Consider the following 49027-nt stretch of genomic DNA (forward strand, 5'->3'; position numbering starts at 1 on the left):
CCCCCCCTCCCGCCGGCGGTGCCCTCCCCCCCACGCCTCCCCCCCCCCCGCCCCCGGGTTCCCCCCCCTTTTTGGGGGGGGACACAGGGGGGCGGGGGGCAGCGGTTCCCTTATGCCCTAAGGTACCGTTTTGCCATTTCAACCCTAAGACGCTTAACTTAAAGATGCTGAGCCCCAAAAGGCTTAGCCCCTTCTTCAGGATATTCAGAGCTGCATTCTGATCCCTATCCAGCACAAGCAGACACTTGGGGCAAATATGAGTTCGCGTAGACAGAGTCTTAACCACTCTATGCCCACAACCACTACAATCCTGCGTGGTGTATTGAGGCGGCACTGCTACGATTGCCTTGCCCCACACCTTGCCGTAGTAGTCTAGCCAGTGAGTGAATAGCGACCAGCTAGCATCTTGGATCGATTTGGCAAGATGACGATTTTTGACCAAGTTCTTCACCGGCAAGTCCTCATACACCACGATGTCGTTAGACATCACTACGCACCGGGCTAGCTTAATCGCCCAGTCTCTACGCTGGCGCTGGACTTTGAGGTCAATCCTACCTACTCGGTTCTTCTGTTTGTGGTAGTTGTTTGATTGCGGTTTTCTCCCTTTTGCGAACATCCTGCTCAACTTGCGTTGATGCCTTTTTAGCCGCTTCTCGCTGCGGCGCAAAAACTTCGGGCAATTCACGGTATTGCCGTTCTGGTCGGTGTAGAAATGCTTGAGCCCAAGATCAATACCGATAACATTGCCTGTGTATTGTCCTTGCTCCTTGCGGTCTACATCCAGACAGAACTGGGCATAGTACCCATCTGCTCTTCGGATCACCCGCACACGGTTGATTTTGGAGCTCAGGATATCCTGTCTTGCTTCTCCATTGCAGTACAGCGCAAAGGTCCCTGCTCCAAACCCGTCCGTGAAGGTGATAGACAGGCCATCATCAGATAACTTCCAGCCCGATTGCTTGTATTCCACAGACCGGCAATGCTTCTTGAACTGGGGATAGCCTTTCTTCTTTTCGCCCTGCTTGCACCGTCTGTAGAAGTTGGAAATCGATAGCCATGCTCGCTCCGCACTCGCCTGCCGAGCAGCAGAGTTGAGCTTATTCGCAAATGGGAACTCCTTCGCCAAGTCTTTGCAGAAAGCATACAGATGCTTCTTCCCTACCCCCCGATTGTCCATCCAATGGCGCAGGCATTTGTTGCGCACAAACTGTGCGGTGCGGATGGCTTCGTCCAAAGCTTGATACTGCTTTGGCGTCCCGTTGAGGAGTTTGGCTTCCCTGACTAACATGAATCTATTTTATTCTGGGTCTTATCAGATAAAACAATCTGCGCCTTATATCCCTGACCTAAAGGGCGGGGCTTTATGGCGCCGCTTGGTAATCTCCTCTCTTCCGGAGGGAGAGGGGGGAAGATCTCAAATCAAATAGAATGGCCCAAGCCGGTTAGCTTGGGTTGGATGGACCCTGAATTTGGCCCCCTCTTGCAAGCATTGGTGCCATGGCTTCTTCTGCTGAGACCACTTGGGATGCCCTGCAGGTGGATCCCGCCCTGCTCACCCCCATGATGCAGCACTACGTGGAGCTGAAGCGGCAATACCCGCACGCCATTCTGCTCTACCGCCTGGGGGATTTCTACGAGATGTTTTTCCAGGACGCGCAACTGGTGTCGCGGGAGCTGGAGCTGGTGCTCACCGGGCGAGAGGCAGGGGCCATTGGCCGGGTGCCCATGTGCGGGATCCCTTACCACGCCTTCGACCGCTATGCCGCCCAGTTGGTGGCCAAAGGCTACGCCCTGGCCGTCTGCGACCAGATGGAGCCGGCGGATCAGGCCAAAGGCTTGGTGCGGCGGGAAGTGACGCGGGTCATCACCCCCGGCACGGTCATCGAAGAGGAGCTGCTGCAGGCACGGCAAAACAACTACTTGGCCGCCGTGGTCCGCCTGAGAGGCTCCAAGCAAACCCCCTGGGGCCTGGCTTACGCCGACATTTCTACCGGCGAGTTCTGGGTCTGCCAGAGCGAGGGGCAAGAGCAGCTAGAACAGGAGCTGGCCCGGCTGCAGCCGGCGGAGATCCTGCTGCCCACCGAGGAAGGGCTGGGCCTGGGCCTAATTCGGCCTGGGGATCCCCAAGCTCCCCTGGGCCTGCCCGGCCAGTACACCTATACCCTGCGCCCGGCGGAGCCCTTTGAGCTGGCGGTGGCTCGAGAAAACTTGCTACAGACCTATGGCCTGCGCTCTTTGGAGGGCTTGGGCTGCGAGGGGCTGCCCCTGGCAATTCGGGCGGCGGGAGGGCTCTTGCACTACCTGGAGGAGACGCAAAAGAACCTGGTGCAGCCTTCTCCCCAGGGGGGCCATCCCCTCCTACGTCCCCCTCGCACCTACCAGTTGACGGATTACCTCATCTTGGATCCCCAAACCCGCCGCAACTTGGAGCTCACCCAGACCATCCGCGAGGGGGCCTTTGTCGGATCCCTGCTCTGGGTGCTGGATCACAGCCGCACCGCCATGGGAGGACGCACCCTACGCCGCTGGCTGTTGCAGCCTTTGCGAGATCCAGAGCAAATCCGCCTCCGCCAAGACACCATCCAGGAGCTCTTGGAAAGCCCCTCCCTGCGCACCCGCCTGGGATCCCTGCTGGACTCTCTCTACGACCTGGAGCGGCTGGCCAACCGCGTCGCCTCCGGCACCGCCAACCCGCGCGAGCTGGTGGCCCTGGGATCCTCTTTGGGCAAACTGCCCCAGTTGGCCGAGCTGGTGGCCGAAGCCCAAACCCCCCTCCTGCAGAGCCTACAACAGGTGGATCCCGCCCTGGTTGACCTGGGCCGCCGCATCGAGCACACCCTCCTGCCCTCCCCTCCCCCTGTGCTCACCGAAGGGGGGTTGATCCGACCTGGGGTAGATGCCGAGCTGGACAGGCTGCGGCAGCAGGTGGAGCAAGACCGCCAGTGGATTGCCCAGTTGGAGAAAACCGAGCGCGAGCGCACTGGGATCCCCACCCTCAAAGTTGGCTTCAACAAGGCTTTCGGCTACTACATCAGCATCAGCCGCGCCAAGGCCCAGCAGGTGCCAAAAGACTACATCCGCAAGCAGACCCTGACCAACGAAGAGCGCTTCATCACCCCTGAGCTCAAAGAAAAAGAAGCCCGCGTCCTCACCGCTCAGACTGAGATCAACCAGCGGGAATACGAGCTGTTTGTGCACCTGCGCCAAGAGGCAGGATCCCAAGCTGCCGCCATCCGCCAGGTGGCCCAGACCCTGGCCGCCGTCGATGCCCTGTTTGGCTTGGCGGAAGTGGCTGTGCAGCAGGGCTACACCCGTCCCGTAATCACGACCGACCGCCGCCTAGTCATCGAGGAAGGGCGCCATCCGGTGGTGGAGAAGTCTTTGCCCCAGGGCCTATTTGTCCCCAACTCGGTGCGCCTGGGATCCCCCCACGGCCCGGATCTGATTGTCCTCACTGGCCCCAACATGTCGGGCAAATCCACCTATTTGCGGCAGATCGGGCTCATCCAGATCCTGGCCCAGATGGGCAGCTTTGTGCCGGCAAGGCGGGCGGAGCTGGGCTTGTGTGACCGCGTGTTTACCCGCATCGGCGCTGTCGATGACCTGGCCACGGGACAGTCCACCTTCATGGTGGAGATGAACGAGACGGCCAACATCCTCAACCACGCCGGCGAGTGCTCCCTGGTGCTTTTGGACGAGATTGGCCGCGGCACCGCCACCTTCGACGGCCTCTCCATTGCCTGGGCCGTAGCCGAGTACCTGGCCACCCAGGTGCGCGCCCGCACGATCTTTGCCACCCACTACCACGAGCTCAACCAACTGGAAACCCTGCTGCCCAACGTGGCCAACTTCCAGGTGGTGGTCAAAGAGCTCCGGGATCGCATCATCTTTTTGCACCAGGTGCAACCTGGCGGAGCCGACCGCTCCTACGGCATCGAGGTGGGGCGCATGGCCGGCCTGCCCCAGCCGGTGATCGAGCGGGCCAAACAGGTGCTGGCCCTGGTGGAACAACACAGCCGCATCGGCCTCGGCCTGCGCAGCCAGGGGAAAAGCCGCCCTTCTTCAAACAACCCCAAGAAACGGTTCAAGCAAGAATCCAATTCCCGCGGGATACCCGACTGCGATGCCAAGGCTGGGGATCAACTATCCCTGATCCCGACCTCCCTCTACCCCGAGGAGCTCTAGGTCTATCCTCGCTCCGGATCCCGTTCTTCCAGCCCCAAGGTGGCGGCCAGCACCTCCAGCTCCTCCCGCTGCCCCTCCACCCAGAGGTGGGATCCGGGGGGCGGAGCGGCCTCTTGCAGCTTCAGGCGGATCTGCTGCGGGCGGTGGCTGCGCCGCCAGTAGTACCAGCCCGCCCAAGGAGAGGCCAGCAGCAGCGTCCAAGGCCAGGCTCCCCAAGCCGGCTGCAGCATCTGCAGCACCAGGGCCAAACAGGCCAGCCCTGCCCCCGCCAGCCCCGTCAAAAAAACAGCCAACCCCACACTGGCCCGCGCCTGACCCACAAAGGTGGCGATCCCCTCCGGGTCAGCAGATTGCAAGCGATAGGCGCGCCCCTCCAGGTGCTTTCGGAGAAGGGATCCCATTTCTTCCAGGTTGCGACTGCTAAAATAGAGACGAGCTTCGACGCGGTCTTTGCCAGAGGCTCGCAGAAAAAAGAACAGGCCGATGGCCAGCAAGACCGTAAGCAGTAGCGTTGAAATTGTCTCCCCTTGCAAGGAAGAAGAGGCGGCTACTGCCGCACGTGCCTCGGATAGAGAGCCAAAGTTGATGGGCGGCGCAACTGCGATCGGGGCTTTCTCTCCTGACCAGAAAGAAGGAGACTTGGCAAGAAAGCAGTTCATGGAATGCTAGTTTACACGCCTGCTGACCAGTTTAGACTTCTCAGAGGAGCTGGCCGCCCCCTCCTCCAAAGAAAAACCGAGTTGCCACCTCTATCGCTTTGTAGCTCGCATGGGCAAAAAACCCCTTGGAGGGCAGTGCGCTTTTCAGCAACCTCAGTGGCAGTTCAAGAGGAGGGGAGGCTACGCCGGATCTCGTGCCTCTCGGCTGGGAAGTGCAACTATAATAAGTTATGATAAGAGGCTTCTGCTTTACTGACTCTTGTCTCTCTCCCTTTCCAGGGTAGCCTCCTTTAAGAGGGCAGAGCTCTGCAGCGAGGGTTGAGGAGGAGGGTGCCTGCCCCACTCGAGCGATGACGGCGCAAAGCAACCGCTCCAGGGAGACACCAGCCTTAGAGATTTCCTCCCAGTCCTGCCCTTTTGGTTTGCCTGCCTCTGTCGCTGTTTCAGCAATACCTTACATGTCTAACTACGAACCTGAGCTCAACGACATTTTGTTGGATGGCGATCTCCTCGATCCCGCTGAGGAAGCAGAGGTAGATCTGGCCGAGAGCGAGTTTGCAGAAGAGGAGCCAGCTCGCCGCTCCACCGATCTGGTGCGCCTTTATTTGCAGGAGATCGGTCGTGTTCCCCTCCTGGGTCGCGATGAGGAGGTGGCTCTGGCCCAAAGAGTCCAAGACTACATGAAGCTTTTGGATGTGCGCCTGCGCCTGCAGAAAGAGTTGGGACGGGAGCCAACTCTGGCCGAGTGGGCAGCTAGGGCCAACCAGTACCCCGAATGGGCCAACCTCACCCCCGAGAAGCTACAGCAGATCCAGCGAATTGGCAAGCGCGCCAAAGAGCACATGATCAAAGCTAACCTGCGCCTGGTGGTGTCGGTGGCGAAAAAATATCAAAATCGCGGCCTGGAGCTGCTGGACTTGATCCAAGAGGGCACGCTGGGCCTGGAGCGAGCGGTGGAGAAGTTCGATCCCAAGAAGGGCTATCGCTTCAGCACCTACGCCTACTGGTGGATCCGGCAGGGCATCACCCGCGCCATCGCCACCCAGAGCCGCACTATCCGCTTGCCCGTTCACATCACCGAGAAGCTGAACAAGATCAAAAAAGCCCAGCGCAAGCTTTCCCAGGAGAAAGGCCGTACCCCCACCATTGAGGATATTGCTTCCGAGCTGGAGATGACGGTGCCCCAGGTCAGGGAGCTGCTGGTGCGGGTGCCGCGCTCGGTTTCTCTGGAAACCAAGGTGGGCAAAGACAAGGACACTGAGCTGGGGGATCTGCTGGAAACCGACGACATCTCCCCCGAAGAGACGATGATGCGGGAGGCCCTGCATCGCGATCTACAGCAGTTGCTGGCAGATCTCACCAGCCGCGAGCGGGATGTGATCCGCATGCGCTTTGGGTTGGGGGATGGGCGCACCTACTCGCTGGCGGAAATTGGCCGCGCCTTGGATCTGTCGCGGGAGCGGGTACGGCAAATCGAGGCCAAAGCCCTGCAAAAGCTGCGGCAGCCGAAGCGGCGCAACCGAGTGCGAGACTACCTCGAAGCCATCAGCTAGTCGGGCCTGCCTAGGATCTGGATGGAGATCGCTGGCTGGCAATCTTGCTCAGGCGCGTCTGGATCTGGGCTGCCAGCCAGTTCACTTCCGGGATCCGCAGATACAGGGCCCCTGCCGCAAACAAGCTGAGACCGATGCCGGCGGCCAGACCGGCCCAGAGGGCGGCGGTGATTAGAGAAGAGCCGAGAATCTCGTGGGAGCGCAGTTGCGTCCACAGCCAATGGCTGAGGCCCCCGGCCAAGGCGGTGATCCCCAGCAACGGCAGCAGGGCCTGCCCCATCTCCTGCCAGGGGATCTCCGGCAAGCGCTGGTGGAGGCGGATCCCCAGCCCAATCAGAGCCATCAGGTTAACGCCTGCCGTGGCCAAGGCAATGCCCGGTGCTCCAAAGGTTGGCAAAAACAGGAAGTCCAGCAGGGCGTTGAGGCCGATGGCCAGGCCGCTGATGTGCAGGGGCGTAGCCCCATCCTCCAGGGCGTAGAAGATACGCACCAGCACATCCCGCAGCAGGTAACAGGTCATCCCCAGCCCATAAGCCATCAGCAGGGCCGCCACCTCCTGGGTCACCTCCGGCGTAAAGCGACCGCGCTGGTAGGCTACTTGAACGATAGGTTCGGCCAGGGCCACCAGCACCATCGCCAGGGGCAGGGTGAGGATGGCCGTCACCATCAGCCCTTGGCGGATACGCTGGCGCAGCTCCGGCCAGCGGGATCCATCCCCCGCCAGCTGGGCGTAGAGAGGCATCAGGGGCACCAGCACCATGTTGGAGAGGATCCCCAGGGGGGTTTGCACCAAAAGCTGGGCATAGCCCAAGTTGCCGATGGTGCGATCCCCGGGCACGAAGGAGGCAAAAAAGAGATCCACATAGACATTGATGTGGATCATGCCGGAGGAGATCACCGCCGGCAACAGCAGCAGGCCCACCGCCCGCACCGGCGGGGATCCCCACTCAAAGCGCAGCCGCAGCCGCCCCAGCCCCAGCCGCTGCTGCAGCGGCACCTGCGCCAACCACTGGGCGATGGCCCCGATGAGCACCCCCCAGGCCAGCAACGTCGGGATCCCCGTCCATCCCAACGCGAGCAGGATCCCAATGACTGACAAGCTGGAGATCAACGGGCTAAGGGCGGGCAAGAGGTAGTGCTCGGCCGCATTCAGCGCCCCAAAGCCAATGCCAATCCAGCCCGAGAGCAAGGCCAGCGGCGCCATGATCCGCAACTGCTCGGCGGCAAGAGCATGCACTTCGGGGCTGGCCCCTGGTGCGCTCAGGCGCACCACCCAGTCGGCTCCCCACCAGAGGCCCAACGTCACCGCTAAGAGCAGGCAGCCCACCAAGGTAGAAATGGACTCTAGCCAACGGGCCGGATCCTCTCTTCCCGGCTGCTGCTTTTTGAGCACGCTGACGATGGCGCTGTGAAAGGGGCCGTTGATCCCGCCCAGCAAGATCAACAAAAAGCCAGGCAGGACATAGGCTATGCTAAAGGCGCTGTACTCTGTCCCCGAGCCGTAGACTGCCGCGATTAGGGCCTGACGGATAAACCCCATGCCCTTGCTGAGCAGCGTGGCCCCTGCCACCAGCCCTGCTACCGAGAGCAAGGAACGGGGTGGAGAAGACGCGGCGGATGGGATTCGCGGGGCAGACTCTTTCATACCCCTAGCTCCCCACCGCCGCCTTGGCAATGGGCAACTGTCGGGATGCCCTAATCTTCCCAGGATTCACCCACAGGCTCACAGCCGCTACCCCCCTCGCTTCGGCATAGGGCAGCACCATTATCCCGGATTCTCCCGACCTCTGGAGGGAGGGCAAGGCAGAGCTCAGGCCAGCAGTTGTCGCTCCTGCTCCAGTTGCCGCAACAGATGCTCGTCGCCGCGGGCCTGGGCAGCGCGAATGCGCTCTTGTAGTCGCCGCAGCAGGTTTTGCCGATGGGTTTCTTCGACCAAGGTTATAAAGTCCTTGCGCGGGGAAATAGCCGCCGGCACCCTGCTCGCTGCCTTCGCCGCCGGATTGAGGACAAGGCCTCGATACCTCAAGGCAAAAAACTGTGGCAGCGACACAACCGCCGATTGGGCTGGCCAGCTCCACGCCAGGCCCCGGTAGCGCGTTGGCACCTCCTGCCGCTGGCAGGTTGCGGGGGCAGAAGGGACAAAGTCGTGGGCAATGCCCCGGTAGGTCAGTTGCATAGGAAGACTCCCCCAAATAGACTGCGGCGATCTTTAAAGAGCTGAGGAAGAAAGCGACGCCCCTGAGCCAGCTTGTTGAGAGCCGTTAGACAACAGCTTCGGCTTCCTCGGCGCAGCTCAGAGGGTAAGACCCAATTTTATTCTGTATCGGAATTAACAAAATAAGCAGTTGGGTGTCAACTTTGGGTCGAGGTCGTCTCCCTATCCAGAGAATTAGAGCAGCTCGTCGATTAGCCGTAGCACCTGGTGCAGGTCGGTGCCGGCCTCTTTTCCCCGTCTGAGGTTCAGCTCCACCAACTGCTTGAGGGCGAGCAGCTTGATATTGGCCTCCACCGCTGCCGCTGCCATGGCTTGGGCCGCCGGCAGATAGCCGCTGGCCCCCAGATCCAGCAGGGCAGCCCGCCGCAGATGGATGTTGGGGTGGCTCAACACCGACAGTAGCGGTTGGACAAAAGTGGGATCCCCTGTCAGCCGGTAACAGGCCCGCGCTGCCGCGCATTGGAGGCGAATTGAGGGGTGCTCTAGGTAAGGGCGGATCTGCCCCAGGGCGGCAGCCACCTGCAACTGTCCAAGCGCCTCGATCAAAGCCTCCAAGGCGGCAGGCGCTTCTGTCTGCAGACCCTGCTCCACCCAGCGCAGCCCTTCGAGCAACGCCACTCCCAGCTCTTCGGCTTGCCTGGGATCCCGATCCAGATTATTGGCTAGGGCGATCTCCACCAGCGCCTGAGCTGCTGCTGCCACCACTTGGCCATCGGAGCAGCGTAAAGCCTCTTTCAGAGCCGGGATCCCAGCAGGGGAGGCCACCTTGCCCAGGGCACGGGCGGCGTTGCGCCGCAGCGGATATCCCCCCTGCGTGGTGCGATCTGTCTCATCGGCCAAGGCTTCGATCAGGGCCGGGATCCCTTCGGGGATGCGCATGCGCCCCAGCCACCAAGCCGCGTAGTAACGTTCCCCCGGATCCCCATGGCGCAGCTTGGCGATCTGGCCAGCGGGGGTGAGGTCGGCGGCCGGAGGGAGATCTGAAGGAACAGCCGTGGTCATAGCATCAACAGGCCAGAGCGCCTGCAGAGGCCTCAAGCGCTGCGGACGCTGACGATCTTGGCGCCCGACTTGAGCAGCCGCTGCATCGTCGCCGAGAGCTGATCGGCAGAGACAAAGATCTGCTGGTTGGATTTGCGCACCCGGCTGGAGGTGGCCAGGGCCGAGGGCGGGTTAAGCAGCCGCGTCACCTCAATGCAGAACATGCGATCGGACTGGCCCGTTGGCGGCCCCAAGTGTTTGGTAATGGGGCTGGGGGGCAGCAGCCCCCGCACCCCGATGCGGCGGATGGCCGGGGTAAAGCCGGTGGCGAGGGGTACCATCAAGCGCGGCCTGCGCCCCTGGGAACGGTCGTTGTTGGCGTAGCCCCCGTAGAGGGCAAAAAGGTTGGTGAAGTCGCGGGTGGTATGGGCCTTGCGATATTCAAACCCGCGCGGATAGGGGACGATGTTGTCGCCAAAGGCTTCCAGGTATTCTGGGCTGTCGATGTAGGAATCGATCTCCGCGCTGTGGCCCCCAGCGTGGTAGATGTCCAGGTGTCGGGCAATATCCTTAGGGCTGGTGGGAGCTCGCCCCAGCAGGTGCTTGAAGTTGAGCTCGATGGCGCGGGTCTGGGAGTTAGGGTACAAAAACCGCCTCTTGTAGGCTTCGGACTTGGCGATTAAGCGCACAAACTCCCGCACCGTCAGGCTGCCCCGCCGTAGCAGCGATTCCGCACTGGCCAGCTCCTTCCTGTCTGCGCCAAACAGGTGATCGTTACCCAGCACCTGGCGATAGATGGCCCGCAGGATCGCATTGAGCTGATCCTGGCTGGCATTAGGGCGCAATTCTAAGGGAGTCGTCTCTGTAATGCCCCGGATCCCCATTCGGCTTGCCGCTGTGATTCCACTCATGTTAATTCCTCATGATGAAACTGGCTGGATTAACTTTGAAAAAAGCTTGAAAAGGCTGCTTGGGTTCACCTCTCAACTCAACAACCCTCAGCAGCACAAATATGGGGTTGAAGCGAGAGCAACAGCGGCGCTTTTCCCTCTGGGGGAGAGATCCTCAGACCCAACCGGCCAAAGGGATCCCTTTCTCGCCACCGTTGCCCTCGACAACCTTTCTTCGCTATCCCCCTCAAGCGCCGGGCTGGCCACCTTTTTGGGGGATCCCAAGCTGCAGAACCTAGCTGAGCGCGTTGATGGCGTAGTCGATGTAGGTGTTGGCTTCGGTGGCCGCTTGCCCCGTCAGGCCATGGTTGGCTTTGATGTAGCGTAGCGCTTCGATAAACCAACTGGGGGAGAGTTCAAAAGCGGCGTTGATCTCGCGGATCCCGGCCAACTGATACTCGTCCAACGGGCCGGTGCCACCGGCTACCAAGCAGTAGGTGATGTAGCGCAGGTAGTGGCGCACGTCGCGGGCGCACTTGTCTTTGCCCGCTTGGGTGTGGCATTGTCCCCCAGGCTGAGTGGTATAGGGGAACTTGGCATAGACGGCCTCGGTGGCGCCGCGCACCAGCTCTTCGGCACGGCTGCTCAGGACACGGGCAGCTTCCATGCTGGCGGCAGCCCGCTGAAAACGGCCGTTGATGGCCTGCAACTCGCTGTTGCTCAGATAGCGCCCCTGGCTATCCGCGGTAGCAATGGCATCGACAATAGGGGTTTGCATGATTCAAAACGCTCCTTTACTTAAGCTCAACGCAAAAATCCAACACTGCAAAAGCGGCTTAACTGCAAAATGACTGCAAAAAAGGTTGTCTTCTCAGGGATCCCAGGCCAACCCGAGTTGAACTCCACGGCGGCCTTCACCCTAGGATCCGACTGTTCCAGGCAAAGCGATGGAGATTCCGGCCCTATCAGACCACGGCAGCAGCGGCGCGATCGAAGTAGGACTCGATTTCGGCGATCAAAGCGCTGCAATCACCCCGGGTGATGCCGTTGGGATCGCTCACCACCGCCACCGCAGCTTTTTTCATTTTTTGAATGCCGTTGGCCACAGAGCTGCCAGGGGTGCCCAGCGCCTGATAGGTTTCCCGCAAGCCGTTCAAGCAGCGCTCGTCCAGCACGCTGGGGTCAGCGGCTGCCACTGCATAGGTGATGTAGCGGAGGATGATATCCATATCCCGCATACAGGCGGCCACGTTGCGGCTGGGATAAGCAGGGCCGCCGGGAGCGTTCAAATTGGGCTCCTCGGCAAACAACTGACGGATGGCATCGGTCACAATTTTAGAAGCGTTGCTGGTGAGGCGGTTCACGGCGTCCAAGCGCTTGTTCCCCTCGGCAATCACCTGCTGCAGAGCCGCAAACTCGTTTTCTCCCAAGAAAGCGCCTTTGGAATCAGCTTGCGCAACAACTTTGCCAAATACATCGTTCATGGCTTTAAATCTCCTAGCGAAAGCAAAAGAGGTTATGAATCGTCACTCCCTGCCGCGGAAGTGGAAGCTCCCGCCAGCCAGGAATGCAGCAATGCCCCGATCCCTGATGCCGACCGGCACCGTTGGCACAGCTCCTTGTCCCAACAGACCTGCCCACGGGATCAAAGCCCGTAGAAACAAGATGGGCAAGCTAATCCTCGACCCACCTCCAGTCAAACGGCCTCGCAGGCGAAGCCGCTTGCCGACACATGTCAACGGATCCCGCTTCTTAAAGATCCTCCACTGCCGACAACCTGAACTGGACAGATGAGGAAAATCTGGCTCGCCTTGTTTCCAGTCTTTTTCTATCGCGAGGACAGGGAGCGATTGAATCAAAAAATGTAAAGGGACTTTACTTGCCGCAAAAAGTCTTGGATCCTCATCCAGACGGGCAATCCCGCCCTCTTCTCTCCATCCTTCAGGGCCTTAGTTTTTACAGAAAAAAATGTTACTTTACACAGCTTTACGACATGAAGAAAAATATAAACCGTGATTGTGGCTTTCGGCCAAGAGGCAAGCCCGCTTCAGTATCCACGCAAACCTTCTCATAAAGGATACATAATTTAACATTTGTGGAACCTCCTCGGCAGAGCAGAGGTTAGGGGAAAATCTGAGCAGGTTTTCATCGACCGCCTGGGATTTTCGGTATAAGTCCCTACGGTATTTCTGGATGCGTGGTTATGTCGAACTGGTTGGAGTCCACCTCTTCCCCTGAGCTGTTGCAGATGGCACGTTGGCTGGCGGGAGACTTCAGCAACCAAGAGCAAGCCTGGGAGAACCCACCTTTTTTTGCCTCGATCCGGGTGGCCTATCGCCCCTTGCCAACTGCTGTGCTGGGGGGAATCGGCTTTTATGTGGAGCAGGCTTACAGCGGCCATTTGGAGGAGCCCTATCGTCAGGCAGTGGTGGAACTCACTCAAGTGGGGGACGGGATCGTGATCCGCAACTACCGTCCTCTGCAGCCGCAGCGGTGGCGGGGGTGTGCTCGGGGGAGGGCGGAGCAACTCAGCCAACTGAGCGCTGCCGATCTGGCCTACCTGCCGGGGTGTGATGTGCAGGTGAAGAGGCAGGGATCCCTTTTTGTCGGCGTGACGGAGCCGGGTTGCCGCTGTTGCGTGGTGCGCAACGGTCAAACCACCTATTTGCAGACCACCTTGCACCTGAGCGAGAACGAGTTTTGCAGCCACGATCGCGGCATGGATCCGGTTACCCACCGCCAGGTGTGGGGAGCTGTGGCCGGCCCTTTTCGCTTTCGCAAGGTTGTCGATTGGCAGGCGGAGCTGCTGCAGTAGGTGGGAAGAGAATCCCTTGCCAATCTCGGCGCCGTCGGTGAAAGATGATACTTTGGGAGAAAGCAACTGCGGCCCGCTACATGTCCAATAGGGATCCTTGTCTGCCGGCTGCTCGGCAACGCTGACGCGAATGTGCGAATGAACTTTCCCCATGCAAGACGAACGAGACACGCTTCGCCAACAGCTTCTCACCCTCCAAGGTGAGGCGCTTGCCCAGGTGGCGCAGGCCGCCGATCTGGACGCCTTGGAGCAGATCCGCATCGACTATCTGGGCAAGAAGGGGAAGCTCTCCAAGATCTTGGGGGGCATGGGGAAGCTGCCCCCGGAAGAACGGCCTGCCATTGGCGCTTTGGCCAACACCTTCAAAGAGGCCCTGCAATCTAGGCTGGATGAGCGCAAACGGGCCCTGGCCGAAGCTCAGCTCCAGGCTCGCCTGGAGGCGGAGCGGCTGGACGTCACTATGCCGGGGCCGCGCCGGCCTCTAGGGCGGATTCACCCTTTGCAGGCCACCATCGACCGCATGCTCGATATCTTTGTGGGGATGGGCTACACGGTGGTCCACGGCCCGGAGATCGAGACAGAGTACTACAACTTCGAGGCCCTCAACACCCCCGCCGACCACCCGGCGCGGGACATGCAGGATACCCTCTATTTGGAAAAGGGCTATCTGATGCGCACCCAAACCTCTTCGGTGCAGGTGCGTTATATGGAGCAACACCAGCCGCCCCTGCGCATTGTGCATGCCGGGCGAGTGATGCGCCGCGACAGTGTCGATGCCACCCACTCGGCTGTGTTTCACCAAATGGAAATCTTGGCGGTGGGCCAGAACCTCACCTTTTGCGACCTGAAGGGCACCCTCAAGGAGTTTGTCACTCGCCTGTTGGGTCAGCGAGAAACCCGCTTCCGGCCCAGCTATTTTCCGTTCACGGAGCCTTCTGCCGAGATGGATGTGCGTTTTGGCTCCAAGTGGCTGGAAATTTTTGGCTGCGGCATGGTGGATCCCAATGTATTTCAGGCGGTCGGCTATGACCCGGAGCGCTACACCGGCTTTGCGGCAGGGATCGGCGTTGAGCGGGTGGCCATGCTCTTACATGGCATTCAAGATATCCGCCTGTTCTACAGCAGCGACCTGCGCTTTTTGTCGCAATTTTAGGTCAAGAGAAGGTGCGTTTGTAAACCAACTGCAGGTGCTCCAGCTCGTCTTTGCGATTGGCGCGGCGCAACAGGCGCATTTGTTCTTCGATGACCTGGCGGGCTTCGTTGCGGCTAATCGGGTCAAAGACCAATTCTTCCAGAGCAGAGGGGTCGTCGTCAGCGGGGGGCTTGAAGTAGACCCGAAAAAACAGCCGTTGGGCATAAAGGGTGGTGAAGATGGCCTCACCTTCGTTAACCCGACACAGGCCGTAGAGCAAACCAAATGTAGGGTGATTTAGATAGAGCTCATTCATGCCCAATAGCGTACCACTCTTGGTGGAGAAGAGGGGCTTTCCTTCTCGTTCGGTGGCCGAGAAAGTTGCCGAAACGATTTCGCTCCGGCTCTTGAGACCGAGAGCGCAAATCGTAGGTTCCACCCAGCTTGATTTTGGTTCGGCTGTTGCAACTGGATTCGAGGTTAACAGAGTTTTTTTAGACACAGGCCAGGCTGCTACCGCCGCTGCTGTTCCCCCACCTTTTTCTTCATGTCATGCAATTCCTTCTCTACCTCTAGCCGCATCTCCAGCCGGCGAAATTCCTCCTCCAACTTATCTTCCTCAAACGGTTTTCCCCAGGGGCTGAAGCCCCAAGCCGGCTCGGCGGCAGTTTTGGCTTGGGCGGCCTTGACTTCTTGCAGCTTGGTTTTCACCTCTTGGCGGCGCCGGGCAATTTGCGGCAGCAGAGCTTCCAGTTGCTGGATTTTCTCCTCCAGAGCCTTCCCTTGGTTGAACAACCGGCTTCCTTTCTCCAAAAGCTCGGCTTCCCGTCGACGCGCCCCTTCGGCCAGGTCGGGGCGGTTGGCCCGCTCGGCTTTTTCGATGCGAAAGTGCCAGGTCTTGATCTCCTCGCCCAGCTTGGCGAGAGCTTCGCTCAGGGCTTGCTTCTGGGCCAAGCTTTCCTGCCGCAGCCGTCGAGTTTCTTCTTCCTGCTGGCGCAACTGCTCGTCGAGGGCTTGCAACTCGATCTCTGGGTGGGCTTTGAGGAATTCCTCTAGGCGGGTCTCCAAAAATCGGATGATATCTTCGATCAATTTCATGGGCCGATCCTCACTGGCCGAGCGCTCAGTTGCGTTTAGGCTAGCGCAAGCCGGCTCGTTCCCGATAGGCCCCCGTTGGATCGCAGCCTAGACCAGCAAATGCCCATCGGCAACGCGGATGATGCGCTGGGCGGCCTGGGCCACTTCCAGGTCATGGGTAACCACGACAAGGGTAATGCCCTGGCGGTGCAGCTCGGCAAAGAGGTTGAGCACTTCCTGGCCGGTGCGGCTGTCCAGGGCTCCTGTAGGCTCGTCAGCCAACAACAGTTGTGGCCGGTTGACGATGGCACGGGCGATGGCCACCCGCTGCTGCTGGCCGCCGGAGAGTTGAGCCGGGCGCTGGTGCAGCTTGCTCCCCAAGCCCACTTGTTCTAAAGCTTGCTTGGCCCGCCGGCGTTGCTCTGGCTCCGGGATCCCGGCGTAGGCCAGGGGCAGCATCACGTTCTCCAGAGCCGTCAAGAGGGGCAGGAGGTGAAACTGCTGGAAGACAAAGCCAATCTTTTGGTTGCGAATCCGGGCCAGCTCCCGATCCGTCAGAGTAGAGACTTCCACGCCGTCCAGCCAGTAGCGCCCTGAGCTGGGCCGATCCAGGCAGCCCATGAGGTTCATCAGGGTGGACTTGCCGGAGCCAGAGGGCCCCATGATGGCGCAATACTCCCCTGCCTCGATCGCCAAGTCGATATCGTAGAGGGCCTGAAAGCTGCCTTCCGGCAGTGGGTAGACTTTGTTCACCCCGACCATTTGCACCACGGGCAGGTGGGGTGTGGTAGGGCGCTCCAGGGATCCGACCAGCCCCTGGCGACGATCTGCCCAGGGTTGTTGCTCAAGCATGGTGGGTACCGCGACTGGCCCCATTCTAGCCTTTGGGCTGCTGGGGCTTCGGGGGCTGACTAACCGGAAGAGCGGATTTCCAGCGGCTGATGGTAGGGACAGCTTCCTTGCGGATCCACCCGGAGGCGGTAGAGGGGGGAGCGCTCTTGGTCGCAGCGAAAGGCTTGGGCTTGTGAGGTTAAGATCTGGCGGGCAAAGCGGCAGTTCTGGCACTTTCTGCCACCGTTATCGGTGGAGGCAGAAGGCTGTTTTGGACGCGGCACGATTCCTGCTGGTGCGGGGGCGGCCCCTGCCGGGCGGATCAGCTCCCGCGGCGAAAGGCCGCGCAACACCAGTTCGGATCCCTGCCAGCGGGCCTCCACCAAGCCAGTCTCAGCCCAGGCGGCCCAGCGGGGATCCTGGGCAATCTGAGGGGGCAGCCGTACCTGTACGCCGGCCAAGGCGCGGGGCGAGCCCTGTTCCTGCCAGATCTCTTCCACCTCCCCCTCGTAGCGCAAGGCGGGATCCCTGGGAAATTCTGACGGCTTGACTTGGGTTTGCAGGCGGCCGTCGGGCAGCTCCAACCAATGGCCGGGTTGGGGGCAGTGGACATGGTAACGGTTGCACAGCTCCGGCAGATCCGCCAGATCCTGCGCCTGCTGGGGGCTGGCGTGCACCAAGACCACATGTTGGGGGCGAAAGGTGTGGACGATCTGGGTCAGATGCCCAACGTCGTTGTGGCTGTGCCAAGCCAGCCACTCCACTCCGATGCGGGAGCGCAGCGGCGCTGGCCATTGGTCAAAGGGGGTGGCCAGCTCCACTTCCGGCAGCCGCACCAGCAGACAGGAGCGCTGCGGCTGGGCCAGCAAGCGCGACCAGATGGGATCCCAGGCTTCAGGCCCGGCATCGGCATCGCACAGCAACAGGCCCTGGGGCAGGGGATCCGCCTCCGTGAGGGGCTGCACCCGCGGCTGCAGGCGGTCTTCCCAGAACAAGGGCTGATAGGTGGCGAAATTGCGCACCGGCTCCGGCAGGTAGGGGAGCAAGCGTTCGTAGAGGTTGCAGCCTGCCGCCAGCCCCGGCGCCACCCACACGGTCAGCTCTTGGGAAGCCTGGGTAAAGCGGTGGTGGGCTTTGAGGAGGAAGAGCAGCTCCTGCCCCAGCCCCAACACCGGCAGCGGAAACAGCACCGTCTGCCCTGCTGCCAAGGCGCTGATCAGACGCTCCAGCAGGCGGTTTTCCAGATGGCGACGGGGCGGATGGCGAGTGGATCCCAGCGAGGCTTCGATGAGCAGCACGTCCGGCTGCCAATGGCGCAAAGCGGTGAGATCCAAGCCGGGGGCAAAGCGGGTTGAGGCCAGGGAACAGTCGCCGGTGTAGACGCAGGTTTGGGCCGGAGTGGTCTGGGTATTTTGCAGCAGGGTTGCCGCTGCTCCCGGCAGGTGCCCGGCTGTGAAAAAGGTGAGCATCAGATGGGGCAGGATCTCTCGTGCCTGGCCAAAGGGCAGTGCCCGAAAGGGAGGAAAGCGAATTTCCCGGTCGTAGCCCGGCCAAACGCCCCGCTCCCACAGGCCGCCCGCCAAGTGGGCGGTCAGGGGAGTGGCATAGATAGGCACCTGCGGGTAGCGACGATAAAAGGCGGGCAGCCCCTGCAGGTGGTCAAAGTGAGCATGGCTGCAGATCACCGCATCCGGGATCCCTGGCAGGGCCTTGAAGAGGGAGGAAGCAGGCAAACCGCAATCGAGGAGCAAGCGGTGGGATCCCATCTCCAGCCAGTAGGCACAGCCCTGCCGGCGGGGATCCGTGCCCAGGGGAAACAGTCGAAGGGGGGGTCTTTCTGACTCCACAGAGGTGTTGTTTTTAAGCTAGAAGACCACGCTCAATCCTGCAAACCACAAGGGCGGCTCGGCCAGGGATCGCCCCTCCCCCTCCGTACACCTCCCGGAAAGGCAGGGGCAACCTCTGCCGATCTAGCTATCCTATCCTTCTTCCAGCATAGCTGTTGACCACTTCCGCCGGGGCAGCCGGCCATTTTCTCTATGCTCTCCATGCAACAGCGGAATAATAGGGGGATTTGGCTTTGCCGTGTGCCTGGCTTGGCAGCCCTAGGAGTTGGAGAGCGCATCTGTTGTTTCTTCCGCTGCCGGGTTGTGGCTACGCAAGGCAAAGCCGGCAAAATCGTGATCGTCCGGGCGCACCGTTAGAACCATCAGGTTGTAGAAGGCCCAGACTAGGCCAAACAGCAGCTCTGGCCAGGTTGGATCCCAGTTGCCGGCAAAGCGCAGGGATCCCACCCCCATGGCCAACAACGTCAGCACAATAGCCAGCGCCTGCGGGCCGAGGGAAAGCTGGGACGGCTGTTCGGGGTAGGGGGGCACCCCCCGCACCGCCTGCACCAGCGCCTGGATGGACTGGAAAAACTGGCTGCCCGTCTGCCGCTCCGACTGCCACGCCGCTCCCCACAGCGACGGGGGAAAAGCCAACAGCCAGGTGAGGCGCCCCAGCAGGGCGTAGGGAAGAAACCAGGCAAAGAAGACTCTATCAAAGGCCGGCACCGGCATCCAGCCTGTGCAGAGAAAGAGGATGGGCACCGCCAAATAGGCCAGCTCCGCCACCCCGCCCGCAGCCCAGAGGGCCAGCCACAGGTACTGAAAGCGCTGCTGCTGCGTGGTGGGCTTGCTCCAGAAGGGGTTTTCCCGCAGGGCAGAAAACACCGCCAGCAGAGCGACGCGGCGGTTGCGCAACGGCAACAAAATGCCAGTGACCTGGGCTGGGCGCACTAGGTGGGACTGCCAGCCGCGGCAGTGCATCTGACACCCCAACTGCACAGGGCGGCGAATGTCGATTTGCGGGATCCCCTCCAAAGCTGCCCGCCGAATGAGACAGCCAGATCCCAGCAGCGGCGCCGCCTGGTAGCCCTGGGATCCCACCGCCAAAAGCTGCTGCAGCGGGTGAACCGCCCTGGGCTGGCCCAGGGTGCGCAGCGTTGCCTGCACAAAGCCGGTGGCATTGGCAATCGGGGCCCGCTCCGGAAAGTCGTAAAACAGGGGCAACGTCTGCCACAAAAAATCCGGCTCGACAAAATGGCCGGGATGCAGCAGGAGCAGATATTCTCCCTGGAGCTGGCCGGATCCCAGCATGTAGGCTAGGGGATCGGTCGTGGGGCTTGGGCAAGACCAGTACTCGCAGGGGATGGCCCGCGCCACTTTAGCCATCTCCGCATCTTCCACCCGATCCACAATATGGACAAACAGCCGCTCCCAGGGGTAATCCAGGCGCAGGGCCGAGAGCACCGTCTGCCGGGTCGCTTCCACGGAATCCCGCTGGCGCAGCACCAGCACGTCCACCCGCGGCAGTTGAAAAAACGCCCGCCGCAGCACCTCGGGCGCGGGCACCCCCTCCTGCGGCACCTGGGGATAGCGGCTGAGGATAAAGCCCACCGCCGCCAGCCAAACGTACAGCTCTGCCCCCCAAAACAGAAGGGATCCCAGACCGGTCAGCCCCTCGCTGATGCGCCAGTAGAGGTACGCCACCCCAGCGATAAGGTGGAGCAACCCCACTCCCCGAAACAAGTACACCCGCACAGCCCTGGATCTCACAGGCGCTCCACACAGGATTGGGATTGGGCCAAGCCAGGATCCCCCCTTTGCCCAGCTGCAGGCTGAGGAATGGAACCAGTTGAGCTGTCTTGCCCAGTTGCCCAGCCAGAACGGGAAGCTCACTGCCTATTGGGCAGCCGCCTCAACCGGGTAGACGCTCACCTTTTTCCGCCACTTGCCGTAGCGCTCAAAGGTAACAATGCCGGTGGCCACCGCAAACAAGGTGTCGTCGCCGCCGCGGCGCACGTTCACCCCTGGATGAAACTTGGTGCCCCGCTGTCTCACCAAAATGTAGCCAGGGTGCACCAGCTCGCCGCCAAAGCACTTCACCCCCAGCCGCTTGGCATTGGAGTCGCGACCGTTGCGGGTACTGCCGGTTCCTTTCTTGTGAGCCATAACGCCTCCTCTGCAACTGTGTCGTCGCCAAAGATAAGTTGGGATCCTGAGTTTAGGATCTATTCCTCCGCCGCTGGGATCCCTGTGGTGTCAGTGGTCGCCTCAGAAGTGGATGGCGGAGCAGACTGGGCCGTGGCCAGGGTTGTGCCGTTGAGTTCGATGGACTCGATCAGCACGCGGGTGAGCGGCTGCCGGTGTCCTCTCTTTTTGCGGGTTCCCTTCTTCGGCCTCATCTTGTAGACGATGATTTTGTTGCCGCGGCGGTGCTGCAAGACCCGTGCCCTGACCACTGCCTCGGGAACATACGGATGCCCTAGCGTCACCTGTCCCTCGTGGTTGATTAACAACACCTGGGACAGGGCCAAGGGGCTGTTTTCCTCTGTGCCGGGCAGGCGATCGACGTCGTAAAAGCGCCCTGGCTCTACCCAAAGCTGCTTGCCACTGGTTTCCACAATTGCGTAGGTCATGCCTTTTCCTTGCCGTACAGGTGCCCCTAGGGGTCTTGCAACCTGATCCGAGCATTGACAGCGATTTTTAATCCTAGCGGAAAAACCTGCCCTCTGTCAGCTAGGGCTATTCCCTCACCCCCATCCCCTCTCCCTTTGGGAGAGGGGAGTTGGAGCATCATTCGGTCAGCTTTTCCCAGGCGGCCTGGAGGGCAGCTTGCATGCGCTGGGCGGCGCGGCTAAGGCGCTGCTGCCAGGTTGTCCATTTTTGCTGCAAAAACTCTGCCGCCTCATCGAGCAGGGAGAGGTCGAACTTGCCCCCTTTGGCCAGCTCGTCCCGCACTTGCTTGACCTTGACGCGCACCACCTCCGGCGGATCCTGGGGGCCGACCAGGGATTTGAGGCGATCCCCCATGCGCTGGATGAGCTGCTTGACTTGGCGAGACTTTTCGCTCCAAAAGTTCTTTAGGCCCTCAGTTTCTGATTTGAGGCGCTGCGGCGCATCTTCCTTGACCACCACGGCATCTACGTCGATGGCCTCTACATCCTCCGGCAACAGGACGGCGCGCCCTCCCCAGGGCTCGGCGATGCTGCCCCCCAGGATGTAGGCGGCAATCGTTCCGGTTTCCCAATCGAAGAGAAAATCCTCGATCCAGCCCACCGGCTGATCCCCAATACGCACGGTTCGCCGGTAGAGGGAGCTAAGCGGCGTTGCCGGAGTGGCGAAGACGGTGGAGTAGGTCAGCAGCGCGTCCGGCCCGATGAGAGAGATTTGCTCCAGGGGGGTGTAGCCCTGCTGGCTGGTGAAGTAGCAGACCCGCCCTTGTCCATCGACCCAGATTTCTTCGACAGTGCCCAGGGCCGTGGCAGTGCTGCTATCCAGGGCCAGCAGGCCCACCACTTGGCTGCGTCGGACGACTTGTTCCATAGAGAAGTTCTCCTGACTTGCGGGATTTAAGGGAGATGGAGGCTTGGGCTGCTTAGCCTCCGCGGTAGTAGTGTAGCTGCGCCCTGAGGCGGGCAATTTCCTGGGCCATATCCAAAACCATGGCCGCCCCAACCCAGTTGAGGCCCAAGTCCCGATGCAGGCGGATCATCTGCAGCAGGCGCCGCAGTTGTTGGGGGGTGAGGTAGCTGCTTTGCGCTTCCACCAGCCCCTGCAACAGCAGCCACTCCAGCAGGTGGGTCGGGATCCCGGCTACTTCACTGGCCTGCTCAAAGGTGTAGAGCCGTTCTTCTACCCGCACAATGGCCAAGCTCATAGCCTCACCTCCTGCAAGTAGGCGCGGGGATCCCAGCTCCGATTTTGCCGCAGCTTCTCGTAGAGATCCCGCTCAGTGGGGGAGAGGGATTTGGGCGTGACAACCTTCAGCCGCACCAGCAGGTCGCCCCGCTGCCCTTGGGGATCCCGCCAGCCCTGGCCGCGCAGCCGCAGGGTCTGGCCGCTATCGACGCCGGCGGGGATCTTCAGTTGCACCCGACCGGTGGGGGTGGGGACTTCCGCTGTGCCGCCCAAAACCGCCTCGTCAGGGGTGATGGGCAGCTCGCAGAGCAGGTTGTCGCCGTCGAAGCGGAAGAAGGGGTGCGGGGGCAGCTCCAGGGTGAGGTAGAGATCCCCCCTCGGCCCGCCAAAGGGGCTATATTGGCCTTTACCCTTGACGCGGATGCGGCTGCCCGGTTTGGCGCCGGGAGGAATGCGGATGGTGAGGGTTTCGCCATCCACGCTCAGCCGCTTTTGGGTGCCGTGGAAGGCCTCTGCCCAGGTGAGGCCCAGCGTGGCTTCTACGTCTTGCCCTGGCAGATCCACCGAGACAAACGGCCCAAACCCCGTGGTGAAGCCCTGGAAGCCGCCGCGGCGGGATCCCATGCGGCCCAGCAGCTCGTTGATGAAGTCCTCGAAGCTGGCGTACTGGGCAAATCCCTCCATGCCCGGCCCCGCCGCCGCGCCGCTGCCCACCCGTTGCCAGTACTGGCCAAACTGGTCGTAGCGCCGCCGCTTGTCGGGATCCGAGAGCACCTCGTAGGCTTCGTTGATCTGCTTGAAGCGCTCCTCGGCCGCCTTGTTGCCGGGGTTGACGTCGGGGTGATACTGGCGAGCCAGCTTGCGATAGGCGCGCTTGATCTCCTCTAAAGAGGCATCTCGGCTGACGCCCAGGATCTGGTAGTAGTCCTTGAAATCGCTCGCAGCCATAAGCTCACCCCTACGAAATCAGGTTAAGGCTTTTAGGATACCTTCAGGCTAGAGGTGCAATCGGAAAACCCAGAGCGAGGGAGAAACACTTAGCTCTGTCCTTGCCCCTGAGAGCACTCCCCTAGGGTTTGCGCCTGGAGAAAATCCCCTTGTCGTCTCTTGTGAAAACTTGTTTGACCTTTTCCCAAGCCTTGAGCAGCGCCTGGGTGACCGGGCTGCCCTCTGCCTTGGCCTGGTTATAGGCTTCCACAAAGGTTTGCTGGGCTTCTTCTGAGAGATCGGCGCGGATCTCGGGGGAGATGGTTTCGGGAGTCAGGGATCCCTCTGGCTCGCTGGGCAAGTTCAAGTCGGCAGTGGCCACCTCTTCGCCGCCGGCACTTTGCAGCAGCAAGTAGATTTCGCCCGCTTTTTCCTCCGGCACCTGCACCACCAACAGGAATTCGCCCGCCTGCACCCGCGTCTGGTAGATGGCGGCCTTCTCCTGTGGCATGCCCAGGGCAATGAGGGCGGATCCCAGCCCCGCTCCCAGCGCCCCGTAGAGAGCGCCACCGGTTGCCCCCAGCAGCGCCGCTCCTAGTGGCCCGGCGGCCACCACCGCCCCCAAAAAGGGAATAAACAGCACCCCTACCCCCGTGAGGAGCCCCAGCAGCGATCCAAACAGGGATCCGTAGATGGCGCCGCTGGTCAAGCCATCGAGAACCACATCTTTGCGAGTGATAAAGCCACTAATTTTGGCTTCCGTTTGAAAGTTGCGGCCAATGATGGAGATGCGGTCGTTGGGGATACCGCGGTTGAGCAGGCGCTGGATGCACTCTTGGACTTTGGCTTCTTCTTTGAAAACGGCAGAGACGCACTTTTTGGGGGCTTGGGCGAAGGTATTCATGAAAAAGGCTCCTGTGAAAGTTTTGACCCAAAAGGCTAAGGGAGGTTTTTTGGCAAACTTTTCCCCTCTTTGCCTATGCCGCCTATTATCTCCCTCTGTCGCCCAAGCGGGAGTCGAGGGATCGCGAAACTCCTGGAGCGATCTCCGTACTGAGGAGGCCTGCCCAAGCGCCCCGCGCCGCTGGCCTTCACCCCCAGCCCCTCTCCCAGAGGGAGAGGGGAGTTGGGAATCGAGGGATCTCACGGCCTAGAGGGATCCAAGACCCTGCCTCAAGCCGCGGCAGACCCCACTCAAAAAGGCAAGATCTAGGGTCTCGAGGGTGTCGCTCAGCTTGTGGTAGTGGGGGTTGCGCAAAAAGGCGGTGTCGGTCACCATAGCCGCAGGGTAGCCCGCATCCCAAAAGGGGGAGTGGTCGCTGAGGCGGGTAACCGGCAGGAACAAACCCCGCTGGCCGGCTGGCAGCCAGCAACACGGGATCCCCACCTGCTGAAAACCGCGCTGCAGCCTAAGCAGATCCCCCAGGGCGGGCCAGTTGCCAATGAGACCGATGTAATCTCCCCGGTCGGGGTAGAGCCGCTCCAGGCCGGCGGGGTAGCGCTGGGATCCGGGCGTGGGATCCCGGTAGCCCAGCATCTCCAGAGAGAGCATCAGCCGCAGGGGTTGGCGCTGTTGTCTGAGAAAGCGGGCGTAGGCTTTGCTCCCTAGCAGGCCCCGCTCTTCTAGGTCGAAGGCCACTAGCCACAGGGGGGAAGGGGCGGGCTCGGCGGCAAAATGGCGGGCCAACTCCAGCAACACCGCCACGCCGCTGGCGTTGTCGTCGGCGCCGGGGGTAGCAGGCGCGGCGTCGAAGTGGGCCCCGATTAAAATGGGCCTGCGGCCAGGCTGGGATCCCGGCAATTTCAAGATCCAGTTGCGGTGCTGGCAGCCATTGGCCTCAAAGGGGAAGGGCTCCACCGGGCCGCACTCGGAAAGCTGTTTTTGGACATACTGCTCCACCTGCCGATGGCCCAAAGGCGACCAGTCGGGATCGCGGGGCTGAGCTACTTGCTGCAGGTGCTCCCGGAGGCGCTGTTGCAGATTGGGCTCTCGGGTCACTTTTCTTGTCCGGCGAGGGCTTGAGCGTGGACTTGGCGAGCCAGCTCCAGAGTAAAGTGGCTGTGGGATCCCGCCCTTCCCGCCAACACCTGAAACGGCAGCCCAGGCTCCCCTAGGTGATCCAACACCAAAGCCGCTCCCGAAAAGTCTTGCTCCCGCGTATAGTTGTTTACTGTCACCACGGCCGGGACGCCCGCCTGCTGGGCCGAGCGCAGCCCGTTCTCCGAGTCCTCAAAGGCCAGGCACTCCTGGGGGCGCAGCCCCATCTGTTCCAGCGTGTAGCAGTAGATGTCGGGGGCTGGCTTTTTGGCGGGGACAATATCGCCGGCAGCGATCACCTCAAACCAGCTCAGGCTTTCTGGCAGGGTGTGCTCCAGAAGGGCCGTCACGTTTTCGGGCGTGGTGGTGGTGGCGATGGCCAGGCGGATCCCGGCGGCTCTGGCTTCCTGTAAGAGGCGCTTGACGCCGGGGCGCAAAGGGATCCCTCCTTGGGCCAACAGAGCTGTGTAGTGGCGGGTCTTGGCCTGGTGCAGCCGGGCTATTAGACTGGTCAGGTCTTCGCCGGCAGGCAGGGGCGGCTGGCAGGTCTGGACGAAGTGGCGAATGCGCTCTTTGCCGCCGGTGATGGCCAGGAGCTGGCCGTAGAGCTCCACCGACCAGTGCCAGTCCAACCCTGCCTCGGCAAAGGCGGCGTTGAAAGCCACGCGGTGCCCATCCCGCTCCGTATCCGCCAGCGTGCCATCCACATCAAAAATGAACGCCTGCAGTTCCATGCGCATCCCCCGTTCCCACCCCGCCAGCCTTTTGTCAACTGGGCAAGCGACCCTATGCTACCTCATGGTTTGGATGCTCTCAGCCAGGTTCCTGGGAAGGCCAACAAGATGAGAAAATGAGGCACCGGTTATCCAAGTCTCGCCATGAGCTTTGATTTTGACTTGATCATCATCGGTGCTGGCGTCGGCGGCCATGGCGCGGCGTTGCATGCCGTCGAGTCCGGCCTCAAAACCGCCATCGTCGAGTGCGCCGAAATGGGCGGCACCTGCATCAACCGCGGCTGCATCCCCTCCAAGGCGCTGCTGGCCGCCTCCGGACGCCTGCGGGAACTGCAACACAGCTCCCAGCTAGGGCTGCAGGTGGGATCCGTCCAGGCTGACCGAGGAGCCATTGCTGCCCATGCTGCCCAGGTGGTGGAGAAGATCCGCACCGACATGACCCGCTCCCTAGAGAAGCTGGGGGTAACAATCCTGAGGGGGCGGGGCAGGCTGGCGGGGCCACAAACGGTCGAAGTCCAGGAAGAGAAGGGATCCCAGACCTACACGGCGCGGGATGTGATCCTGGCCACGGGTTCTCGACCCTTTGTGCCGCCGGGGATCCAGGTGGATGGCCGCACCGTGTTTACCAGCGACGAGGCGGTGCGGTTGGAGTGGATCCCGGAGCGGCTGGCCATCATCGGCAGCGGCTACATCGGCCAGGAATTTGCCGACGTCTACACGGCGCTGGGATCCCAAGTTATTCTCATCGAGGCGCTGGAGACCCTGATGCCGGCCTTTGACCCCGACATTGCCCGCCTGGCCCAGCGGGTGCTGATTAAACCCCGCCAGATCCAGACCTATGTGGGCGTGCTGGCCAAGCAGGTGATCCCCGGCCAGCCGGTGACGATCCACCTCTCCAACGGGGAGACGCTGCAGGTGGATGGCTGCCTGGTGGCCGCTGGGCGGATCCCGGTCTCAGAAGGGCTGGGCCTGGCGGAGCTGGGGGTTGTTACGGACAAGCGCGGCTTTGTGCCGGTGGATAGCCGCATGGCCACCGAATTGCCCCACCTGTGGGCCATTGGGGATGTGACGGGCAAGATGATGCTGGCCCACGCGGCGGCAGCGCAGGGGCGGGTGGCGGTGGAAAACATCTGTGGCCGCCCTGCCTACATGGATTACCTGAGCATCCCGGCGGCGGTGTTCACCCATCCGGAGATGGGCTTTGTGGGGCTAACCGAGCCGCAGGCCAAAGCCGAGGGCTATAGCGTAGGCACGGTGCGCACCTACTTTGGCGGCAACTCCAAGGCCATTGCTGCTGGCGAGACTGAGGGCATGGTGAAGCTGGTCTTTGATAAAGAGACGGGCCTCTTGCTGGGATCCCACATTTTTGGGCCGCATGCCGCCGATCTCATCCACGAGGCAGCCCAGGCCATCGCCCGCCGCGCCACGGTGCAAGAGCTGGCCCGCCTGGTGCATGTTCACCCCACCTTGGCAGAGACGCTGGAGGAGGCCTACCGGCGAGCTGCCCACAGTTTGGCAGTGGCCTAGCCAGCAGGTTTCCCCTCCAGCCCTTGAGAAAGCCATAGGATTGGGAGGGAAGTACGCAGGAGGAAGTCCTCTTGGTTACCGAAGCCGAGATTACACGGGCAGTGCAAGCCCAGTACGAAACCTTCCCCTATCCCCCTGTTCCCTACGACCAGCCCTTTGAGGGCTTTTCCAGCCTGGGCAGCTATACCTTGGCCCAATACGCCCGCACCCGCACCTTGCAAGAGCCCACTGGGGCCAGGTTTTTGGTGGCCGGCTGCGGCACTGGTTGGGAGATGCACGTCATCGCCGCCAGCAACCCCGGATATGGCGCCGTGGTAGGGATCGACCTCAGCCGCCCAGCTCTGGAGATTGCCCAGAAGCGGATCAAGTACCACGGCCTGCGCAACTGCTCGGTGCATTATGGGGATCTCATGGATCCCTCCACCTGGCCGGAGGGAAGCTTTGACATGATCAGCTCCTACGGGGTAATCCACCACACCGCCGATCCCGTCAAGGCTCTAAAGAACTTGGCCTCGCGCCTGGCTCCCGACGGGGTAATGGCCCTGATGCTCTACAACCGCTCAGGCCGTTGGCATGTCTACCGCATTCGCCGTGCTTTGGAGCTGCTGGGGATTACTCCACCGGCCACCCGGGAAAAGATCGAATTTGTGCGGCAACTGCTGAAGGCAGCTCATCCCAACTCCCTCTTGGCCAAGCACGCCAAGGCCCATGAGGAATACTACCTAGCAGACGAGAACATCGTCGACAACTTCTTCCACGCCAACGACATTCCTTTTGACATCGGCGAAATCCCCGACCTTCTGGCCCAGGCGGGCTTGGAGTTTATCGATGTAGCCCCCTACTTGGACTACTGGAACGCCAAGCCTTTAATTGCTGCTACTCACACCGAGTTCCATCGCCGCTACGAGGCCCTTTCTCGCCTCGACCAGCTACGAGTTATCGAGTATCTGGAGCCTCTTTACCACACGCAAAATCTCTTTTGGTGCTGCCATCAGGGCAAAAAGGTGGCCAGTTGGGATCCTTTTACCCCTGAGTTTTTCCAAAGCTCCCGTTGGCAGCTCAACCCCCTCTTTCTCCAGTACGGCAAGGTGCGCTACTGGGATCAAAAGATCCCCTTTTCGGATCTGCTGGGCAAAGTGGATCCGGCCCAGATCGTGACCCAAAAGATGGACATCTTCTGGCCCATCGCCCGCATCCCGGGCAAGATGATCGCTTCTAGCCGCTACCAGGTGGTGGAGCTGCTGCTGCCATTGGCCAAGCAAGCTCGTTCCGGCGCCGAGATCTTGGCCGACCATCGCGAGAGAGCCGGCCACGTCCTCCGCCTCTTCCAGCAGTGGGAAGCCGACCGGCTGGTTCTAAGAGTTGCTCCCTAACTCCCCTCTCCCTTTGGGAGAGGGGCTGGGGGTGAGGGCTAAGCAGGCTGTCGGCCCCCCACAATGGCACGGCAGCGAATGTAGGGCCCTCCGGCGTCTACCTTGGCCGGCTGACCCTTGCCGCAGTGGCCGGATCCCAAGTCCCACCGGAAATCCCGCGACACGGCATCCACCGACTGCAACACCTCAAAGGCATTGCCCGTGATGGTAACTCCCCTCAGCAGCTCCGCCAGCTTGCCGTTGCGAATGCGGTAGGCCCGCTCCACGCCAAACATGAACTCACCGGTGGAGTCGGCTTGCCCGTTTCTGGCCCCATCCAGGAAGTAGCCGTCGGGAGTGCTGGCGATGATCTCCTCCAATGTCTGGGATCCCGGCTCGAGATAGGTGTTGCGCATGCGGATGAGCGGCTCATCGGCGTACTCCCAGGCGCGGGCATTGCCGGTGGGCTCGACGCCGAAGTGGGCAGCCGTTTCGCGGTTGTGCAGGTAGCTCACCAGGATGCCGTTCTGGATGATGGTGGTGGTTTGGGTGGGGACGCCCTCATCGTCCACAGGCAGCGTTCCCCCTGCCCCCGGCATCAATTCAGAACGGCCAGAGTCCTTGAGAGTAACCAGCTCGCTGGCCACCCGCTGCCCCAGCTTGCCGGCTGCCACCGAGCCGGCCAAGACAAAATCCGCCTCGACCGTGTGGCCAATGGCCTCGTGCACCAGCAGCCCCACGATGGAAGGGGACAAGATGACCGTGGCCCATCCCCCCTCAGCATAGCCTGCAGAGAGGAGATCGACGGCTGTGGCAGCCGCCTTCTCCGCCATCTGCAAGGGATCCGCCCGAAAAAGGCAATCCCACCCCCCCGTCACGCCAATGGACTCAGTACCGCTGCTTAGTTGGCCATCCGCCTCGGCCACCGCCTGGATCCGCAGCTCAGGGCGCACCAGCCGGAAGGCCACATCCGCCCCATCCGTAGTAACAATGGCTTTTTCCTCGTAGATCTCGTTGTAAGTGCAACTGGCGGAGGTGATGCGGGCGGAAGACTTGCGCGCCTGGGCTTCTGTTTCCAGAGCCAACTGGATCTTGGCCTCCAGGGGTTTGTTGACCACCTCCTCCACGCCGGGCTCGCAGAACTCCCCCTGGGCTAGTTGGACGCGGGGCAAAGCCTTCAGCTTCTGCCTGCGGCAGTTGGCGCTGGCGCGGGCCGCTTGCTGGGCCTCGGCAATGGCCTTGCGAATGGCTGCGGGTGAGAGATCCCCGGTGGCGGCAAAGCCCCAGGTGCCGGCTTCTAGCACCCGCACCCCCACACCTGAGCGCCGCCGAACTGCCGTGCGCTCAATGCGGCCCTTTTCCGCCGTGACACTGCGAAAGACTTTGCTGTGGTAGCGCAGTTCCACAAAGCCAGAATAGTCTCGAAGGATGTCGCGCAGCAGATCTCGCATGGCAATGAGGCGGGAAGGCCGTACTCACTCCAGCATAGCTTTGTTTTCGCCTGAATCCTCCGGCTGCCACTTCAGCACCAAGGTTGAAAGAGGGGGCAGGCAGAGCTCAAGCGAGTAGGGCAGGTTGTGGTAGGGCCAGTCATCCGTCCACTTGCCCCCTAGGTTGCCAACCCCGCTGCCCCAGAACTCTACCGCGTCGCTGTTGAGCAGTTCCCGGTAAAACCCTCGCTGCGGCACGCCAATGCGGTAGTTTGGCCAGACCACGGGGGTGAAGTTGCAGACCACCACCAGCCACTCCTTGGGATCCTCCCCATAGCGGATGAAAGAGATAATGCCCCGATGGTCGCTGCAGTCGATCCAGCGGAAGCCTTCTGGCTTGGTGTCTTGGGTGTAGAGAGCTGGCTGCGAGCGCAATAGATGGTTGAGGGTGGCTACGTAGTGGCGCAGTTTAGCGTGGGGCTCATACTGCAGCAGCTCCCAGTCTAGATCTGCCCAAACATTCCACTCGTTCCACTGGCCAAACTCCATGCTCATGAACAGGGTTTTCTTGCCGGGGTGGGTGAACATGTAGCCGTAGAGGGCCCGCAAACTGGCAAACTTGTGCCACATATCCCCTGGCATTTTGCCCAACATGTGGCTTTTGCCGTGCACTACCTCATCGTGGGAAAAAGCCAGCATGTAATTTTCACTGAAGGCATACATGAGGCTGAAAGTCACTAGGTTGTGATGGAACTGGCGGAACCAGGGATCCATGCGGAAATAATCCAGCATGTCGTGCATCCAGCCCATGTTCCACTTCAGGTTAAAGCCCAGACCGCCCACGTGAGTTGGCCAGGTCACCATTGGCCAGGCAGTCGATTCCTCGGCAATGGAAAGAACGCCAGGGTAGTACTTGAAAATAAGGGTATTGAGCTGGCGAAAAAAGTCGATGGCCTCCAGGTGTTCTCGCCCGCCGTAGCAGTTGGGGATCCATTCTTTGCGGTCGTAGTCCAGATAGAGCATTGAGGCCACCGCATCCACCCGAAGGCCGTCGATGTGGTATTTGTCAAACCAAAAGAGGGCATTGGCTATTAGATAGTTGCGCACCTCGTTGCGGCCGTAGTTGAAAACCAAAGTGCCCCAGCCCTTGTGCTCGCCCTTGCGGGGGTCGGCATATTCGTAGAGGTGGGTACCGTCAAAAAAGGCCAGCCCATGCCCATCTTTGGGGAAATGCCCCGGCACCCAATCGACAATGACGCCGATCCCTTCCTGGTGGGCGCGATCGACAAAGTACATGAAGTCTTGGGGCGAGCCGTAGCGGGAGGTTACCGCGTAGTAGCCAATAACCTGGTAGCCCCAGGAGCCGTCGAAGGGGTGCTCGGCCACGGGTAAGAGCTCGATGTGGGTAAAGCCCAGCTCCTTGACATAGGGGATCAATTTGTCCGCCAGCTCCCGGTAGGTAAGAAAGCGGGTGTTGGGCTTTTGCTCCACCGGCACCAGGTGCCCATCAGCGGGGGGGTCTTCCGTGGAAGCGTGCATCCAGGATCCCAAATGCACCTCGTACACCGAGATGGGCGAGCGCAGGGGGTCGGTGGCAGCCCGCTTTTCCAGCCACTCCTGGTCGTGCCAGGTATAGGTGTGGAGGTCGGCTACAATTGAGCCGGTTTTGGGTCGCACCTCCTGCTGAAAGCCATAGGGATCTGACTTTTCGTAGATATCCCCCCAGGCAGTTTTCACCTCGTACTTGTAGACGGCTCCTGGCCCAACACCAGGGATGAACACCGCCCAGATGCCGCTTTCGCCCAGCCGCTTCATCTGGTGTTGGCGGCCATCCCAGTGGTTGAAGTCGCCAATGACACTGACATTGCGGGCGTTGGGAGCCCAGACGGCAAAGTGGACTCCCTGAACCCCATCTACGCTGATGGGATGAGCGCCCAACTTCTCGTAGATGCGGTGGTGGTTGCCCTCGTTGAAGAGGTAGCGATCCAGCTCACCGATGTGGTTGACCTTCTCCAGGGGAAAGCGATAGGGATCCTCCCACTCTTCCAAGTGCTGGCCCTCCGGATCCCAGACCCGCTGCGCCCGCAGAAAGTAGTCTGGAACCGGCGTGCCAGGCGCAAAGCACAGCTCAAACAACGTTTCTGGATGCAGCGGCTGCATGGGGTAGGCCTGCCCAGTGGCGCGTTCTACCAACCAAACCTGTTTGGCATTGGGCACCAGGGCCCGCACCAGCCAGAAGGACGTCTCCCCCTGCTCTATCTGCTGCGGCCCCAAAACAGCATAGGGATCCTGCCACTGGTTGGTGACGAACTGAAGCACTTGTTCGGCAGACAGGAGAAAGCCCATCGGCAAGCTTCAACAAAGCAACAATCTCAGTCTAGCGGTCGTCGGCTGCCGCTTTTGGCAGCTCATGGATTCCAGAGCCATGGCAGTAGCAGCCAAACCTTTCTGCCCCCGGGAAAACCTGCTAGAGTTGGGAGGGGATAATTCCCCTCCTTGCCAGCGAGGTTGGTTGGCTTGTTCTATTTTTGGGGTTTTGGGGACTTATGGCTATCCTGCTGTCGAGCGAACCTATCCTGGCCGTGAGCATCTTCGGCATGGGCCTGCCAGAGCTGGCCGTGATTGGGATAATTGCAGTGGTCGTGTTCGGCCCCAAGAAGCTGCCGGAGTTGGGCAGCGCCTTCGGCAAAGCGTTGCGCAGCTTCAAGCAAGAGATGAACAACCCCAGCAGCGATGACGAGCCCACCGCCGGTGCCGATCGCGTCAGCGGGACGGAGTCCCTGAAGGTAGAAGCGGAGAAGGTGGTCGAGAAAGATGCCGCCTGAGGGCATCTGCACTGAAAAAATGGTGTCTTGGGTCGGCTCCTCGTTTTGTAGGAGATAGGTGCGAGTAAAAGCGGATACCGCAAGTTGCACGGCCGGCATCTGCACCAGCCGCAACAAAATGAAGTCGGCTTGCCGGTGAGCTGGATCCAGGGCTGATGTATATTTTTGAAAAAGCTACCGGCCTGGCGCTACCGCTTGACCCAAAGCCGGGCTGGACAGGCGCAGCAGATGGGGGGCTATGGCGGAGCCGACCGATTTCGAGCTGATGCGCCAGATCCAACTGCGGGATCGCCGCAGCCACTTTTTACTTAAGGATCGCTACCAAAAGCGCCTGCTGGAGATCGCGCTGTCCACTCTCAAGCAGCCTCACCAGGCCGAAGAGGTGGTGCGCCAGGTGTTTGAGTTCTGCTGGAAACATGCGGAGGCCTTTGACCTGCAGCGGGATCGCTCGGTGGCCCTGTGGCTTTACGAGTTGACGGCCTTTCAAGCCCAAGAACGCTTGCGGCGCTGGAGCTGGTTGCCCGCCCCTGCCTCCATCCGGGTCGCACCTCCTTGGTGGCCGCGGCGTTTCCTCTGGGGCAGCTTAGTAGGGTTAGGGATCTACGCAGTGGCCATAACAGCGGCCTACTGGCGGCTGCGCTGGCAGGGGGAGTCGGTAGCCATTCAACGGCTCTATCAGGAGTGGCAACGACAACCGCAGGTACGGCGAACCCTTCTGCGCGACCCCAGCTTCCGCAACCCCCTGTTGGTACAAGCTCTCTGGTCGCCCCGCGCCAAGCAGGTGTTGCTCTTGGCTTCAGAAATGCCCCCTGCCCCCCCGGGAACCACCTACCAACTGTGGCTGGAGTCGGCTGGGCAGCGCCTGGAAAGCGCCGGCACCTTCACCGTCAACGCCGAGGGATCCCTGCAATGGCTCAGCCAGCCCACCCATTCACAGCAGCCGACCCGCCTTTGGATTACCCTCGAACCGGCAGGCGGGAGCGAATCCCCCACTGGCGCCCCTCTGCTGCAGAGCAACTTCTGGATCCCTGCCTCTCAACCTGAGGAGAGCAAAGAGAACCTCTTAAACTAGCTTGAAATGACTCCTGAGACCCTGGAAGTTGCCCCGTCAGGTCAAGGGATTCATCCCCCCGTATACGGCGGGGAAGAGGGGGGCCTGCGCCGCCAAGGTTTCGGTCAACAACCGTTGCCATGACGGTAGTAGGATCAGGGGGCAGGCTTGCCGACGCCACACCAGGATTCGCCAGTATCTATCGGGAAATGGGTTGCGTTGGTTTCGCTTGGCCCTGCAGTTGCACGGATCGGTTGTGCCGGCAGTGCTGCCTCGCACCCTCATCTGTGGTCTCCTGGGAGTGCTGGTTTCCGTTCTCTACAAGCTGGGGTTGCCCATAGCGCTGTCCTCGTTGGTGGCGTTCGTGCCCAACATCGTTTTTGGCTTGATGCTGGTGTTTCGGACAAACACTGCCTACGAGCGGTTTTGGGAGGGGCGAAAAGCTTGGGGATGCGTGGTGAGCAACGTGCGCAACTTAGCCCGCTTGATTTGGGTAGCCATTGAAGAGAAGCAGCCAGACGATCGGGAAGAAAAAATCAAAATCCTCTATCTCCTGCCTGCTTTTGCCATCGCCATGAAGCAACATCTGCGCCAAGAATTTTTGCCAGATGAGCTTCAGACCCTCCTCAGCCCAGAGCAGTTGCAACGTCTTAAAAACCTCAACCATCCCTCCTTGCAAATTGCCTTTTGGATTGGAGACTACCTACAGCGCCAATACCAAAAAGGCCGCGTTGAAGTCTATCAGCTAACGATCATGGTGGAGCGGCTCAATAACATGGTCGATGTCCTGGGCGCCTGCGAGCGCATTCTCATGACCCCAACGCCCATGGCCTACGCCTTACATTTGAAGCAGTTGTTGCTGCTGTATTGTTTGTCTTTGCCTTTTCAGATGGTGGAGGGATTGGGCTGGATGACCGGCCCCATTGTCGGGCTGCTGGCCTTTATGCTGTTTGGCGTCGAGGAGATCGGCATTGAAATTGAGAACCCCTTTGGACGGGATCCGAACGACCTGCCCCTTGATGTGATTTGCAGTAGGATGAAGCAGAATATCGCTGATTTGATCCAGTCTGCCTAGAACAACCATGGGTTATCTCATAAACAAGCTTAGGTTTCCCTGGGGAAGGTAGTCCGGCTTTTTAAATTTTTCCAGTAACACCGGCTACGCAGCCGACAGCCGTACTTTTAGGCTTCTTCTGTGCCAGAGGGATCCCGCTTCTCCCCAGAATTGTTGGGTGGGGAGATTGGCCTGGGCAACTTTCTGGGATCTGGACGACAAGGGATCCCACCTCGGCGCCAGGAATGATACCTTGAAGAAAGGCGTAGGATCTCGACCGGAGCGACAGCCATGCTGAAATGCACCACCCGCCACGTTCACATCTTTGCTGGCGAGGTGACCGCCGATAACCACTTTGTGCCTCGCGACGATCTGCTCACCCTCGATGTGGATCCCGACAACGAGCTGGTCTGGAACGATGCCGCCTTGCAGAAGGTCTATGCTCGTTTTGAGGAATTGGTAGAAGAGTACAGGGGCCGGGATCTGACTGAGTACAACCTGCGGCGCATCGGCTCTGACCTGGAACACTTCATTCGCTCTCTCCTCAAGCAAGGGGAAATTGCCTACAACCTGCAGGGGCGTACCCCCAACTACAGCATGGGCTTCCCCCAGATCCCTGCTGAAGAAATTGTCGGCCAGTACATCCCCAAAGGTTAGCCTCTCTTCCATCCCTGACTCTGGGCCTGCCAGCCCGCACGCCAATCGTTGACCTGTTATCGGAGTATCAGCCCATGTCTGGAGAACCTACCCCCGCCCAGGAAACCGCTGTCGAAAAGCCGGCCCGGGTTGAGGCCGCCAACCCTGCTCCCAAGGAGACTGACACTGCCCAAGCCTCGCCCAAAGCCGCAGCAAAAAAACCAGCCAAGGAAGAGAAGCCTTTCGAGCAACTCATTGCAGAAGATGTGATCCCGGCAACCATCGCCGCTTTTCAGAAACGCGGCGTCACCGATCTGCAACTGCGGCTGGAGGGCAAGACGCTGATTGGCTCGTTTGCCGGCGGCAAAAAGCAGTTTAGCGTCCTCTTTGCCGAGGGATCCCTCAATGGGCCCAAGTTCTTCCGCTGCGCTATTGAAGGATCCCCGGCCAGCACCATTGAGTCTTTTATGATCGACGAGCGTCGCGTCGATGTGCCCCTGTTCGTGTTCTATCTGGTGCAGCGCCTCTATGCCCAGCAGTGGTATTGAGCGATCCCAGGCAGATGCCTGAGCCGCCAGCCAAACCCGTAGGCAGCGCAGCCAGAGATTGAGCTAGCCACCTGTTAGGCAAGGAAGGGATCCCCGGACAGGGATCCCTTTTCGCTGAGGCGGGGGATGGGCTGTAGAAGCCAAAAGAGATTATCTTTTGTGAAGAAAAGTAAGGCGGTGCTACGGGAGAGCGCGAAATGTACATCGTGCAGATTGCGTCGGAATGTGCCCCGGTCATCAAGGCGGGGGGGCTGGGGGATGTGGTGTACGGCCTCAGCCGAGAGCTGGAAGTGCGGGGGCACTGTGTCGAGCTGGTTTTGCCCAAGTACGACACCATGCGCTACGACCAGATCTGGGGCTTGCACGATGCCTACCGCGACCTCTGGGTGCCCTGGTATGGGGGAGCTATTCACTGCTCGGTGTACTGCGGCTGGGTACATGGCCGCCTTTGCTTTTTTATTGAGCCCCACTCCGGCGACAACTTTTTTAATCGTGGCTGCTACTACGGCTGCCCGGACGACAACATGCGCTTTGCTTTTTTCAGCAAGGCGGCTCTGGAGTTTCTTCTCAAAAGCAATAAGCGCCCCGATATCATTCATTGTCACGATTGGCAGACAGGATTGGTGCCGGTGCTGCTCTTTGAGATTTACAAGTACCACGGCATGGAAAACCAGCGGGTATGCTACACCATCCACAACTTTAAACACCAAGGCTTTGGCGGCCCGGAAATCCTCTGGGCCACCGGCCTCAACCGGGAGCCCTATTACTTTCATTACGACCGCCTGCGAGATAACTTTAACCCCTTTGCCCTCAACTTTATGAAGGGCGGGATCGTCTTTTCCAACTTCGTGACCACCGTTTCCCCCACCCATGCCCTGGAAGCGCGATTTGGTAATTACAACTATGGACTGGGACACACTCTTTACTTGCACCAGCACAAGTTTCGCGGCGTCTTGAATGGCATCGACTACGATATTTGGAACCCTGAGATCGATCGCTTTATTCCTTTTCACTACACGGCGCAAACTTTGGAAAACAAGGCCAAAAACAAAAAAGCACTGCGGGATCAGCTATGGCTACAAGATGTTGATAAGCCCATTGTGGCCTATATTGGGCGGCTGGACGAGCAAAAAGGCGTGCATCTGGTGCATCATGCCATCTACCGCTCCCTGTTTAAAAATGCCCAATTCGTGCTGCTGGGATCCGCCACGGAGCCGGGGATCGGCGCTTGGTTTGCCCACGAGAAAAGCTACCTCAACAACAACCCCGATGTTCACATTGAGTTGGGCTTTAACGAAGAACTTTCCCACCTTATCTATGCGGGGGCAGACATCATCGTAGTGCCCAGCCACTACGAACCCTGTGGACTCACTCAGATGATTGGCTTGAAGTATGGCACGGTTCCGGTGGTGAGAGGAGTGGGTGGCCTGGTGGATACCGTCTTCGACCGCGACTACGATCCCCACAAATTGCCCGAGCAACGCAACGGCTACGTCTTTTATCACACAGATCCAGCTGCTTTGGAGTCGGCTCTGGATCGGGCCATCGACCTTTGGTACACCGCTCCTGACCAGTTCCGTCAACTGCAGATTCAAGGCATGAGCTACGACTACTCCTGGAACTATCCTGGCAAGGAGTATCTGGAGATCTACGACTTCATTCGTCACCGCTGAGCCCAACAGCGATCCCCAGCGATCCCAGCTCTTGACCCCAAGGACGAAATGCTGGACGATAGGTAGCAATCTTGGGCTTAACCTTCTCTACAGATTTGCTGCTGAGAAGGGCAAGTCTGCTCCGTTATCTTTCCCTGTCTGTAAGGATCGCCGGCTGCCATGGGTTATCTCGCCTTGGTACTCCACGCGCACCTGCCGTTTGTGCGCCACCCTGAGCAAGACTTTGTGCTGGAGGAAGAATGGCTCTACGAAGCCATCACGGAGACCTATGTGCCGCTGCTGCACATGTTCGAGGGGCTACGGCGAGATGGCATCGACTTTCGCTTCACCATGTCCCTGACGCCGCCCTTGGTGTCGATGCTGCGGGATCCCTTGCTGCAGGAGCGCTACGACCACTACCTAACCAAGTTGGAAGAGCTGGCCCAACTGGAATACGACAAGAACGCCACCAACGGCCACATTCGCTACCTGGCCGAGCACTACATCAAGCAATTTGCCATGGTGCGCGATCTCTGGGAGCGCTACGACCGGGATCTGGTGCGGGCCTTCAAACAGTTTCAAGACAGCGGCAACCTGGAGATCATTACCTGCGCGGCTACCCACGGCTACCTGCCCTTGATGCAGATGTACCCGCAGGCGGTTTGGGCCCAGCTTATCGTAGCCTGCGAGCACTACAACGAACACTTTGGCCAGTGGCCGCGGGGGATCTGGCTGCCGGAATGCGCCTATTACCAAGGGCTGGAGCGGATGATCGCCGATGCCGGCCTGCGCTACATGATCACCGACGCCCACGGTTTGCTCTATGCCAAGCCGCGGCCCCGCTACGGCATGTACGCCCCCATCTTCACCGAGACTGGCGTTGCCGTCTTCGGTCGGGATCACGAGTCTTCGCAGCAGGTGTGGTCAGCGGAGGTGGGCTACCCTGGGGATCCCGTCTATCGCGAGTTCTACAAAGACCTGGGGTACGAGGCCGACTACGAGTACATCAAGCCCTACATCATGCCCAACGGCCAGCGGAAAAACACCGGCATCAAGTACCACCGCATCACGGGGCGCAACCTCGATCTGGGACAGAAGCAACTTTACGATCCCTACTGGGCCAGGGAGAAGGCGGCAGAACATGCGGGCAACTTCATGTTCAACCGCCAGCGGCAGATCGAGTATTTGTACAGCGTCATGGGGCGTCCGCCGCTGGTGGTGGCCCCTTATGATGCCGAGCTGTTCGGCCATTGGTGGTATGAGGGCCCCTGGTTTTTGGATTTCCTCATTCGCAAGAGCTACTTCGACCAAAATACCTATCGCATGACTCACCTGGCGGAGTACTTGCGGGAGAACCCCACCCAGCAGGTGTGCAAACCTGCCCAGTCCAGTTGGGGGGCGCGCGGCTTCCACGAGTACTGGCTCAACCCCACCAACGCCTGGATCTACCCCCACCTGCACAAGGCTACCGAGCGGATGATCGAGCTGAGCCGCCGCGAGCCTGCCGATGACCTGGAGTGGCGGGCCCTGAACCAGGCGGCGCGGGAATTGCTCCTGGCCCAATCTTCCGACTGGGCCTTCATCATGCGCACGGGGACGATGGTTCCCTATGCGGTACGCCGCACCAAATCCCACCTGCTGCGCTTCAATCACCTCTACGAGAAGATCCAAGCCGGCCAGTTTCGGCGAGAAAAAGCCACCCCTGAAGACGAGCAGTGGCTGGCCAAGGTGGAATACATGGACAACATCTTCCCCAACCTCAACTACCGTGTCTACCGGCCCCTCTGACCATTGGGTAAGGCCGGAACCTTTTGGCAACTTCCACCCGCACCGCGTGGAAAAAAGAATTTCCGACTACTTGAGCCTCACTCCCCCCCTTCCTCTTGGACGATGGGCTGGGGTTGGTCGCAGCAGAGGCGCGCTCGGGAAGTGTTTTCTTCAATCGGGTTTGAAACGACTGCAGTTTGAAATAGCCATCATCGGCATCCCTGCGGACTTTCCGCTGCCGAGGGCGGGCCTTGTTGCGAAGGGATCCCAACTTCCCTGCCCTGATGGCCAGCCCTGCCGGTTCTAGAGCTTGGTGCCGCACTCGGCGCAGAACTTGTGCAGGCTGGGGTTTTTGGTGCCGCAATTGGGGCAGTAAATCAGCTCGGCGGCTTGCTCCAGTTGCCGCTTTTCCGGCAGGCCGATCATCTGGTAGTTGGCTTTGCCGGCGGGCACCATCGGGTAGCAGTTCTCGTCCCGCTTGACCACAAAATCGACCACCACCGGCCCCTCGTGGCGCAGCATCTCTTGGATGGCGTCGTCCACTTGATCGGGGTGATCGACGCGCATGCCCTTGACGCCAAAGGCTTCAGCCAGCTTGACGAAATCCGGCATGCCCGGAGTCATATCCGAGTGGGAGTAGCGCTCGCCGTGGAAGGCCTGCTGCCACTGCCGCACCATGCCCTGCCAGCCGTTGTTGATGATGGCCACCTTGGTGGCAATGCCGTACTGGGCCACCGTGCCCAGCTCCTGCATGTTCATCTGGAAGCTGGCGTCGCCGCTGATGCAGATCACCTCGGCGTGGGGCAGGGCCACTTTGACCCCCATGGCCGCCGGGAAACCGTAGCCCATGGTGCCCAGGCCAGAACTGGAGATCCACTGGCGCGGCCCGTTACGCAGAAACTGCGCCGCCCACATTTGGTGCTGACCGACATCGGTGGTGTAGTAGGCGTGGGGAGCATGGCGACGAAAGGCATCGATCACCTGCTGCGGGGCGATCACGCCCTCATAGCGGGGCACCTGCAGGGGGTAGTCCCGTTTCCAGCGCTCGATCCGCTCCAGCCAAGCCTGCGTCTGGCCAGGGGTGTGGGGCATTTTGCTCAGTTGCGCCAACAGCTCCACCAGGACGGTGCGCACATCTCCCACAATCGGCACGTCCGGAGTGCGGTTTTTGCCCACTTCTGCCGGGTCGATATCAATGTGGATAACCTTGGCGTGCTTGGCAAATTCGTCCAGCTTGCCGGTTACGCGGTCGTCAAAGCGGGCCCCCACGGCAATCAGCAGGTCGCACTCGGTAACGGCGAAGTTGGCGTAGGCGGTGCCGTGCATGCCCAGCATCCCCACCGAGAGGGGATCGTTCTCATCGAAGACCCCTTTGCCCATGAGGGTGGTGGTCACCGGGATCTGATAGGTGTGGGCCAGCTCGGCAATCTCGGCATGGGCACCCGAGATGATGGCCCCGCCCCCCACGTAGAGCAGGGGCCGCTTGGCCTGCAGGATCAGCTTGGCCGCCGCGTGGATCTGGCGCGGGTTCCCCCGCACCGTGGGCCGGTAGCCGGGGATGTTGACTTCGCTAACCGGCTGGTAGTCGAACTCTTCCAGCCCCACATCTTTGGGAATGTCGATCAGCACCGGCCCCGGTCGCCCGGTGCCAGCAATGTGAAAAGCCTCGGCCACGATCCGAGCCATTTGGCGCGGATCCCGCACCACGTAGGAGTGCTTGACGATGGGCAGGGTGATGCCAAAGATGTCGGTCTCCTGAAAGCCGTCGGTGCCGATCAAATGGCGGGGCACCTGGCCGGTGATCACCACCATGGGCACAGAGTCCATCATGGCATTGGCAATGCCCGTCACCAGGTTGGTTGCTCCTGGCCCCGAGGTGGCGAAGCACACCCCCACCTTGCCGGTGGCGCGGGCGTAGCCATCGGCAGCATGGGCGGCGGCCTGTTCGTGGCGGACTAGGAAATGTTTGAGTAGCCCTTGGGATTCGGCCTTGTACAGCTCGTCGTAGATGGGCAAGATCGCTCCTCCTGGATAGCCGAAAATGTGCTGCACCCCATGTCGATGCAGGCTATCCACCAGTGCATAGGCCCCTGTTGCCACGATATCTTCTCCCCACTGAAGACGACCGAGCGCTCAACCTGAAGGGTTTGAGCTAGAAGACCAGCCAGCTATTGGCCGGCTTTTTAGGTTGTGTATTTAATTCAACAGTCTAGCAGGGGTTTGCTCCGCAGGGTTGAGATTTGCCTGGGGGGTGGCAACCGGTTTTTTCCTTCACCCTGCTTTTGCCTTGGAGAGCCCTTTAAGGCTGAGCTGTCGCATCCCCAGCAGAGGTGGCTCTAGATGAGAAGGGATCCGCTGCCCTGGGGATCCTGCGCTGCAAAACCTGCCCAGGCCGACGTGAGACCATCCGGTTCTCAGAGGGTTGAACCTGAAATTGATGGCATCCTCCCCTCAATATTTATTGAGGGGATTATTGCCCCTCGAGCTCCCCTACTTCTCTAAAACCTGCTGTTATCTATCTAGGTTTGATGATTGCGATGCTGGTCGGCAACCCGCTGGCTGGCCTCAAGACCGGCCCAGAGCCGGTTTTTGCCCAGTCTTCTGTCTCAGCAATCGATGAAGAAACTATTGGATTGCTCGCTTAGTTGTTCCCGCTGCTTCCGTTGAAGAAGTCGAACTGGAGCGGGAGAATGGGCGCTGGGTTTGGAAGGTGGGGTTTGCCAACGACATTGAGGTCAAAATCGATGGCAGAGCCGGGAAAATTCTAGACATCGATGATGACTGGTAGTTGGGCTGCTGCAAGAGCCCAAGAGAGGGCTGACGAGTTCTATCGGATCCTCGAGCGGCTGCTGCGCAGGATGAGCCATGCCAATTCCAAGGCCGGCCCCAGCACTCGCCAGGCGCGAAAGCAAAGCAGCAGGGATCCCTGTCCGTGCCAGCCGGTGTGGGCGAAGGTCAAGCGCAGGTGGCAAGCCAGCGAGGGGGGGAGGGTTGCCAAAAGCCCTAGGCACTGCCCCGTCAAGGCCGGGTCGGCAAAGCCGATTTCCAGGCCGCCTCGCCAGGACTGGATCTGGATCCCCTCGGCCAACCGCCTCAGAAGGGGCCAGAAGCGAGGCCAGTCGGCAAAGGAGAGACGGCAGCCCACCCAGGCTGGCCAATGCCCGCGAACGTATAGGGACCCGCAGCGCCATTCCCAACCCCGACGGCTGCCCCGCAGAGCCAAGCCCCTCCACCCGCGCCATTCCCCAACCCAGGCGAGGGGGCCCTGCCAAGGCTTGCGGTAGCGCAGCAGGAGCTGTTGTGGCCAGAACAAAAACAGCCCCAACCCCGTGACCAGCAACAGCCCTGCCAGGCGCTGGACGACCTCAGGCCAGCCCATAGCGAGCCAGAAAACGGGGCAAATCGACCACCTGACAGGTATAGGATCCCTGCATGACCAAGCGCCCCTGCTGCGTGATCTTCACCTGAAATTCAATGCGCCTTCCCACCGCTTGCACAACCTCAACCTGAACGTGTAGAGGATCCCCGACCACGGCTGCCGAGCAGTGTTCCAGGGCAAAGCGGATCCCGACGACGGCTTCTTCCCCCTCGTAGAAGGGCTGCAAGGTGTTGTGGCCGCACCGCTCGATCAGCGCCAACAGCGCCGGGGATCCGATCACCCTCACGCCGGGGTTGCCCAGGGCCTCTGCCGTTTGCTCGGGGCCGGGGATCCCTTGCCAGGTGCCGCGGGTGCCGAGAGGAACAGGTTTCACGGTCTGGGAGCCCCAACAGGCGAGGGTGGGCATTTAGCGGGATGCAGTCCTGGACTGCCACAGGCGCCAGCCCTGCCCAAGCAAGAGGCAGAGAACCAGGATCCCGACGAGAACCACCAGCACCAGGGCCCGCTCCAGGCGGGTGGCATAGAACCCCGTCACCGTCCAGTTGCGGCTGAGGTTGGAGCCCAAAATGGCAAGCATAGCCAGGCCCAAAGCTTGGGTCCCTGTCCAAGGTGCCCTTCCCCTTTCTTGGTTTAGGGCTATGGGCTGCAGCGCTGCCAAGATCAAGGCGGTGATCAAGGCTGCCAGCAAGAAGGCCGCCTGCGGCTGGGCGTGGACGAAATAGCCCACCCCCAGCGGCAGGAGCAGGCTGGCCAGCGTCAGGCCGATCCCCGTCGGCAGCGGCCTGTCTTGCCCGTACACCCAGTGGACAAGCGCTGCCAGCCCCATGCTCGCCATGCCCAGGTACAGCGCCGCCGCCACATAGGGCTGGGTGAGGTCGATCCCGGCCACCTGCAGGTTGAACTGGTGCAGCAGGTTTTGCAGCAGGGGTTGGGCCGACAAAAACAGGGCGGCCATTGCCCCCCAGCGGCTGGGAAAAGCCAGACACCCCAGCCCCAGCAGCGCCGCCCCGTAGGATCCCCCCAGCCGCAGCGCCAGCAGCGCCCCACCGCCTACCAGCGTCAGGCTCACACAGGCCCGCCAGAGCAAGGCCTCTTTCCCCTCGGGTGCCGGGATCCCGCCCTCCAAAGCCAGCAGAGCCCACGAGAGCAGCACCCCCGCCCCGTACAGCAGCGCCCAAAAGGGATCCTGGTACAGCCCGTTGCGCACCAGGGCCAAAGCCAGCGCCGTCGCCACCAGCCATCCCACACCGTGCCCCAGGGCCGACAGCAGCCGGTTGGAGCCCACCTCGCTGTCGCGCGAGGACTCCGTCCCGCTGGCGGGAACGGGGAGGATCAGCAGGGGCAGCGTGCCCGCCACCAGGCTGAGGGCAGCCAGCCCCACCGGCAGCAGCACCGACCAAGGGAGATCTTGGGGGGAGCCCATCTCCAGCAGGCGGGATCCCCAGGTCAAGGCGGCGATGCCGCTCCAGCCCTGGCCCAGACCCATCAGCACAGACAGCATCTCCGCCTCGGCCAAGCAGCCCAGCAACGGGATCCCCACCAAGCCCATCCCCAGGCCGCAGCCCCACAGCAGCAGAGAAAAAGCAGCTCCCGCCTCAGATTCCTCGAAAGCACCGCGGGCTAGGCCCCACACGCTGGCCAAGCTGAGCAGCAGCACCGCCAGCCCCTGCCCGGCCCGCCCGCAGCCGCTCAAGCCCAGCAGACCCAACCCCACCAGTCCCCCCAGCAACACCGCTAGCGGGATCGGCTCCGACAACTGTCCCAGCCCTGCCCCCAGCGCCGCCAAGGCTGCCAAGCCCAGCCCCACTGCCGGCTGCCAACGGCGAAGGGATCCCCAGCGGCGATAGCGAATCGCTTCCAACAGCAAAACCACCAAGCCAATTGCAGCCCCAATCGCCAGCGCTCCGCTTACCATCTCCCCCTCCTGACCAACCCTTCCTCAACTATCGCCGATCTTGGTCTGGCCATCGAAGGACTCCGTCCCGCTGGCGCAAACGGCAAAAGGGTTGACAGAAACTTGGTGCCTTATCCCCCAGCCGGGGAAGGGCAATGCCCCAAGCCGCCGAGGCGGTGGCAAAGATAAGCTGGAAAAGAGCAGCGAGCGGGCGTTCATGTCTTCCGAGCATTACAAGTTCGACCTCTTCTTGCGTTACCACCGGGCCCAGGCCCGTTGGGCGCGGCAGTTGGCGGAGCGGCTGGATCGGGAGGGCTTCAAGGTCTGGTTTGACCGCTGGATGCTACAGCCAGGAGACGACCGCCGGCTGGAGCTGCAACTGGCCATCGAACAGTGCCGCTGGGTCGGGGTGGTGGCCTCGCCGGAGTTTGTCGCCAATCCCTGGCCCAGAGATGAGCTCTACAGCGGCTTCTCCCACGCCCCGCCCCGGCAGAACCAGCGCCTGCTGACGCTGCTGCACACGCCCGCCGAGCTGCCCCGCCCCCTGGCAGAAGCGCCGCTGCTGGACTTTAGCGGCTCCGATGAGGATCCGGTGCTGTTCGAGTACCGGGCCCGGGAGCTGATGCACTTTTTGGATCCCAGCTTTCCCGCCCCCGGGGATCTGCAGCGATTTCGGCTGCAATACCGTCGCCGCGAGGAACTCCCTGAAGATGAGGAGGTGCGGGGGTTCCAGGCCTTTTTGCGGGCCATTCAAATGGCCATCCTGCGCATTGCCACCGGCGAAATGCCCTCTGCCACGCCGGAGGAAGGAGCACGCAAGATTGCCATTTTGCAATTTATTCAGCGGCTGTTTCAGTGGAACAGCGCCGACATTCAATTTGAGCGGGCCGAGGAGTGGCGCAAGCGGGGCAACCTGAGCGAGGCGCTGGCCGCCTACGACCGTGCCTTGAACATGGATCCCAACTTTGCCCTGGCCTGGAGCCGGCGCGGCGATGTGCTGGTGCAGTTGGCCCGCTACCGCGAGGCGGTGGACAGCTACAACGGATCCCTGAGCATCAACCCCTACGACGAGGAGACGCGGCTGCGCCTGGCCCTGATTTTGGGGCGCCTGGGCCAGTACAAAGCGGCGGTGGTCAACTACGACAAGGTGCTGGAGAGCAACCCCGAAGATGCCTTGGCCTGGCACAATCGCGGCATTCGCCTCATGCAACTGAAGCGGCCCAAGCTGGCCCTCAACAGCCTGAACAAGGCGCTGCGCTACAACCCCCAACAGCCCCGCACCTGGCTGGCGCGTGGGATCGTGCTGCGGCGGCTGCGGCGGCCCAGCTCGGCGGCGGCCAGCTTTGCCCGCGTCCTGAAGCTCAACCCCAGAAGTGGCCGGGTCTGGCGCTACCAAGGCAATGCCCTGTTCCACTGCCAGCGGCTGCGCTCGGCCATCGAGTGTTACAAGCGCTCGCTGCGGCTGCGCCGCCGGGATCCCATTACGCTCCACAACCTAGGGGTGGCTCTGCTGCGCCTGGGGCAGTATCGGCTGGCCAGCAAGGCCCTGGAACGTGCTCTGCGCTACGACGCCGACAACCCCAAAAGCTGGTATGCCCGCGGCGTGGCCTTCCAGAAATTGGGCTACCTGAGGGAGGCTTGCATTCACTTCGAGGAAGCCCTGAAAATCCGGCCAGAGGACTTCCCGGCTCGCTACGCCCTGGCGGTGGCCCAGCAGGAGCTGGGGCAATACGAAGCCAGCCTGGAGCAGTTCCGGCGCCTGGTGCAACAGCGTCCCGGCAGCTTTGCCTGCTGGTTTGGCCAGATCACCAGCCTGCGGCGCTTGGGCCGGTTGGAAGAAGCCCTTGCTGCCGCCCAACAGATGACCCGCCTCAACGAACGGGATCCCTGGGGCTGGTTTGCCTTAGGGCTAGTGTATGGCGACCTGAAAGAGGCAGAAAAAGCGGTGGAGGCCTACTCGCGGGTTTTGCAGCTCACCCCAGAAGACGCGGTGGCCCTCAACAACCGCGCCTGGGAGGCCCTGAAGCTGGGGAAATTGGAGCTGGCTCTAGCCGACGCCCAACGGGCCACAGAACTGGAGCCGCAGCGGCCCGCCTTCTGGCATACCTTGGCGCTAATCCAACTACAGGCCGGCCAGCGGGAGGCGGCCCAGGCCAGTTTGCAGCGCTGCCTGGAACTGGATCCCCAGTTTCAGCCGGCCCAAGCTGCTCTGCAGGAGCTGAACCGCGCCGGCTCCAGCTCGCCGACACCGTTGCCGGGCAACTTTGCCGAGAGCCCTGCTGCTGACGCGCCGGCAGGAACGGCGCTGCCAGAACTGAAAACCCTCACCCCTCAAGAGGAGCCGCAACCGGTAGACCGTAGGCCCCTACCGGATCCCTCCGCTTAGCCCTTGTCTTGTGCCAATCCCCACAACGCCCTGACTGGATTTATGCCCAGGGACAGCTTGCCTCCCTGCCTGACAAAACTCCACCGGCTCAGGGCTATGTAGACCATCCGCGAACTGAAGCGCGGAAGCAGGCTACTGAGCAGGGGGAGAACCTCAGCCTTAGCAATATACAAACTGTGCTGTTCAGAGGGGCCGTCAGCTCTCCCCCGTTCACAGCAAGGGCAGGCCGCGCAGTCGTCGCAGTTGGTTGATATGGGCTGGGCAATCACACCCGAACAGGGCAATGGCGGCGTTGCTCTCTTCGAGGGTGAACTCCAAGAAAAGATGCTCCGCCGCCTCGACCTCAGCTTCAGATGGGTTGGGATCCCCTATCTCTGGCCAAGGGAGCGGGTGCCGCCACGGCAAAGAACGAGAGCGGACAACACTCAGATCAAATTGAGGCACCTCCAGAGCAGAAGCCCAAGCCATAGGAGCAGGCGACAGCAGCAACGCCCACAGAGCCGGTGTAGCCCACCTAGCCCAACACCAATAGAAATGAGGGATCCCTGCCATCAATCTGACCAACTCACCGTAGCGGTAGTGTACCACTGGTTTTGGCTTCTGTCAGGAAAGAGAAACTCCATCAGCCGAAATGACCGTAAAGTGGTTGAGCTTACAGCCTGTTAAGGACTCAAGGGGTACAATAGCAGCACTTAGCAAACCAACTTTGGAAGGAGGATGGATTGATCAGTAGTAAAGAAGTCTTCACTATCTGCTCCATGCTATATTTCCCAATTCTGCAAAGCTGCCGAATAAAATGCTTCAACACCGACCACATCATCTCAATGGGATTCAACTCCGGCGCATACACAGGCAGGTATAGGATTCGTGCTCCTGTCCCCCTAATCAATTCCTCAACTTCCCGACTCTTGTGGATATTTAAATTGTCCATAATCACAACCTTCCTCGCATCTAGCTTCGGACATAGCTCGCTTCTCAAAAACTCCAAAAAATCTCCTTTCTTCATCCCACCCTTGATGACACGACAGCCAACTACACCTCTCAAGGAAATAGCTCCAATAACCGTATACTTTTCACCCTTGTATCTCTGACGATAATGATAAGCCCTTTGACCACGTAAACTCCGAGATACTCTCCGCTCCATTCCCTCCCAGACTCCCGTCTGGTCGATGGCAATCAAATCCTCCGCTGGAATATTCCTGACTTCTTGACTATAAGCTAGTCGTTCCCTTTGCACCTCCTCTTCTTTGACTTTTGCACTGCGGTAGGTCTTTTTTTTAGAGTCATTCCTTGCTTTTTCAAGAAATTATGTATCGTGACGATGCTTACATTGATTCCTAAGCGCTCGCGCAACAGTTCTTGATACTGCCACAGGTAGAAGTCTGGGTGTTCTGTAATAATTGCCATCACTTCCTGCCGATGTTGTTCCAAAATGCCCACTCGCTTGGTGCCTGCTTTCTTAGGGGCTAAATCTTGAGTTTGTTGGTACTGACGCACCCAGCGGTGTACTGTTCTTTTGGTCACCATGAAGCGTTTAGCTACCTGGCGGATGGAGGTGTTACCTGCCTGATAGGCTGCTACAACTCTTTGCCGCAAATCCAAAGAATGAGTCGGCATTCCTTTCTCTCCTTCCTCTTGAATACCTGTACCCTATTTTAAATTAAAAGGCTGTAACCAAAACTTTGTTTTCATTCCAACAGGTCGGTTCAAGGAGCGTATTGCGCAATTATGTCGGCATTATGGCATGGAGTTTATTGAGGTAGAGGAGGCGTACAGCTCGCAGGCAAGCTTCCTAGATGGAGATG

At 60.6% G+C, this 49027-nt stretch carries 44 protein-coding genes; 15 read left to right on the forward strand and 29 right to left on the reverse strand.

Translation table 11 applies throughout. The annotated features are described in order from the left end of the window. On the reverse strand, positions 1-1288 hold a 1288-nt coding region (locus tag NW855_RS12725), incomplete at its 3' end, for an RNA-guided endonuclease InsQ/TnpB family protein (RefSeq protein ID WP_414508847.1). A 209-nt stretch (positions 1289-1497) separates the two neighbouring features. On the opposite strand from NW855_RS12725, the gene mutS reads away from it, so the two are divergent. Further along, positions 1498-4185, forward strand: a complete 2688-nt coding sequence (gene mutS, locus NW855_RS12730) for a DNA mismatch repair protein MutS (RefSeq protein WP_414508848.1) — start codon at positions 1498-1500, stop codon at positions 4183-4185. Positions 4186-4187: 2 nt separating this feature from the next. On the opposite strand, the gene NW855_RS12735 is transcribed toward mutS, so the two are convergent. After that, positions 4188-4844 (reverse strand): cofactor assembly of complex C subunit B, encoded by a 657-nt coding sequence (locus NW855_RS12735; protein WP_099813015.1) that lies wholly within the window; start codon positions 4842-4844, stop codon positions 4188-4190. Positions 4845-5293: 449 nt separating this feature from the next. On the opposite strand from NW855_RS12735, the gene sigC reads away from it, so the two are divergent. Beyond that, positions 5294-6397, forward strand: coding sequence for an RNA polymerase sigma factor SigC (sigC, locus tag NW855_RS12740; RefSeq protein ID WP_041439130.1), 1104 nt, complete (start codon positions 5294-5296; stop codon positions 6395-6397). Between the two features lie 10 nt (positions 6398-6407). On the opposite strand, the gene murJ is transcribed toward sigC, so the two are convergent. The 6 genes from murJ to NW855_RS12770 form a co-directional block, all read right to left on the reverse strand. After that, positions 6408-8042: a murein biosynthesis integral membrane protein MurJ gene (gene murJ / locus NW855_RS12745; protein ID WP_011430852.1), complete on the reverse strand. Its 1635-nt coding sequence runs from the start codon at positions 8040-8042 to the stop codon at positions 6408-6410. A 165-nt stretch (positions 8043-8207) separates the two neighbouring features. Beyond that, on the reverse strand, positions 8208-8573 hold the full coding sequence (locus NW855_RS12750; RefSeq protein ID WP_414402824.1) for a DUF4278 domain-containing protein: 366 nt from the start codon (positions 8571-8573) through the stop codon (positions 8208-8210). 213 nt (positions 8574-8786) lie between these two features. Beyond that, positions 8787-9614 (reverse strand): HEAT repeat domain-containing protein, encoded by an 828-nt coding sequence (locus tag NW855_RS12755; RefSeq protein ID WP_099813014.1) that lies wholly within the window; start codon positions 9612-9614, stop codon positions 8787-8789. 32 nt (positions 9615-9646) lie between these two features. After that, entirely contained in the window at positions 9647-10504 is an 858-nt protein-coding gene (locus NW855_RS12760; protein ID WP_011430855.1) for a phycobilisome rod-core linker polypeptide, read from the reverse strand. 274 nt (positions 10505-10778) lie between these two features. Next, positions 10779-11261, reverse strand: a complete 483-nt coding sequence (locus tag NW855_RS12765) for a phycocyanin subunit alpha (protein ID WP_011430856.1) — start codon at positions 11259-11261, stop codon at positions 10779-10781. A gap of 187 nt (positions 11262-11448) precedes the next feature. Beyond that, on the reverse strand, positions 11449-11967 hold the full coding sequence (locus NW855_RS12770; protein ID WP_011430857.1) for a phycocyanin subunit beta: 519 nt from the start codon (positions 11965-11967) through the stop codon (positions 11449-11451). Positions 11968-12686: 719 nt separating this feature from the next. Here NW855_RS12770 and NW855_RS12775 point away from each other — a divergent pair. Then, on the forward strand, positions 12687-13298 hold the full coding sequence (locus NW855_RS12775) for a chromophore lyase CpcT/CpeT (RefSeq protein ID WP_041438454.1): 612 nt from the start codon (positions 12687-12689) through the stop codon (positions 13296-13298). A gap of 151 nt (positions 13299-13449) precedes the next feature. Then, on the forward strand, positions 13450-14451 hold the full coding sequence (pheS, locus tag NW855_RS12780; protein WP_011430859.1) for a phenylalanine--tRNA ligase subunit alpha: 1002 nt from the start codon (positions 13450-13452) through the stop codon (positions 14449-14451). 1 nt (position 14452) lies between these two features. Here pheS and NW855_RS12785 read toward each other — a convergent pair whose 3' ends face one another. The 13 genes from NW855_RS12785 to NW855_RS12845 all read right to left on the reverse strand — a co-directional run bounded on the left by NW855_RS12785 (position 14453) and on the right by NW855_RS12845 (position 25721). Further along, on the reverse strand, positions 14453-14746 hold the full coding sequence (locus NW855_RS12785) for a PipX family protein (protein WP_414402825.1): 294 nt from the start codon (positions 14744-14746) through the stop codon (positions 14453-14455). A 197-nt stretch (positions 14747-14943) separates the two neighbouring features. Continuing rightward, positions 14944-15528, reverse strand: a complete 585-nt coding sequence (locus tag NW855_RS12790; RefSeq protein WP_011430861.1) for a TIGR04376 family protein — start codon at positions 15526-15528, stop codon at positions 14944-14946. Positions 15529-15615: 87 nt separating this feature from the next. After that, positions 15616-16359: an ABC transporter ATP-binding protein gene (locus tag NW855_RS12795; RefSeq protein ID WP_011430862.1), complete on the reverse strand. Its 744-nt coding sequence runs from the start codon at positions 16357-16359 to the stop codon at positions 15616-15618. A 59-nt stretch (positions 16360-16418) separates the two neighbouring features. After that, positions 16419-18185, reverse strand: coding sequence for an MBL fold metallo-hydrolase (locus tag NW855_RS12800; RefSeq protein ID WP_099834821.1), 1767 nt, complete (start codon positions 18183-18185; stop codon positions 16419-16421). A 258-nt stretch (positions 18186-18443) separates the two neighbouring features. After that, a complete protein-coding gene (locus NW855_RS12805) occupies positions 18444-19937 on the reverse strand; it encodes a cellulose synthase (protein WP_099813010.1) in 1494 nt (497 codons plus the stop codon). A 126-nt stretch (positions 19938-20063) separates the two neighbouring features. After that, complete coding sequence (gene rpmA, locus NW855_RS12810; protein WP_011430865.1) at positions 20064-20333, reverse strand: 50S ribosomal protein L27; 270 nt, start codon at positions 20331-20333, stop codon at positions 20064-20066. A 59-nt stretch (positions 20334-20392) separates the two neighbouring features. Beyond that, on the reverse strand, positions 20393-20800 hold the full coding sequence (gene rplU, locus NW855_RS12815; protein ID WP_011430866.1) for a 50S ribosomal protein L21: 408 nt from the start codon (positions 20798-20800) through the stop codon (positions 20393-20395). Positions 20801-20957: 157 nt separating this feature from the next. Beyond that, the gene (locus tag NW855_RS12820; RefSeq protein ID WP_011430867.1) at positions 20958-21707 is read right to left on the reverse strand and encodes a photosystem reaction center subunit H; all 750 of its coding nucleotides are present in this window, start codon (positions 21705-21707) and stop codon (positions 20958-20960) included. Positions 21708-21759: 52 nt separating this feature from the next. Then, the gene (locus NW855_RS12825) at positions 21760-22041 is read right to left on the reverse strand and encodes a chaperone modulator CbpM (protein ID WP_011430868.1); all 282 of its coding nucleotides are present in this window, start codon (positions 22039-22041) and stop codon (positions 21760-21762) included. Further along, a complete protein-coding gene (locus tag NW855_RS12830; RefSeq protein ID WP_011430869.1) occupies positions 22038-22970 on the reverse strand; it encodes a DnaJ C-terminal domain-containing protein in 933 nt (310 codons plus the stop codon). Before NW855_RS12830 ends, NW855_RS12825 begins: the two co-directional genes overlap by 4 nt. Before the next feature lie 121 nt (positions 22971-23091). Next, the gene (locus NW855_RS12835; protein WP_011430870.1) at positions 23092-23853 is read right to left on the reverse strand and encodes a ChaB family protein; all 762 of its coding nucleotides are present in this window, start codon (positions 23851-23853) and stop codon (positions 23092-23094) included. A 246-nt stretch (positions 23854-24099) separates the two neighbouring features. Further along, on the reverse strand, positions 24100-24948 hold the full coding sequence (locus NW855_RS12840) for a M28 family peptidase (protein ID WP_011430871.1): 849 nt from the start codon (positions 24946-24948) through the stop codon (positions 24100-24102). Then, positions 24945-25721, reverse strand: a complete 777-nt coding sequence (locus NW855_RS12845; RefSeq protein WP_011430872.1) for an HAD family hydrolase — start codon at positions 25719-25721, stop codon at positions 24945-24947. Before NW855_RS12845 ends, NW855_RS12840 begins: the two co-directional genes overlap by 4 nt. A gap of 144 nt (positions 25722-25865) precedes the next feature. On the opposite strand from NW855_RS12845, the gene lpdA reads away from it, so the two are divergent. Both lpdA and NW855_RS12855 read left to right on the forward strand, forming a co-directional pair. Further along, on the forward strand, positions 25866-27248 hold the full coding sequence (lpdA, locus tag NW855_RS12850) for a dihydrolipoyl dehydrogenase (protein ID WP_414402889.1): 1383 nt from the start codon (positions 25866-25868) through the stop codon (positions 27246-27248). Between the two features lie 71 nt (positions 27249-27319). Beyond that, on the forward strand, positions 27320-28621 hold the full coding sequence (locus NW855_RS12855) for a class I SAM-dependent methyltransferase (protein ID WP_414508849.1): 1302 nt from the start codon (positions 27320-27322) through the stop codon (positions 28619-28621). Positions 28622-28659: 38 nt separating this feature from the next. On the opposite strand, the gene NW855_RS12860 is transcribed toward NW855_RS12855, so the two are convergent. Beyond that, on the reverse strand, positions 28660-30051 hold the full coding sequence (locus NW855_RS12860; RefSeq protein ID WP_414402901.1) for a TldD/PmbA family protein: 1392 nt from the start codon (positions 30049-30051) through the stop codon (positions 28660-28662). 24 nt (positions 30052-30075) lie between these two features. Further along, positions 30076-32376 (reverse strand): 1,4-alpha-glucan branching protein GlgB, encoded by a 2301-nt coding sequence (gene glgB / locus NW855_RS12865; protein ID WP_414402900.1) that lies wholly within the window; start codon positions 32374-32376, stop codon positions 30076-30078. 200 nt (positions 32377-32576) lie between these two features. Between glgB and tatA the strand changes: the two genes are divergently transcribed. The 7 genes from tatA (at position 32577) to NW855_RS12900 (ending at position 39584) form a co-directional block, all read left to right on the forward strand. After that, on the forward strand, positions 32577-32855 hold the full coding sequence (gene tatA / locus NW855_RS12870; protein WP_011430879.1) for a twin-arginine translocase TatA/TatE family subunit: 279 nt from the start codon (positions 32577-32579) through the stop codon (positions 32853-32855). Positions 32856-33093: 238 nt separating this feature from the next. Further along, a complete protein-coding gene (locus tag NW855_RS12875; RefSeq protein ID WP_414402899.1) occupies positions 33094-33927 on the forward strand; it encodes an anti-sigma factor domain-containing protein in 834 nt (277 codons plus the stop codon). A gap of 193 nt (positions 33928-34120) precedes the next feature. Then, positions 34121-34981 carry a bestrophin family protein gene (locus NW855_RS12880; RefSeq protein WP_240527344.1) on the forward strand — a complete coding sequence of 287 codons (861 nt, stop codon included), beginning with the start codon at positions 34121-34123 and terminating at the stop codon, positions 34979-34981. A 270-nt stretch (positions 34982-35251) separates the two neighbouring features. Then, positions 35252-35617 carry an NAD(P)H-quinone oxidoreductase subunit M gene (locus tag NW855_RS12885; RefSeq protein WP_011430883.1) on the forward strand — a complete coding sequence of 122 codons (366 nt, stop codon included), beginning with the start codon at positions 35252-35254 and terminating at the stop codon, positions 35615-35617. 74 nt (positions 35618-35691) lie between these two features. Beyond that, on the forward strand, positions 35692-36144 hold the full coding sequence (locus NW855_RS12890) for a DUF2996 domain-containing protein (RefSeq protein WP_099813003.1): 453 nt from the start codon (positions 35692-35694) through the stop codon (positions 36142-36144). A gap of 197 nt (positions 36145-36341) precedes the next feature. After that, positions 36342-37817: a glycogen synthase GlgA gene (gene glgA / locus NW855_RS12895; RefSeq protein ID WP_414508850.1), complete on the forward strand. Its 1476-nt coding sequence runs from the start codon at positions 36342-36344 to the stop codon at positions 37815-37817. A 159-nt stretch (positions 37818-37976) separates the two neighbouring features. After that, positions 37977-39584, forward strand: coding sequence for a glycoside hydrolase family 57 protein (locus NW855_RS12900; RefSeq protein WP_414508851.1), 1608 nt, complete (start codon positions 37977-37979; stop codon positions 39582-39584). Positions 39585-39866: 282 nt separating this feature from the next. On the opposite strand, the gene ilvB is transcribed toward NW855_RS12900, so the two are convergent. After that, on the reverse strand, positions 39867-41663 hold the full coding sequence (gene ilvB / locus NW855_RS12905) for a biosynthetic-type acetolactate synthase large subunit (RefSeq protein ID WP_414402921.1): 1797 nt from the start codon (positions 41661-41663) through the stop codon (positions 39867-39869). Between the two features lie 577 nt (positions 41664-42240). Here ilvB and NW855_RS12910 point away from each other — a divergent pair. Beyond that, positions 42241-42351 (forward strand): hypothetical protein, encoded by a 111-nt coding sequence (locus NW855_RS12910; protein WP_414508853.1) that lies wholly within the window; start codon positions 42241-42243, stop codon positions 42349-42351. A gap of 39 nt (positions 42352-42390) precedes the next feature. Here NW855_RS12910 and NW855_RS12915 read toward each other — a convergent pair whose 3' ends face one another. From NW855_RS12915 to NW855_RS12925, 3 genes are read right to left on the reverse strand one after another with little or no spacing between them, the layout of a single operon-like run. Next, positions 42391-42942 (reverse strand): hypothetical protein, encoded by a 552-nt coding sequence (locus NW855_RS12915; RefSeq protein ID WP_414402922.1) that lies wholly within the window; start codon positions 42940-42942, stop codon positions 42391-42393. Next, on the reverse strand, positions 42929-43315 hold the full coding sequence (locus tag NW855_RS12920; RefSeq protein ID WP_099813344.1) for a thioesterase family protein: 387 nt from the start codon (positions 43313-43315) through the stop codon (positions 42929-42931). Before NW855_RS12920 ends, NW855_RS12915 begins: the two co-directional genes overlap by 14 nt. Before the next feature lie 33 nt (positions 43316-43348). Further along, positions 43349-44857, reverse strand: a complete 1509-nt coding sequence (locus NW855_RS12925; protein ID WP_011430892.1) for a hypothetical protein — start codon at positions 44855-44857, stop codon at positions 43349-43351. A 196-nt stretch (positions 44858-45053) separates the two neighbouring features. Here NW855_RS12925 and NW855_RS12930 point away from each other — a divergent pair, with 196 nt between their 5' ends. Continuing rightward, a complete protein-coding gene (locus NW855_RS12930; protein WP_041438461.1) occupies positions 45054-47222 on the forward strand; it encodes a toll/interleukin-1 receptor domain-containing protein in 2169 nt (722 codons plus the stop codon). A 210-nt stretch (positions 47223-47432) separates the two neighbouring features. On the opposite strand, the gene NW855_RS12935 is transcribed toward NW855_RS12930, so the two are convergent. Together NW855_RS12935 and NW855_RS12940 are read right to left on the reverse strand one after the other, a co-directional pair. Beyond that, positions 47433-47690, reverse strand: a complete 258-nt coding sequence (locus NW855_RS12935) for a hypothetical protein (protein WP_049749773.1) — start codon at positions 47688-47690, stop codon at positions 47433-47435. A 202-nt stretch (positions 47691-47892) separates the two neighbouring features. Further along, a protein-coding gene (locus tag NW855_RS12940) for an IS630-like element ISSoc15 family transposase (protein ID WP_414508852.1) occupies positions 47893-48839 on the reverse strand; the annotation gives its coding sequence in 2 pieces (ribosomal slippage) (positions 47893-48503 and positions 48503-48839; 948 coding nt in all). Positions 48840-49027 lie beyond the last annotated feature (188 nt).

This window comes from Synechococcus sp. RC10B2 (assembly GCF_047502635.1).

Bases quoted from the DNA above. Each gene is read 5' to 3' on its own strand.
- mutS (WP_414508848.1), top strand. From the start codon at position 1,498: ATGGCTTCTTCTGCTGAGACCACTTGGGATGCCCTGCAGGTGGATCCC.
- NW855_RS12735 (WP_099813015.1), bottom strand. From the start codon at position 4,844: ATGAACTGCTTTCTTGCCAAGTCTCCTTCTTTCTGGTCAGGAGAGAAA.
- murJ (WP_011430852.1), bottom strand. From the start codon at position 8,042: ATGAAAGAGTCTGCCCCGCGAATCCCATCCGCCGCGTCTTCTCCACCC.
- NW855_RS12750 (WP_414402824.1), bottom strand. From the start codon at position 8,573: ATGCAACTGACCTACCGGGGCATTGCCCACGACTTTGTCCCTTCTGCC.
- NW855_RS12755 (WP_099813014.1), bottom strand. From the start codon at position 9,614: ATGACCACGGCTGTTCCTTCAGATCTCCCTCCGGCCGCCGACCTCACC.
- NW855_RS12760 (WP_011430855.1), bottom strand. From the start codon at position 10,504: ATGAGTGGAATCACAGCGGCAAGCCGAATGGGGATCCGGGGCATTACA.
- NW855_RS12765 (WP_011430856.1), bottom strand. From the start codon at position 11,261: ATGCAAACCCCTATTGTCGATGCCATTGCTACCGCGGATAGCCAGGGG.
- NW855_RS12770 (WP_011430857.1), bottom strand. From the start codon at position 11,967: ATGAACGATGTATTTGGCAAAGTTGTTGCGCAAGCTGATTCCAAAGGC.
- NW855_RS12775 (WP_041438454.1), top strand. From the start codon at position 12,687: ATGTCGAACTGGTTGGAGTCCACCTCTTCCCCTGAGCTGTTGCAGATG.
- pheS (WP_011430859.1), top strand. From the start codon at position 13,450: ATGCAAGACGAACGAGACACGCTTCGCCAACAGCTTCTCACCCTCCAA.
- NW855_RS12785 (WP_414402825.1), bottom strand. From the start codon at position 14,746: ATGAATGAGCTCTATCTAAATCACCCTACATTTGGTTTGCTCTACGGC.
- NW855_RS12790 (WP_011430861.1), bottom strand. From the start codon at position 15,528: ATGAAATTGATCGAAGATATCATCCGATTTTTGGAGACCCGCCTAGAG.
- NW855_RS12795 (WP_011430862.1), bottom strand. From the start codon at position 16,359: ATGCTTGAGCAACAACCCTGGGCAGATCGTCGCCAGGGGCTGGTCGGA.
- rpmA (WP_011430865.1), bottom strand. From the start codon at position 20,333: ATGGCTCACAAGAAAGGAACCGGCAGTACCCGCAACGGTCGCGACTCC.
- rplU (WP_011430866.1), bottom strand. From the start codon at position 20,800: ATGACCTACGCAATTGTGGAAACCAGTGGCAAGCAGCTTTGGGTAGAG.
- NW855_RS12820 (WP_011430867.1), bottom strand. From the start codon at position 21,707: ATGGAACAAGTCGTCCGACGCAGCCAAGTGGTGGGCCTGCTGGCCCTG.
- NW855_RS12825 (WP_011430868.1), bottom strand. From the start codon at position 22,041: ATGAGCTTGGCCATTGTGCGGGTAGAAGAACGGCTCTACACCTTTGAG.
- NW855_RS12830 (WP_011430869.1), bottom strand. From the start codon at position 22,970: ATGGCTGCGAGCGATTTCAAGGACTACTACCAGATCCTGGGCGTCAGC.
- NW855_RS12835 (WP_011430870.1), bottom strand. From the start codon at position 23,853: ATGAATACCTTCGCCCAAGCCCCCAAAAAGTGCGTCTCTGCCGTTTTC.
- NW855_RS12845 (WP_011430872.1), bottom strand. From the start codon at position 25,721: ATGGAACTGCAGGCGTTCATTTTTGATGTGGATGGCACGCTGGCGGAT.
- lpdA (WP_414402889.1), top strand. From the start codon at position 25,866: ATGAGCTTTGATTTTGACTTGATCATCATCGGTGCTGGCGTCGGCGGC.
- NW855_RS12860 (WP_414402901.1), bottom strand. From the start codon at position 30,051: ATGCGAGATCTGCTGCGCGACATCCTTCGAGACTATTCTGGCTTTGTG.
- glgB (WP_414402900.1), bottom strand. From the start codon at position 32,376: ATGGGCTTTCTCCTGTCTGCCGAACAAGTGCTTCAGTTCGTCACCAAC.
- tatA (WP_011430879.1), top strand. From the start codon at position 32,577: ATGGCTATCCTGCTGTCGAGCGAACCTATCCTGGCCGTGAGCATCTTC.
- NW855_RS12875 (WP_414402899.1), top strand. From the start codon at position 33,094: ATGGCGGAGCCGACCGATTTCGAGCTGATGCGCCAGATCCAACTGCGG.
- NW855_RS12885 (WP_011430883.1), top strand. From the start codon at position 35,252: ATGCTGAAATGCACCACCCGCCACGTTCACATCTTTGCTGGCGAGGTG.
- NW855_RS12890 (WP_099813003.1), top strand. From the start codon at position 35,692: ATGTCTGGAGAACCTACCCCCGCCCAGGAAACCGCTGTCGAAAAGCCG.
- glgA (WP_414508850.1), top strand. From the start codon at position 36,342: ATGTACATCGTGCAGATTGCGTCGGAATGTGCCCCGGTCATCAAGGCG.
- NW855_RS12900 (WP_414508851.1), top strand. From the start codon at position 37,977: ATGGGTTATCTCGCCTTGGTACTCCACGCGCACCTGCCGTTTGTGCGC.
- NW855_RS12915 (WP_414402922.1), bottom strand. From the start codon at position 42,942: ATGGGCTGGCCTGAGGTCGTCCAGCGCCTGGCAGGGCTGTTGCTGGTC.
- NW855_RS12925 (WP_011430892.1), bottom strand. From the start codon at position 44,857: ATGGTAAGCGGAGCGCTGGCGATTGGGGCTGCAATTGGCTTGGTGGTT.
- NW855_RS12930 (WP_041438461.1), top strand. From the start codon at position 45,054: ATGTCTTCCGAGCATTACAAGTTCGACCTCTTCTTGCGTTACCACCGG.
- NW855_RS12935 (WP_049749773.1), bottom strand. From the start codon at position 47,690: ATGGCTTGGGCTTCTGCTCTGGAGGTGCCTCAATTTGATCTGAGTGTT.